Annotated in this window: 49 protein-coding genes and 1 pseudogene (1 of these 50 running past the window's edge); 14 read left to right on the top strand and 36 right to left on the bottom strand. The window is 71.0% G+C overall.

Features of this window, described 5'->3' with window-relative positions:
• The 6 genes and pseudogenes from carB to pyrR form a co-directional block, all read right to left on the bottom strand.
• Nucleotides 1-1,100, bottom strand: partial view of a carbamoyl-phosphate synthase large subunit gene (gene carB / locus GVL03_RS01365; RefSeq protein ID WP_159498735.1) — the 5' end (the start) only. Its footprint begins 2,200 nt before the window's first position; only the first 1,100 of its 3,300 coding nucleotides appear in the window; the start codon lies at nucleotides 1,098-1,100; its stop codon lies beyond the left edge, outside the window.
• Nucleotides 1,093-2,250 carry a glutamine-hydrolyzing carbamoyl-phosphate synthase small subunit gene (carA, locus tag GVL03_RS01360; protein WP_159498733.1) on the bottom strand — a complete coding sequence of 386 codons (1,158 nt, stop codon included), beginning with the start codon at nucleotides 2,248-2,250 and terminating at the stop codon, nucleotides 1,093-1,095. The genes carB and carA overlap by 8 nt, the downstream gene beginning before the upstream one ends.
• The gene (locus GVL03_RS01355; RefSeq protein WP_159498731.1) at nucleotides 2,247-2,759 is read right to left on the bottom strand and encodes a hypothetical protein; all 513 of its coding nucleotides are present in this window, start codon (nucleotides 2,757-2,759) and stop codon (nucleotides 2,247-2,249) included. Before GVL03_RS01355 ends, carA begins: the two co-directional genes overlap by 4 nt.
• Nucleotides 2,756-4,066: a dihydroorotase gene (locus GVL03_RS01350; protein WP_159498729.1), complete on the bottom strand. Its 1,311-nt coding sequence runs from the start codon at nucleotides 4,064-4,066 to the stop codon at nucleotides 2,756-2,758. The genes GVL03_RS01355 and GVL03_RS01350 overlap by 4 nt, the downstream gene beginning before the upstream one ends.
• On the bottom strand, nucleotides 4,063-5,031 hold the full coding sequence (locus GVL03_RS01345; protein WP_159498727.1) for an aspartate carbamoyltransferase catalytic subunit: 969 nt from the start codon (nucleotides 5,029-5,031) through the stop codon (nucleotides 4,063-4,065). The genes GVL03_RS01350 and GVL03_RS01345 overlap by 4 nt, the downstream gene beginning before the upstream one ends.
• Nucleotides 5,028-5,561, bottom strand: a pseudogene (pyrR, locus tag GVL03_RS01340) (bifunctional pyr operon transcriptional regulator/uracil phosphoribosyltransferase PyrR); the annotation flags it as partial. The pseudogene pyrR and the gene GVL03_RS01345, both read right to left, overlap by 4 nt.
• Nucleotides 5,562-5,688: 127 nt before the next feature.
• On the opposite strand from pyrR, the gene mvk reads away from it, so the two are divergent.
• Genes mvk through GVL03_RS01310 form a run of 6 tightly spaced genes read left to right on the top strand, consistent with a single transcriptional unit; the run spans nucleotide 5,689 to nucleotide 12,128 of the window.
• A complete protein-coding gene (gene mvk, locus GVL03_RS01335; protein WP_159498723.1) occupies nucleotides 5,689-6,726 on the top strand; it encodes a mevalonate kinase in 1,038 nt (345 codons plus the stop codon).
• Entirely contained in the window at nucleotides 6,723-7,691 is a 969-nt protein-coding gene (mvaD, locus tag GVL03_RS01330) for a diphosphomevalonate decarboxylase (protein ID WP_159498721.1), read from the top strand. The genes mvk and mvaD overlap by 4 nt, the downstream gene beginning before the upstream one ends.
• The gene (locus GVL03_RS01325) at nucleotides 7,688-8,791 is read left to right on the top strand and encodes a phosphomevalonate kinase (protein ID WP_159498719.1); all 1,104 of its coding nucleotides are present in this window, start codon (nucleotides 7,688-7,690) and stop codon (nucleotides 8,789-8,791) included. The genes mvaD and GVL03_RS01325 overlap by 4 nt, the downstream gene beginning before the upstream one ends.
• Complete coding sequence (gene fni, locus GVL03_RS01320) at nucleotides 8,781-9,881, top strand: type 2 isopentenyl-diphosphate Delta-isomerase (protein ID WP_159498717.1); 1,101 nt, start codon at nucleotides 8,781-8,783, stop codon at nucleotides 9,879-9,881. The genes GVL03_RS01325 and fni overlap by 11 nt, the downstream gene beginning before the upstream one ends.
• Nucleotides 9,871-10,983, top strand: a complete 1,113-nt coding sequence (locus GVL03_RS01315; protein WP_159498715.1) for a hydroxymethylglutaryl-CoA reductase — start codon at nucleotides 9,871-9,873, stop codon at nucleotides 10,981-10,983. The genes fni and GVL03_RS01315 overlap by 11 nt, the downstream gene beginning before the upstream one ends.
• Entirely contained in the window at nucleotides 10,980-12,128 is a 1,149-nt protein-coding gene (locus tag GVL03_RS01310; protein ID WP_159498713.1) for a hydroxymethylglutaryl-CoA synthase, read from the top strand. Before GVL03_RS01315 ends, GVL03_RS01310 begins: the two co-directional genes overlap by 4 nt.
• Before the next feature lie 93 nt (nucleotides 12,129-12,221).
• Here GVL03_RS01310 and GVL03_RS01305 read toward each other — a convergent pair whose 3' ends face one another.
• From GVL03_RS01305 to GVL03_RS01270, 8 genes are all read right to left on the bottom strand, one after another.
• Nucleotides 12,222-13,163, bottom strand: coding sequence for a hypothetical protein (locus GVL03_RS01305; protein ID WP_159498711.1), 942 nt, complete (start codon nucleotides 13,161-13,163; stop codon nucleotides 12,222-12,224).
• 1 nt (nucleotide 13,164) lies between these two features.
• Complete coding sequence (locus tag GVL03_RS01300) at nucleotides 13,165-14,886, bottom strand: sulfite reductase flavoprotein subunit alpha (protein WP_159498709.1); 1,722 nt, start codon at nucleotides 14,884-14,886, stop codon at nucleotides 13,165-13,167.
• Nucleotides 14,883-20,405, bottom strand: a complete 5,523-nt coding sequence (locus GVL03_RS01295) for a glutamate synthase-related protein (protein WP_159498707.1) — start codon at nucleotides 20,403-20,405, stop codon at nucleotides 14,883-14,885. The genes GVL03_RS01300 and GVL03_RS01295 overlap by 4 nt, the downstream gene beginning before the upstream one ends.
• A 144-nt stretch (nucleotides 20,406-20,549) precedes the next feature.
• Nucleotides 20,550-22,127, bottom strand: coding sequence for a Rieske 2Fe-2S domain-containing protein (locus GVL03_RS01290; protein WP_159498705.1), 1,578 nt, complete (start codon nucleotides 22,125-22,127; stop codon nucleotides 20,550-20,552).
• 105 nt (nucleotides 22,128-22,232) lie between these two features.
• On the bottom strand, nucleotides 22,233-22,643 hold the full coding sequence (gene nusB, locus GVL03_RS01285) for a transcription antitermination factor NusB (RefSeq protein ID WP_159498703.1): 411 nt from the start codon (nucleotides 22,641-22,643) through the stop codon (nucleotides 22,233-22,235).
• A 17-nt stretch (nucleotides 22,644-22,660) separates the two neighbouring features.
• Nucleotides 22,661-23,221 (bottom strand): elongation factor P, encoded by a 561-nt coding sequence (gene efp / locus GVL03_RS01280; protein WP_159498701.1) that lies wholly within the window; start codon nucleotides 23,219-23,221, stop codon nucleotides 22,661-22,663.
• 82 nt (nucleotides 23,222-23,303) lie between these two features.
• A complete protein-coding gene (locus tag GVL03_RS01275; protein ID WP_159498699.1) occupies nucleotides 23,304-23,759 on the bottom strand; it encodes a type II 3-dehydroquinate dehydratase in 456 nt (151 codons plus the stop codon).
• Nucleotides 23,756-25,591 (bottom strand): bifunctional sugar phosphate isomerase/epimerase/4-hydroxyphenylpyruvate dioxygenase family protein, encoded by a 1,836-nt coding sequence (locus tag GVL03_RS01270; RefSeq protein ID WP_159498697.1) that lies wholly within the window; start codon nucleotides 25,589-25,591, stop codon nucleotides 23,756-23,758. Before GVL03_RS01270 ends, GVL03_RS01275 begins: the two co-directional genes overlap by 4 nt.
• Before the next feature lie 151 nt (nucleotides 25,592-25,742).
• Between GVL03_RS01270 and GVL03_RS01265 the strand changes: the two genes are divergently transcribed.
• Together GVL03_RS01265 and GVL03_RS01260 are read left to right on the top strand one after the other, a co-directional pair.
• Entirely contained in the window at nucleotides 25,743-26,621 is an 879-nt protein-coding gene (locus GVL03_RS01265; protein WP_159498695.1) for a shikimate dehydrogenase, read from the top strand.
• Nucleotides 26,622-26,633: 12 nt separating this feature from the next.
• Complete coding sequence (locus GVL03_RS01260) at nucleotides 26,634-27,950, top strand: MFS transporter (RefSeq protein ID WP_159498693.1); 1,317 nt, start codon at nucleotides 26,634-26,636, stop codon at nucleotides 27,948-27,950.
• Between the two features lie 34 nt (nucleotides 27,951-27,984).
• On the opposite strand, the gene aroB is transcribed toward GVL03_RS01260, so the two are convergent.
• The 10 genes from aroB to GVL03_RS01210 all read right to left on the bottom strand — a co-directional run bounded on the left by aroB (nucleotide 27,985) and on the right by GVL03_RS01210 (nucleotide 38,730).
• Entirely contained in the window at nucleotides 27,985-29,070 is a 1,086-nt protein-coding gene (aroB, locus tag GVL03_RS01255) for a 3-dehydroquinate synthase (RefSeq protein WP_159498691.1), read from the bottom strand.
• Nucleotides 29,067-29,558 carry a shikimate kinase gene (locus GVL03_RS01250; RefSeq protein ID WP_235037976.1) on the bottom strand — a complete coding sequence of 164 codons (492 nt, stop codon included), beginning with the start codon at nucleotides 29,556-29,558 and terminating at the stop codon, nucleotides 29,067-29,069. The genes aroB and GVL03_RS01250 overlap by 4 nt, the downstream gene beginning before the upstream one ends.
• An 88-nt stretch (nucleotides 29,559-29,646) precedes the next feature.
• Nucleotides 29,647-30,876, bottom strand: coding sequence for a chorismate synthase (gene aroC / locus GVL03_RS01245; RefSeq protein ID WP_159498687.1), 1,230 nt, complete (start codon nucleotides 30,874-30,876; stop codon nucleotides 29,647-29,649).
• A gap of 4 nt (nucleotides 30,877-30,880) precedes the next feature.
• Nucleotides 30,881-31,741 (bottom strand): shikimate dehydrogenase, encoded by an 861-nt coding sequence (locus GVL03_RS01240; RefSeq protein WP_306770301.1) that lies wholly within the window; start codon nucleotides 31,739-31,741, stop codon nucleotides 30,881-30,883.
• Nucleotides 31,711-32,973, bottom strand: a complete 1,263-nt coding sequence (mltG, locus tag GVL03_RS01235; RefSeq protein WP_159498685.1) for an endolytic transglycosylase MltG — start codon at nucleotides 32,971-32,973, stop codon at nucleotides 31,711-31,713. The genes GVL03_RS01240 and mltG overlap by 31 nt, the downstream gene beginning before the upstream one ends.
• On the bottom strand, nucleotides 32,973-33,446 hold the full coding sequence (gene ruvX / locus GVL03_RS01230) for a Holliday junction resolvase RuvX (RefSeq protein WP_159498683.1): 474 nt from the start codon (nucleotides 33,444-33,446) through the stop codon (nucleotides 32,973-32,975). Before ruvX ends, mltG begins: the two co-directional genes overlap by 1 nt.
• Complete coding sequence (alaS, locus tag GVL03_RS01225; protein ID WP_159498681.1) at nucleotides 33,443-36,109, bottom strand: alanine--tRNA ligase; 2,667 nt, start codon at nucleotides 36,107-36,109, stop codon at nucleotides 33,443-33,445. The genes ruvX and alaS overlap by 4 nt, the downstream gene beginning before the upstream one ends.
• 66 nt (nucleotides 36,110-36,175) lie before the next feature.
• On the bottom strand, nucleotides 36,176-36,388 hold the full coding sequence (locus tag GVL03_RS01220; protein WP_200847014.1) for a hypothetical protein: 213 nt from the start codon (nucleotides 36,386-36,388) through the stop codon (nucleotides 36,176-36,178).
• Nucleotides 36,389-36,515: 127 nt separating this feature from the next.
• Nucleotides 36,516-37,145 carry a 30S ribosomal protein S4 gene (gene rpsD / locus GVL03_RS01215; protein WP_159498677.1) on the bottom strand — a complete coding sequence of 210 codons (630 nt, stop codon included), beginning with the start codon at nucleotides 37,143-37,145 and terminating at the stop codon, nucleotides 36,516-36,518.
• A gap of 253 nt (nucleotides 37,146-37,398) precedes the next feature.
• Nucleotides 37,399-38,730, bottom strand: a complete 1,332-nt coding sequence (locus tag GVL03_RS01210; protein ID WP_159498675.1) for a replication-associated recombination protein A — start codon at nucleotides 38,728-38,730, stop codon at nucleotides 37,399-37,401.
• Nucleotides 38,731-38,837: 107 nt separating this feature from the next.
• Between GVL03_RS01210 and GVL03_RS01205 the strand changes: the two genes are divergently transcribed.
• The 3 genes from GVL03_RS01205 to GVL03_RS01195 all read left to right on the top strand — a co-directional run bounded on the left by GVL03_RS01205 (nucleotide 38,838) and on the right by GVL03_RS01195 (nucleotide 41,194).
• Nucleotides 38,838-39,101 carry a dioxygenase gene (locus GVL03_RS01205; RefSeq protein WP_159498673.1) on the top strand — a complete coding sequence of 88 codons (264 nt, stop codon included), beginning with the start codon at nucleotides 38,838-38,840 and terminating at the stop codon, nucleotides 39,099-39,101.
• Nucleotides 39,102-39,293: 192 nt separating this feature from the next.
• Nucleotides 39,294-40,568 (top strand): DUF349 domain-containing protein, encoded by a 1,275-nt coding sequence (locus tag GVL03_RS01200; protein ID WP_159498671.1) that lies wholly within the window; start codon nucleotides 39,294-39,296, stop codon nucleotides 40,566-40,568.
• A 92-nt stretch (nucleotides 40,569-40,660) separates the two neighbouring features.
• On the top strand, nucleotides 40,661-41,194 hold the full coding sequence (locus tag GVL03_RS01195; RefSeq protein ID WP_159498669.1) for a hypothetical protein: 534 nt from the start codon (nucleotides 40,661-40,663) through the stop codon (nucleotides 41,192-41,194).
• Here the strand turns inward: GVL03_RS01195 and GVL03_RS01190 are convergent.
• The 10 genes from GVL03_RS01190 to pdxS form a co-directional block, all read right to left on the bottom strand.
• Complete coding sequence (locus tag GVL03_RS01190; RefSeq protein WP_159498667.1) at nucleotides 41,181-43,433, bottom strand: bifunctional (p)ppGpp synthetase/guanosine-3',5'-bis(diphosphate) 3'-pyrophosphohydrolase; 2,253 nt, start codon at nucleotides 43,431-43,433, stop codon at nucleotides 41,181-41,183. The genes GVL03_RS01195 and GVL03_RS01190 overlap by 14 nt on opposite strands.
• Before the next feature lie 66 nt (nucleotides 43,434-43,499).
• Nucleotides 43,500-44,489: a protein translocase subunit SecF gene (gene secF / locus GVL03_RS01185; RefSeq protein ID WP_159498665.1), complete on the bottom strand. Its 990-nt coding sequence runs from the start codon at nucleotides 44,487-44,489 to the stop codon at nucleotides 43,500-43,502.
• A complete protein-coding gene (gene secD / locus GVL03_RS01180; RefSeq protein WP_159498663.1) occupies nucleotides 44,489-46,222 on the bottom strand; it encodes a protein translocase subunit SecD in 1,734 nt (577 codons plus the stop codon). The genes secF and secD overlap by 1 nt, the downstream gene beginning before the upstream one ends.
• A gap of 36 nt (nucleotides 46,223-46,258) precedes the next feature.
• Nucleotides 46,259-46,714, bottom strand: a complete 456-nt coding sequence (gene yajC / locus GVL03_RS01175) for a preprotein translocase subunit YajC (protein WP_159498661.1) — start codon at nucleotides 46,712-46,714, stop codon at nucleotides 46,259-46,261.
• A gap of 79 nt (nucleotides 46,715-46,793) precedes the next feature.
• Nucleotides 46,794-47,822, bottom strand: coding sequence for a Holliday junction branch migration DNA helicase RuvB (gene ruvB / locus GVL03_RS01170; protein ID WP_159498659.1), 1,029 nt, complete (start codon nucleotides 47,820-47,822; stop codon nucleotides 46,794-46,796).
• Entirely contained in the window at nucleotides 47,815-48,432 is a 618-nt protein-coding gene (gene ruvA / locus GVL03_RS01165) for a Holliday junction branch migration protein RuvA (protein ID WP_159498657.1), read from the bottom strand. Before ruvA ends, ruvB begins: the two co-directional genes overlap by 8 nt.
• Nucleotides 48,433-48,476: 44 nt before the next feature.
• Nucleotides 48,477-49,046 (bottom strand): crossover junction endodeoxyribonuclease RuvC, encoded by a 570-nt coding sequence (gene ruvC, locus GVL03_RS01160; protein ID WP_159498655.1) that lies wholly within the window; start codon nucleotides 49,044-49,046, stop codon nucleotides 48,477-48,479.
• Nucleotides 49,047-49,100: 54 nt separating this feature from the next.
• A complete protein-coding gene (locus GVL03_RS01155; RefSeq protein WP_159498653.1) occupies nucleotides 49,101-49,859 on the bottom strand; it encodes a YebC/PmpR family DNA-binding transcriptional regulator in 759 nt (252 codons plus the stop codon).
• Nucleotides 49,860-49,900: 41 nt separating this feature from the next.
• Nucleotides 49,901-50,503, bottom strand: coding sequence for a pyridoxal 5'-phosphate synthase glutaminase subunit PdxT (gene pdxT / locus GVL03_RS01150; RefSeq protein WP_159498651.1), 603 nt, complete (start codon nucleotides 50,501-50,503; stop codon nucleotides 49,901-49,903).
• The gene (gene pdxS, locus GVL03_RS01145; protein WP_159498649.1) at nucleotides 50,493-51,383 is read right to left on the bottom strand and encodes a pyridoxal 5'-phosphate synthase lyase subunit PdxS; all 891 of its coding nucleotides are present in this window, start codon (nucleotides 51,381-51,383) and stop codon (nucleotides 50,493-50,495) included. Before pdxS ends, pdxT begins: the two co-directional genes overlap by 11 nt.
• A gap of 94 nt (nucleotides 51,384-51,477) precedes the next feature.
• On the opposite strand from pdxS, the gene GVL03_RS01140 reads away from it, so the two are divergent.
• Both GVL03_RS01140 and pdxY read left to right on the top strand, forming a co-directional pair.
• Complete coding sequence (locus tag GVL03_RS01140) at nucleotides 51,478-52,824, top strand: aminotransferase class I/II-fold pyridoxal phosphate-dependent enzyme (RefSeq protein ID WP_159498647.1); 1,347 nt, start codon at nucleotides 51,478-51,480, stop codon at nucleotides 52,822-52,824.
• Between the two features lie 7 nt (nucleotides 52,825-52,831).
• Entirely contained in the window at nucleotides 52,832-53,683 is an 852-nt protein-coding gene (pdxY, locus tag GVL03_RS01135) for a pyridoxal kinase PdxY (protein ID WP_159498645.1), read from the top strand.
• A 113-nt stretch (nucleotides 53,684-53,796) separates the two neighbouring features.
• Here the strand turns inward: pdxY and GVL03_RS01130 are convergent, their stop codons facing one another.
• Nucleotides 53,797-54,354, bottom strand: a complete 558-nt coding sequence (locus tag GVL03_RS01130; RefSeq protein WP_235037970.1) for an HIT domain-containing protein — start codon at nucleotides 54,352-54,354, stop codon at nucleotides 53,797-53,799.
• Nucleotides 54,351-56,357 (bottom strand): threonine--tRNA ligase, encoded by a 2,007-nt coding sequence (gene thrS / locus GVL03_RS01125; RefSeq protein WP_159498643.1) that lies wholly within the window; start codon nucleotides 56,355-56,357, stop codon nucleotides 54,351-54,353. The genes GVL03_RS01130 and thrS overlap by 4 nt, the downstream gene beginning before the upstream one ends.
• A gap of 97 nt (nucleotides 56,358-56,454) precedes the next feature.
• On the opposite strand from thrS, the gene GVL03_RS01120 reads away from it, so the two are divergent.
• Nucleotides 56,455-57,615 carry an SLC13 family permease gene (locus GVL03_RS01120; RefSeq protein WP_159498902.1) on the top strand — a complete coding sequence of 387 codons (1,161 nt, stop codon included), beginning with the start codon at nucleotides 56,455-56,457 and terminating at the stop codon, nucleotides 57,613-57,615.
• Nucleotides 57,616-57,671: the final 56 nt, after the last annotated feature.

The raw sequence follows: 57,671 nt of genomic DNA, 5'->3' as shown, positions 1-57,671 counted from the left end.
GGGAACTTCTCGAAGTTGAACCGCGGCACCTTCACCACGACGTAGTCGAGCGTGGGCTCGAAGCTCGCCGGCGTGACCTTCGTGATGTCGTTCGGGATCTCGTCGAGGCGGTAGCCGATGGCGAGCTTCGCCGCGATCTTGGCGATCGGGAAGCCCGTCGCCTTCGAGGCGAGGGCCGAGGACCGCGAGACCCGCGGGTTCATCTCGATGACGATGATGCGACCGCTCGCCGGGTCCACGGCGAACTGGATGTTGCAGCCGCCAGTGTCGACGCCCACGGCGCGGATGATGTCGATGCCGATGTCGCGGAGCTTCTGGTACTCGCGGTCGGTGAGGGTAAGCGCCGGCGCGACCGTGATCGAGTCGCCGGTGTGGACGCCCACCGGGTCGACGTTCTCGATCGAGCAGACCACGACCGTGTTGTCGGCGGTGTCCCGCATGAGCTCGAGCTCGTACTCCTTCCAGCCGAGGATCGACTCCTCGAGCAGCACCTCGGTGGTGGGCGAGTCGCGCAGGCCCGCGCCTGCGATGCGGCGGAGGTCGCGCTCGTCGTACGCGAAGCCGGATCCGAGGCCGCCCATCGTGAACGAGGGGCGGACGACCAGCGGATAGCCGAGCTCGTCCGCCGCGGCGAGCACCTCGTCCATCGTGTGGGCGATGCGGGAAGCGGCGACGTCCGCGCCCGCGTCGATCACGAGCTGCTTGAAGATCTGGCGGTCCTCGCCCTTGTTGATGGCCTCGAAGTTCGCGCCGATCAGCTCGACGTCGTACTTCTCGAGGATCCCGTGGTTGTGCAGGTCGATCGCCGCGTTCAGAGCGGTCTGGCCGCCGAGAGTCGGCAGGATCGCGTCCGGCTTCTCCTTCGCGATGATCGTCTCGATGACCTGCCAGGTGATCGGCTCGATGTAGGTCGCATCGGCGAAGTCGGGATCGGTCATGATCGTCGCCGGGTTGGAGTTGACGAGGATGACGCGCACACCCTCGGCGCGCAGCACACGGCACGCCTGGGTGCCGGAGTAGTCGAACTCGCAGGCCTGGCCGATGACGATCGGGCCGGAGCCGATGACGAGGACGGAACGGATGTCGTCGCGCTTAGGCATTCGTGGCTTTCTTGCTCAGGTCGTCGCGCACCAGCTGGGCGAATCTGTCGAAGAGGTAGTTGGCGTCGTGCGGACCTGCGGCGGCCTCGGGGTGGTACTGCACGGAGAAGGCGGGGATGTCGAGGGCGCGCAGGCCCTCCACGACGTTGTCGTTGAGCCCCACGTGGCTGACCTCGACGCGGCCGTAGCCGTGCGGGCTGTCGGACGTGCCGTCCATCGGCGCGTCGACGGCGAACCCGTGGTTGTGCGCCGTGATCTCCACCCGTCCGGTCTCGCGGTCGAGCACGGGCTGGTTGATGCCGCGGTGGCCAAACGGCAGCTTGTAGGTGCCGTAGCCGAGCGCGCGGCCGAGCAGCTGGTTGCCGAAGCAGATCCCGAAGAACGGCAGGCGGTCGTCGAGCACGGCGCGCAGGAGCTCGACGTGGTCCGCCGACGCGGCCGGGTCGCCGGGGCCGTTCGAGTAGAAAACGGCCACCGGGTCGATCGCGCGGATGTCGTCGATCGTGACGCTCTGCGGCAGCACGTGCACGTCGAAGCCTCGTTCGGCGAGGTTCAGGATCGTGGCCTGCTTGACCCCGAGGTCGAGCACGGCGAGGTTGCCGATGCGCTCGCCCATCGCCGAGGTGATCTGCGCCTCGACGACCGAGACGTCGGCCGAGAGGTTCTGCCCGGCCATCTCCGGGGCCTCCCGCACGATCCGCAGCTGCTCGTCCGCGTCGAGCGTCGCCGCGTCGCCGGAGAAGACCCCGCCCCGCATGCTTCCGGCCGATCGGATGTGGCGCGTGACCGCGCGGGTATCTATGCCGCTGATCCCGACGATGCCGTCGGCGACGAGGGCGTCGTCGAGCGACCGGTCGGCGCGCCAGTTCGACACGACCCGGGAGGGGTCGCGCACGATGTACCCGGCGACCCAGATGCGCCGGGACTCGGGGTCCTCGGTGTTCACGCCGGTGTTGCCGATGTGCGGCGCGGTCTGCAGCACGATCTGGCCCGCGTAGGAGGGATCGGTGAGTGTCTCCTGGTAGCCGGTCATGCCGGTCGAGAAGACCACCTCGCCGAGGGTCGTCCCGGTGGCGCCGTAGGCGCGGCCGGGGAAGCGCGACCCGTCCTCGAGGACGAGGACGGCCGGGCCGGTGCGGAAATGGGTCATGCGTCGGTTCCCGTCGGGGTGGTGGAGGTCAGAAGGGGCGCGATCGCCGCGGTGGCGGCTCGCGCGGAGGCGTCCTGAGGACGGAAGTACGAATCGACGACCGTGCCGTCGTCGAGGCGCCAGGCGAGCCGAACCAGGCCGTCGCGCTCGACCACGCGGTCGATCGTCACGGTCGCCTGCTCGGCGGCGACGATGCGCTCGCGGGCGACGAAGATCGGGTCCTGGCCGACCAGGTGCAGCACGACGCCGGCGTCGGTCACCGTGAGGTCGGCCCGCGCCCGGAAGCCGAGGCCCCGCACGGCGAGTCGTTCGAGCGCCGTGCCGTGGGCCGTGGTGGCCACGTACAGGCCGGGGAACGACGCGAGCCACCGGGCGTCGGCGGGAGCCGCGCCGGACGGGGCGACGAGACCGCGGTCGCGTCGCGTGCGGCGCCACCATCCGAGAGCCATCAGTCCGATGAGCAGCACCGCGACGCCGAGCATCACGACGAGCGCGCCTTCCTGGCTCACGAGGCCACCTCCCCTGCCGCTGCCAGCACGCCGTCGCGCAGGGTCGCGCGCCCGGCGTGGAAGGTCCAGCGGATGCTGCCGGGGAGCTCCCGGCCGAGGTAGGGCGAGTTGACGCTCAGCCCGTGCAGGTCGTCGGTGCCGAAGCGCCCGCCGCCGGACGGATCGTGCAGCGTCAGGTGGGCGGGCTCCCCCGGGGCGAGCGGGCGCCCGTGGCCGGCGAGGCGGCCGATCGCGGCGGGCGTGCGGCTGAGAACCCGCGCGACGTCCGCCCAATCGAGCAGTCCGGTGTCCACGACCGACTGCTGCACGACGCGCAGCGCGCTCTCGAGGCCCACCATGCCGTTCGCGGCGGCGTGCCACTCGCACGCCTTCGCCTCGGCCGGGTGCGGGGCATGGTCGGTGGCGACGATGTCGATCGTGCCGTCGGCGAGTCCTGCGCGCACCGCCTGGACGTCCTCGTCCCGCCGCAGCGGGGGGTTCACCTTGAACCGGGCGTCGTATCCGCGCACGAGCTCCTCGGTGAGCAGCAGATGGTGCGGGGTGACCTCGGCGGTGACCGCGATCCCCCGCTTCTTCGCCCACCGGATGATGTCGACGGACCCGGCGGTGGAGAGATGGCACACGTGCAGACGCGACCCGACGTGCTCGGCGAGCAGGACGTCGCGCGCGATGACGGCCTCCTCGGCGACCGCGGGCCATCCGGCGAGACCGAGCTCGGCGGAGACGCGTCCCTCGTTCATCTGCGCGCCCTCGGTCAGCCGCGGGTCCTGCGCGTGCTGCGCGATGACGCCGTCGAAGGCCTTCACGTACTCCAGCGCCCGGCGCATGATGAGCGGGTCCCACACGCAGAAGCCGTCGTCGCTGAACACCCGCACCCGGGCGCGCGACTGCGCCATCGCGCCGAGCTCGGCGAGTCGATCGCCCTTCTGCCCGACGGTCACGGCGCCGATGGGCTGCACCGTGACGTAGCCGGCCGCGTCCCCGAGCGCCAGCTCCTGTTCGACCACACCGGCGGTGTCGGCCACGGGCGAGGTGTTCGGCATGGCGAACAGGGCGGTGAACCCGCCGGCGGCGCCCGCCTGGGAGCCGGTGAGGATCGTCTCGGACGCCTCGTAGCCGGGCTCGCGCAGGTGCGTGTGCAGGTCGACGAGGCCGGGGAGGGCGATGAGCCCCTCGGCGTCGACCACCGTGGCGCCGGCGCGGCTGAGCCCGGTGCCGGTCTCCGCGATCAGGCCGTCGGCGATGACGATGTCGGCGCCGGCACCGCCCTCGATGCGTGCTCCGCGGATGAGGAAGGTCTCGCTCATCGTGCGTCCTCCTTCTCTGCTTCCGCGCGTTCGCCCGACAGGAGCAGGTACAGAGCGGCCATCCGCACGGACACACCGTTGGTCACCTGCTCGAGCACGGTGGACCGGGGCGAGTCCGCCGCGGCGGCGGAGATCTCGAGTCCCCTGTTCATGGGTCCGGGGTGCATGACAATGCTATCGGCCGGGAGCGCCCTCAGACGCGCCGCGTCCAACCCCCACGATCGCGCGTACTCGCGCTCGGTCGGGAAGTAGGCGGCGTTCATCCTCTCGAGCTGGATGCGCAGCATCATGAGCGCGTCGGGGCCGTCCGCGATGGCGGCGTCCAGGTCGTACCGGATCGTCGCGGGCCACGCGGAGACGTCCTGCGGGATGAGCGTCGGGGGGCCAACGAGCGTCACCCGCGCGCCCAGGGCGTGCAGCAGCCAGACGTTCGAGCGGGCCACCCGGGAATGCAGGATGTCGCCGACGATCGTGACCGTCAGCCCGGCGAGGTCCCGACCGCGGCTGTCGTCCCCATAGGCACGCTTGCGGATGGTGAACGCGTCGAGCAGCGCCTGGGTGGGGTGCTCGTGGGTGCCGTCGCCCGCGTTCACGACACCGGCGGTGATCCACCCGCTCGTGGCCAGGGTGCGCGGAGCGCCGGAGGCGCCGTGACGGATCACGACCGCGTCGGCCCCCATGGCCTGCAGCGTCTGGGCGGTGTCCTGGAGGGACTCGCCCTTCGAGACGCTGGATCCCTTCGCGGAGAAGTTGATCACGTCGGCCGACAGACGCTTGGCCGCGGCCTCGAAGGAGATGCGGGTGCGGGTCGAGTCCTCGAAGAACAGGTTCACGACGGTCTTGCCGCGCAGCGTCGGAAGCTTCTTGACCTCGCGGCGCTGGGTGTCGGCCATGTCCTCGGCGACGTCGAGGATGCGCAGGGCGTCCGTGCGCGAGAGCGTCTGGGTGTCGAGGAGATGTCTCATGACTCGATCGTCACCTCCTCGAGGCCGTCGACCTCGGCGAGCCGGACGTTCACCCGTTCGTCGCGGGCGCTCGGCAGGTTCTTCCCGACGAAGTCCGGTCGGATGGGGAGCTCACGGTGACCACGATCGATCAGCGTCGCGAGCCGTACTGCGGCGGGACGGCCGATGTCCTGCAGCGCGTCGAGCGCCGCGCGGATGCTGCGGCCGGAGAACAGGACGTCGTCCACGAGCACGACGGTCTTGCCGTCGACGCCCCCGACCGGGATGTCGGTGCGCTGGGGGGTTCGGGTCGGGTTCTTCGCGAGGTCGTCCCGGTACATGGTGACGTCGAGGGATCCGATCGGCACCGCGAGGCCGCCGAACTCGGAGACGAGATCGCCGACGCGCCGGGCGAGGGCGACTCCGCGGGTGGGGATGCCCAGGATCACCAGATCGGCGGGGCCCTTGTTCGCCTCGAGGATCTCGTGAGCGATCCGGGTCAGGGCACGGGCGATGTCGGCCTCATGCAGCACGGTTCGCGTGCTCATCCGCCGCTCCCTTCTCCGCCTCTCCGGACGGGATTAAAGGTTGCTGTGGTTCTCCCCCCCACACTAGCAAGGAGAGACACGTCCAGACGCTCCCCACCCCGCCGGGCCCTGTTAGGCTCGCCTCAGTTCCATGCCCACTTCCACCGACATCCGTGGCGCTGCCGCGCCCGATCCGCGGCGTCCGCATCCGGACGGGACCGCGCGCTCCGTCGTCGGCTCGATCGGCCCCGCGGCGGGCGTCGTCGGCATCGGCAGGGCCTCGGGCAAGGCCATCCTGTTCGGCGAGCACGCCGTCGTCTACGGTCACCCCGCGATCGCCCTTCCCGTCACCGCGCTGACGGCCCGCGCCGAGGCCGAGCGCACCGAGGGCGAGACCTGGCTGGAGAGCGACCTGTACACCGGACCCCTCCGCTTCGCCCCCGACCGCCTCCTGCCCACCGCGACCGCCGCATCCGCCGTCCTCGCCACGGTCGGCACCGCCGACGAGGGCGTACGGCTGCGCGTCCGCAGCGACATCCCCGCCGAACGCGGCGTGGGCTCGAGCGCGGCTGTCGCCGCGGCCATCGTCGGCGCCGTGGCCGCCGCCTTCGACGAAGAGCTCGACGACGCGACGCACCACGAGCTCGTGCAGGCGGCCGAACGCGCCGCACACGGCACGCCCAGCGGGCTCGACGCCCGCGCGGTCCGCGCGCGCGGACCGATCTGGTTCGACCGCGGACGGGTCGACAGCGTGCCGGTGGGCGCACCCCTCGTCTTCGTCGTCGCCGACACCGGGGTGCGCGGACGCACCGGCGAGGCGGTCGCGGGCGTGCGGGATCTGCACGCCCGCGAGCCCGAGCGGGCGGGCGACCTGATCCGCCATCTCGGCGCGCAGGCCGCGGCCGCGCGCGCGGACCTCGCGCGCGGGGACGTCGACGCCCTCGGTGCCCGGATGACGCTCGCCCACGCGCTGCTCGACGACCTCGGCGTCGGCGACCCCGCGCTCGACGCGCTCGTCGAGACCGCACTCGCCGCCGGCGCCGCCGGCGCGAAACTCACCGGCGGAGGCCGGGGCGGGTGCGTCCTCGCGCTCGCAAGAGGCGGTGCGCACGGTGGCCCGCTCGTGGACGCCCTGCGCACCGCAGGAGCCGCCGACGTCTGGATCACCACTGTGGAGAGGACCCGATGACCCACGCCATCGCCCGCGCGCATCCCAACATCGCGCTCGTGAAGTACTGGGGCAAACGCGACGCCTCGGCGAACCTGCCCGCCACCGGCAGCCTGTCGATGACGCTCGACGTGTTCCCGACGACCACGACGGTGACCGTCGACCCGGTTCTCGCCCGCGACCTGCTCGTGCTCGGCGGCGAGGAGCGCGACGGTGTGCCCCGCGAGCGCGTCGAGCGGTTCCTCGACCTCGTGCGGGCCGCATCCGGGTCCGCCGCGCACGCGCGGGTGGAGACCGTCAACACGGTGCCGTCCGCGGCCGGCCTGGCCTCGTCGGCCTCGGGGTTCGCCGCCCTGGCCGGCGCCGCCGCTGCGGCGTACGGCCTGGATCTCGACGAGCGCGGCCTCAGCCGCCTCGCCCGACGCGGCTCGGGCTCGGCCTCCCGCTCGGTGATCCCGGGCTTCGCCGTCTGGCACGCCGGAACGGACGACGAGACGTCGTTCGCGGAGCAGGTGCCGGCACCCGATCTCGCGATGGTCGTGACGATGGTCGACTGCCGGGAGAAGGCGGTGTCCAGCCGCGAGGCGATGCGTCGCACCGTGCTCACCTCGCCGTTCTATCCGGCGTGGGTGTCATCGACCCGGCAGAGCCTGGAATCGGCACTGTCCGCCTGCGCCGCGGGAGACGTCGAGCGCCTCGGCCGGATCGCCGAGACGAACGCGCTCCGCATGCACGCGGTGATCCAGGCCTGCGATCCGCCGCTGCGCTATCTCTCCCCCGCGAGCGTCGAGATCTTCGACCGGATCGCGGCGCTGCGCGAGCGGGGCATCGGCGCCTACGCGACCGCGGATGCGGGACCCAACGTCGTGGTCCTCACCCGGCCCGAGGACGCGACGACGGTCGCTGCCGAGATCGCCGGGCTAGCCGAGACCGTGACCGCGCACCCGGGACCCGGACTGCAGGTGCTCGAGCGGGTGCCCCGATGACGGCGGGCACGATCTCGACACGGGCACCCGGCAAGCTCTTCATCGCCGGCGAGTACGCGGTCGTCTCGCCCGGCGAGCCGTCCGTGCTCGTCGCCGTGGACCGGTATCTGACCGTGGGCCTCACCGAGAGCGTCGGCGCGGGCAGCATCCATTCGCCCGAGTACGGGCGGATGCCGCTGTTCTGGACGCGCAGCGAGGACGGCCTGACGATCGACCGCGAGCACCATCCCTACGACTACGTGTTCGCGGCGATCACGATCGCCGAACGGCTCCGGGCGGAGCTCGGACTGGCCCCCCGCTTCTTCGACCTGCGGATCGACAGCGGGCTCGACGACGTCTCCGGCCGCAAGTTCGGCCTCGGATCGTCGGCTGCCGTGACCGTGGCCACCGTGCGCGCGATCGACGAGTTCTACCGGTTCGGCCTCGATCGCACCGAGCTCTTCAAGCTCGCCCTCCTCGCGACGATCCAGGTGGCGCCGACCGCCTCCGGCGGCGACCTCGCCGCGAGCACGTTCGGCGGATGGATCGGCTACCGCTCCCCCGACCGCGCACTGCTGCGGCGACGCAGCGCGAACGACCGGGTCGTGGATCTGCTGCGGTCCGAGGCGTGGGACGGACTCGAGATCCGGCGCCTTCCCCCGCCGGAGCAGCTCGCCTTCGTGGTGGGCTGGACCGGCGCCCCCGCCTCGACCGAACGCCTCGTCGACGAGGTCGGCCGGCGTGCCCGCGCGGGGGCGATCGATCACCCCGCGTTCCTCCTCGACTCGCGTGCGTGCGTGAGCGACCTCTGGAGTGCTCTCGACGCCGGCGACGACGCGACGATCCTCGCAGGCGTCCGGCGTGCCCGACGCCTGCTCCAGGGACTCGGCACGGAGTCCGGGGTGTCGATCGAGACGCCGGCGCTGGCCGCGCTCTGCGACGTCGCCGAGTCGTTCGGCGCGGCCGGAAAGCCCTCGGGCGCCGGCGGCGGCGACTGCGGGATCGTGCTGGCGCCGGCCGACGCCGACGTCCCGGGGATGCTGCGCATCTGGGAGGCCCACGACATCCGCCATCTCACGATCTCCGTGCACCCGCCCGAGGGATACGCGCATGGGCGCTGAGGGAGCGGGCCGGCGCAAGGACGACCACGTCCGGCTCGCGGCGGCGCAGCAGGTCGAGCCGGCCGTCCGCAACGGGTTCGACGACATCGCGTTCGTGCACCATGCCCTCGCGGGCACGGATGCGGATCGGGTCGATCTCGGCGTCGAGGTCGCCGGTGGCCGCTGGCGCGTGCCGTTCCACATCAACGCGATGACCGGGGGCAGCGCCGCGACTGGGCGGATCAACCGCGACCTCGCGATCGCCGCCCGGGAGACCGGCGTCGCCGTCGCCTCCGGGTCGCTGAGCGCGGCGCTCGACGATCCATCGCTCCTGCCCACCTTCCGGGTGCTGCGCGACGAGAACCCGACCGGCGTGGTCTGGGCGAACGTCGGCGTGGAACGGAGCGCGGACGACGCGCGCCGGGCCGTCGACGCTCTCGGCGCCGACGCCCTCCAGGTGCATCTGAACAGCGTGCAGGAGACGGTCATGCCCGAGGGCAGCCGCCGCTTCTCGAGCTGGCCCGCGTCTCTGGAGGCCATCCGCTCCGCCGTCGAGGTGCCGGTCGTCGTCAAGGAGGTCGGGTTCGGGCTGAGCGCGCGGACGCTGACCCGCCTGCACGACCTCGGCATCGCCTACGCCGACGTGTCGGGACGCGGCGGCACCGACTTCGTGCGCATCGAGAACGCGCGGCGTCCCGGCGGCGACTTCGGCTACCTCGCGGGCTGGGGGCAGTCCGCCGTCGAGTGCCTTCTGGACGCTCCCGATCCCGCGCCCGTGCTGCTCGCGTCCGGCGGCGTGCGCACGCCCCTCGACGTCGTGCGCGCACTGTCGCTGGGCGCCCGCGCGGTCGGCGTCTCCGGGACGTTCCTGGCCGCCGTGCTCGAGGGCGGCGTGGACGCCCTCGTCGTGCGTCTGCGCGAATGGACGACGCACACCCGGGCTCTCCTCGCCGTGCTCGGCGCGGAGAGCCCGGCTGCCCTCGTATCGACCGATCTCGTCATCGACGGCCGCACCGCCCGCTTCTGCGCGACCCGCGACATCGATATCACCGCATGGGCGCGCCGCTCGGACGCCGCCCCGACGCCCGAGAGGAGCCGGCATGACCGCTGACCCGAAACTCCCCGGGGAGGATCTCCGTGTCCTCCCGGACGGTGAGCGACCCGCGGTCGCCGACGCTTTCACCCCCGTTCCGACCAGCTGGGTCGGCCCCCTGCGGCTGACCGGCGACGTCACCGGCGAGCAGGAGGTCCCGCTCGCGACCTACGAGACGCCCCTGTGGCCGTCGGTCGGGCGCGGAGCCCGTGTGTCCCGTCTCGTGCCGGACGGCATCCGGGTGACCGTCGTCGACGAGCGGATGACCCGCTCTTCGCTCTTCGTGGCCGAGACGGCCGCGCAGGCCGTCCGCGCCGCCCGTGCGATCGACGCCCGCACCGACGAGCTCGCTGCCGTCGTGTCGGCCCGGAGCCGGCACGCGAGGCTGATCGACCTCGACACCGAGATCGTCGGCAATCTGCTCTTCGTGCGGTTCGCCCTCACCACGGGCGACGCCTCGGGGCACAACATGGTGACGCTCGCGGCCGAGTCCCTGATGGCGACGATCCTCGCCTGGCATCCGGAGCTCGAATACGGCTCGATCTCCGGCAACTACTGTTCCGACAAGAAGGCGACCGCGGTCAACGGCATCCTGGGCCGTGGGCGCAACGTGATCGCCGAGATCCTCGTCCCCGCCGAGATCGTGGCGGCGCAGCTGCGCTCGAGCGCCGCGCGCATCGTGGAGCTGAACACCCGGAAGAACCTCGTCGGGTCGACGATCGCCGGGGCACTGCGTTCCGCGAACGCGCACTACGCGAACATGCTGCTCGCGTTCTACCTCGCCACCGGGCAGGACGCCGCCAACATCGTCGAGGGTTCGCAGGGCATCACCTACGCCGAGGTTCGCGACGACGGCGACCTGTACTTCTCGTGCACACTGCCGAACCTCATCGTCGGCACCGTCGGCAACGGCAAGGACCTGCCCGGGATCGAAGCCGCCCTCGAACGTCTCGGCTGCCGCGAGGAGCGCGAGCCGGGCGGGAACGCGCGGCGTCTGGCCGCGCTCATCGCCGCGACCGTGCTGTGCGGAGAGCTGTCGCTCCTGTCCGCGCAGACGAACCCCGGTGAGCTGATGGCCTCGCACCTGATCCTCGAACGCCGTACGGAGGCCGCCCGATGACCACGCCGATCGGCATCCACGACCTCTCGCTCGCCACGACGGGCTACGTCCTCGACCTCGCCGACCTCGCCGCGGCGACCGGGGTGGACCCCGACAAGTACCGCATCGGGCTCGGTCAGGATGAGATGAGCGTCCCCGGCCCCGACGAGGACATCGTCACGATGGGCGCGGCGGCGGCGTTGCCGATCCTCGAACGGCACGGACGCGACCGCATCCGCACGCTCTTCTTCGCCACCGAGTCGGGCGTCGACCAGTCCAAGTCCGCGGCCGTGTTCGCGCACCGGCTGCTCGAGCTGCCCGCCGCCTGCCGCGCGGTCGAGCTGAAGCAGGCGTGCTACGCGGCGACCGCAGCGCTCCAGGCCGGGATCGGCATCGTGGCGCGCAACCCCGGCGAGCAGGTCCTCGTGATCGCGAGCGACATCGCCCGCTACGAGGTCGACACGGCGGCCGAGCCCACCCAGGGCGCCGGTGCCGTCGCGTTCCTCGTCTCCGCCGATCCTGCGCTCGTCGAGATCGAACCGGTCGTCGGTGTCGACACCGCCGACGTCGACGACTTCTGGCGGCCGAACGATAGCGTCACCGCGGTGGTCGACGGCAAGCTCTCGATAGACGCCTACCTCGACGGCTTCACCGCGGCGTGGGACGACTACCGCGCCCGCGGCGGCGCGGACATCGATGCGATCGGGCGGTTCTGTCATCACCAGCCGTTCACCCGGATGGCGGCGAAGGCGCACCGGCGCCTCGCCGAGCACACTGGCGTGGACCTTCCCGCCGACCGCTACGAGACGAGCACCGCCTACAACCGGCGGATGGGGAACTCGTACACGGCGTCGCTCTACGCCGGGCTCGCCGCGCTGCTCGACGGCGACGACAACCTCGCCGGGCGGCGGATCGGCTTCCTGAGCTACGGCTCCGGGAGCGTCAGCGAGTTCTTCACCGGTGTCGTCGGCCCCGACTATCGCGAGCACCGCCGCGGGGCGCAGGCCCAGTTGGACGCGCGGGAGCCGGTGAGCGTCGCCCGCTACCGCGAGCTGCACGCCGCCGCACACCTCGGCAGCACGCACGACGTGGAGATCGCCCCGGAGACCCGCACCCGGTTCCACTTCGCCGGCATCCGAGGTCGGGCGCGGCGATACCGGAGCTGACCCGAAAGTCCTCACGCTTCGTCTCGCTGCGCTCGCGGGTCCTGGGCGAGGAGCGACGCTCCGAGACGAGGGGCGGCGGGCCGGGACGGCCGATCACGCGACGTCGGGCAGGGACTCCGTCAGTTCCTCCCAGGCGGCGTGGACACCGGCGTCGACCAGGCCGAACTGGCTGATCATCGCGACGCAGCGGTGTTCTCCGTCGTAGAGCTCGAGCGCGCTGGTCGGGCCGTGGGCCGCGTGCGAGCGGACGAGCAGGCACGAGGAGACGGCCGCGAGGTCGAGCTCGACCGTCGCGTCGGTCATCGTGACGGTCGTGATGCCCTCCATCCGCGCGACCGAGTGCAGGTCGCCTTGCGTCCCGTGGAACGCGCACCCCGACAGCACCGCGGCGCCGAGGGCGAGCCCGACCGCGCAGGCGTGCTCGAACAGCGCGGGCAGCACGTCCGGGTCGATGTGCCGGTGGGGTACGTACGGGGCGCGGGGCCGGGTCAGCAGCGCATCGATGCGGCCGAGCTGGTCGGAGCCGTCGTCGACCGGGACCGGCAGCGGCGGTACGACGGCGGTCCGCGGCGCCCCCTCCTCCTCGGGAGCACGCGCGAGTCCGTCGAGCGCGAGGCGATCCGCGTCGAGCAGGGCGTGGCACTGGTGCGCGGGCGCGTCCCCGGGACCGACGAGGCGGAGCGCGGGCGGCCCGTCCCCCTGCCCCGCGGGCTCGGTGAGGAACGCGGCGACGACCGCATCCGCGTGCAGGCGCAACGTCGTGCGGCCCTCCGCCCAGTGGATGGGCTCGCCCGGACGGGAGGGCGCGGCGTACACGCCGATCTGGGTGATCCGAGCGACCGCGTTGGCCGTCACCGCGGCGGGACGCTCGAGCAGGGGCAGGCTGCCCAGCACCTCGTCCATCGCGGCCGACACCCGTCGGGCGGTGAGCATGCGTCCTGCCCGGCAGTTCGCGCAGCGCGCGCCGTCTGCCGCGGCGCAGGCCTCGTGGTCGTCGTGCGCGCGACCGGAGCCGTGCTCGTCGTGCGTGCTCATCTCAGTACACGTCCCTCACGTATCGTCTGTCGCGTTTCAGGTCGGCCACGTATCGGAGGGCGTCGTCCTCGCCGAGCCCGCGGGACGCCCCGACCGCCTCGACGAGCGCGCGATCGACGTCCTTCGCCATCCGTGACGCGTCGCCGCAGACGTAGAACGAGCCGCCGTCCTCGAGCCAGTCGTACAGCTCCCGCGCGTTCTCGCGGATGCGTGTCTGCACGTACACCTTCTCGGCCTGATCCCGGGAGAACGCGAGGTCCAACCGGGTGAGGACGCCCCTCTCCCGGAACCGTTCCAGCTCTTCCCTGTAGATGAAGTCGGTGGCCCGATGCTGGTCGCCGAAGAAGACCCAGTTGGGCCCCGTTGCGCCCCGGGCCGCGCGCTCCTGCAGGAATCCGCGGAACGGGGCGATGCCGGTTCCCGGGCCCACCATGATCATGGGGGCATCGTCGTCGGGCACGCGGAAGGCCGCGTTCGGCTGCAGGAAGATGCCGACCTCGCCCTCCCCCGCACGATCGGCGAGGAACGTGGAGCAGACGCCGTGGTGCGGCCGGTCCGTCCCGTGGCGCACCACGGCGACGGTGAGGTGGATGCGGTCGGGGCTCTCGAGCGGGCTGGACGAGATCGAGTAGGCCCGGTGCTGGAGCGGGCGGAACACGTCGCCGAGCTCGTCCGCGCCGATCCGCACGTGCGGCGAGAGGGCCAGCAGGTCCAGCACGTCCTTTCCCCACAGCCAGTGCTCGAGGGCGTCGCGCTGCTCGCGGCCGGCGAGCTCGGCGAGCTCGCCGGCGGGGTCGCGCTCCGCGATCAGCGCGACCAGCTCGCGCGAGGGCGTGGAGATCTCCCAGTCGCGGCGGAGACGCTCCCCGAGGACGGTGCCGGCGACGTCGAGCTCGGCGTCGAGATCCAGGCGCTCGAGCAGCAGATCGGCCAGCACCGGGTCGTTCGTGGGCACGACCGCGAGCGCGTCGCCGGCGTGGTACTCGATGCCGCTGTCGCCGAGGGCGAGCTCCACGTGCCGGATCTCCTTCGCGCTGCCCGGGCCCGACACGACGCGATTGACGGCGACCCGCGATCCGAAGGGCGTCCGCCGACTCCACGGCGGCCGTCGGCGGGCGGAAGGGGCGGACGCGCCGCGCGACGGGTCATCCGTGCCTCCCGGGGCGAGCAGGGCGAGCGTCTCCGCCTGCCACCGGCCGGCCGGCTCCTCGAAGTCGACGTCGCAGTCGACCCGGGGCAGGATGCGGGTCGCTCCGAGCTGCTCGAACCGCAGGTCGAGGAGTCTCCCGGCCTGACAGAATCCGTCGTAGCCGCTGTCGCCGAGGGCGAGCACCGCGAACTCCACGCCCTCCAGCCGCGGGGCGGTGTCGGCCTCGAAGGACTCCCAGAACAGCTCGGCGTTGTCGGGCATCTCGCCCTCGCCGTAGGTCGAGGTGATCACGAGCACCCGGTCCATCTCCGGCAGGCGCGCGAGGTCGACCTCGTCGAGGGCGGTCAAGCGGACAGCTGTGCCCCGCGTCCGTGCGGCGGCGGCGAGCTCTTCGGCGAGCATCTCGCTGGTGCCGGTCTGGCTGCCGTACAGCACGTCGAGGGTGGTCGTCGCCGCGTCGGTCGCGATGCCGGCGTCCTCGCGACCGACCGTCAGACCGATCAGGAACCCTTCGATCCAGGCCTGCTGCGCCGAGCTGAAGGGCGCGTCCACGGGAAGAGCGAGGCCGCTCACGACGCCACCTCCGCGGGGCGCGTGAGGCGTCCCGCCACGGAGGCCAGGTCATCGAGCGCGGACCGCGTGAGCAGCTCGTCGAACCGTGCACGATCGGTACGCGCGGCGTTCTTGGCGAGCTGGTGCAGAATCCAGCCGTACGTGCCCGGAGCATCGATCCCACGGACGTTCCGCAGCTCCAACGACCGGGTGTAGTCGGCGAGACGCCGGGAGGCGACGAGCGTCGCGAGCTCGTCGTCGGCGAGAGGGTCGAGCCGTTCGCGCAGGTACTTCATGGTCTTGTTCATGACGAAGAAGTCCTCCGTCAGCACGAGCCTGCGGGCGACGTCCTGCACCCGGGGATCGTCAGGCCCGGCGGCCCCCGGCACCCGCTGCTGTGCGAGCTCGTGCGCGACGTTGAGCACCGTGTACGACGACAGCAGCTCGAACATGTCGGCCGAGGCGTCTCCCATCCGCGGCGCACGGCCGGACAGCACGAGGCGCCCCTCGCGGTAGTTCTGTTTGAGGGAGCGCAGCTTCTCGGTCGCCACCGACCGCGCGAGCTCGTCGAGCAGCTGTCTGCGACCGGTCGCGGCGAGGATGGCGTCGGCGTCCTGGGTCAGCAGCAGCGCCCGCGGCATCCCGCAGAAGACGTGCCGGCGCGTCTGCTCCCAGTCCGCGAGCAGTCGCCGGGCGAGCGATGACCCGGTCGCCTCCGCGTGCCAGGTGAGCAGGAGCCGCGCGGCGTCCTCGTGGAACGCTCCGTGCGCCGGGTCGGTGATCGGGAGCACCAGGAGCGAGTCCCGGCTGACCCGCTCGCGGAGCGTGCCGGTCGGGTCGTACTGGTAGAGGAACCCGCCGCTCATGCCGTTGCCGAGACCTTTTCCGGCCGTGCCGAGGTTCAGCACCGCGCCGTTGGTCATGTACTCGCACGCGAAGTCCCCGACGCCCTCGACGACCGCGGTCGCGCCGGAGTTGCGCACCGCGAACCGGTCGCCCGCCTCGCCCTGCACGAACGTGCGCCCTCCGGTCGCCCCGAAGAGGGCGAAATTGCCGATGAGCACGTTGCCGCCGGGCGTGTCCGAGCCGCCGCCGGGCGTCCTCACGACGATCCGGCCTCCGGTCTGGCTCTTGCCCACACCGTCGTTCGCCGTGCCGGTGTGCTCGAGCACGACCCCGTCGTTGCAGAAGACCCCGTACGACTGGCCGGCCGATCCGGTCGTCCGGATGCGGACCGCCTCCTCTTCGAACCGTCGCCGGCCGCGCTCGTCCTCGCGGACGGCGGGAAGGCTCCGGAGCAGCTCGGGATCGAGCTCGTGGTTCAGCATCCGCTCGATGTCGATCGACAGCTGCCCGCCGATCGACTTGTCGCTGTTGCGCACGGGCACCGCACCGATCGACACGTGCGTGCGTCCCTCGTCGACGAGTGCGGCCCGGACGGCGGGCAGCAGCGAGTCGTCGACGGCGTAGTCCTTCTCCAGGTACACCGGATCGGCGACGTGGCGTTCCGGGACGACGGCGAGCATGGCGCGCAGATCGAGGCGTCCGACACTGGCCGGGTGCTCGAGGAGCTGCGCGAGGTCGGATCGCCCGCGCGCCTCGCGGAGGGAGCGCAGCCCCAGTCGTGCGAGGATGCCGCGGACGTCGTGCGCGATGTTCAGCAGGTATTGGGCGAGGGCGCGGGGGTCGCCGTCAAAGGCCTCCGCGTTGGTGGTCAGCCCCGCAGGGCACGCGACGTTGCAGTTCTTCGCCATCACGCACTTCAGCATCATCAGCGCAGTCGTGCCGAACTCGAAGCTGTCCGCCCCGAGGAGCGCGGACATGACGACGTCACTGCCGGTCTGATGCGCGCCCGAGCAGCGGAGCGCGACCTTGTCGCGGAGGCCGTTGGCGACGAGCGCCTGATGCACCTCGGCCACGCCGATCTCGGCCGAGCGCCCGGCATACTTCAGGCTCGTCACCGCGGCGGCACCCGTTCCGCCTGTGTTGCCGGCGACATTGATGACGTCGGCGCCGGCCTTTGCCACGCCGACCGCGATCGTGCCGACCCCCTCGGAGGAGACGAGCTTGACGACGACCCGCACGCGGGCGGCCTTGCAGTCGTGAATGAGCTGGGCGAGGTCCTCGATGGAGTACGTGTCGTGGTGCGGCGGCGGAGAGACGAGCTCGACGCCGGGGGTCCCGCCGCGCGCGGCCGCGATGTCCACCGTGACCTTGGCCGCGGGCAACTGACCGCCCTCGCCGGGCTTCGCCCCCTGTCCGATCTTGATCTCCAGCTCTTCGAGCATCGGATCGGCGAGGTACCCGGCCCAGATGCCGAACCTGCCCGACGCGAACTGCTTGATGCGCGAGCCGCGGATGGTGCCGTAGCGCGAGATGTGCTCGCCGCCCTCGCCGCAGTTCGACATGCCCCCGACCATGTTCGTGCCGTGCGCGACGGACTCGTGCGCGGTCGCGACCAGCGCCCCGTGGCTCATCGCCCCGGACGCGAGCGCTCGCGTGACCTCGTGCGCGGGCTGCACCTCGTGGAGCGGCACGCTGTCGGGCGCGGCCCGGAGAAGCCGCAGGAACACGGCCGTCGCCCCCATCGCCTCGAGGCGCAGGCCGTCGGCGTCGATCCTCCAGCGGCGCAGCCCGCCGGGGCCGTGCCCCGCCACGAACTCGGCGAAGGCGGCATAGCGGGCGGCGTCGGCCGACGCGGCGTCCGTGAGCTCGACCACGAAGACCTCGCCGTCCTCCTCCGCGATCCGCAGACCCCGCACGAGGATGCTGTCGTTGCCCGTCTCCGAGAAGCGCGCGAGCTCGGCACCGAACTCGGCGCTCGTGCGCAGCCCCGCGACATCCGCCGGCAGCCCGAGCACGTCGCGGAGCGCGGCCGGCCGGAGAGCGCGTTCGGTGCGGGTGGTCTCGAGGAACTCCCGGTACCCCGCGGTCATCGCGAACTCGTCGATCTGGGCGGGGGTGAGCGCCGTGAACCCGGTGTGGGCGTATGCGGCGTCGGTCAGACCGAACGCGTCGTCGAGCTGGCCGAGTGTCAGTCTGCGCAGCGCCTCGTCGTCGTCGCTCCGCCCGAACGGCGTGGACTCCTCGGTCAGCTGCGCGAAACCGCGCACCGCCGCGGTGCCGAACGAGTGCCCGGCGCCCTCGGAGCGCTCCTTGAACAGTCCGAGCAGCGGGACGTCACTCTCGCCGGCGACCACGAGCGCGCGGGCGTGCCACTGCGCGGCGGCCCATGCGATGCGGGAGAACCCCACCCCGCCGACGGGGGCGTCCATGTGCGGGAAGCAGCGTGCGAGCACCGGATCCGCGGTGTCGAGGTAGTTCGGCTCGAAGAACTCGCCGCCGATGTAGCTCTCGACGGTGCAGAGCCCGACGCGGCCCATCGTCTTGGCGAGCGACTTCTCCGCCGCCTTCCGGAAGCGGGCGAAGGCGCGATCTGTCTCGGTGTACTCCCCCGCGGGCGCCGCGGCGGCCGGATGCTTCTCCTCGGCGCGCAGTCTCGCGCTGAGGCTGTAGACGGCCGAGGCGCCGAACCCGAGGGCCGCGGCGATGTGGTGCGACGACGGCAGCTGACCGCTTTCCGCGACGAGCGAGATGCGCAGGCGGAGCCCCTCGTCGATGAGCCGCTGCGAGACGGCGGCGACGGCGAGCAGCAGCGGGAGCGGAGCGCGCTCGCAGGAGACGCCGCGGTCGCTGAGCACCGCGATGCCGCCGTCCTCCCCGGCGAACGCCGCGACCTCGTCGCAGAGCGTGTCGAGGGCCCGCACCAGGGCGGCGGCGTTGCGCTCCGCATCCGTGGCATCGGGCGTGAAGAGCATGTCGAAGCGGCGCAGCGGCACGAGGCGCTGCTCGCGCAGGCGCACCATGTCGAGGTGGCCGAGGATCGGTGAGGACAGCACGATCTGCATGCGGTGCCCCGCCCCGCCGTCGGGCTTGGCCCCGAGCGCGACGCGCATGCTCATGCCGTCCGCCTCGCGGATCGAGTCGAGGGGCGGGTTGGTCACCTGGGCGAAGCGCTGCGAGAAGTACTTCGCCATCCCGCCCTCGCGGTCGGAGAGCGCGTTGATGGCATTGCCGTAGCCCATCGCGCTGATCCGCTCGGTGCCGTCGGCGAGCATCGGGTCCATCATGAACCGGAAGCTCTCCTGGTTGAGCGAATAGGCGACGTACCTGCCGGCGAGCGTCAGATCGCCCTCGTAGCCGAGGGTCGACGTCGTGCGGGAGTACTCCGGGGCGGGCAACGAGTCGAGCTCGACCCGTGCGGCGTCGAGGAGCGCGGAGTAGTCGCGGTGCGCGGCGAGGACGGCGAGCGCCTGCGCCGTGCGGAGCGTCTGGCCGGTGCGATGATCGTGATACAGCATGCCGCCCGCCTCGATGCGGCCGCGGTGCACGACCTCGTCGTCGGGGAACACGACCTGCCCGGCCTCCGACGAGACCATCAGGTGGTCGGCGGTCTCCACGGTGCGCAGCGGCCGCAGGCCCAGGCGGTCCAGACGCGCGCCGATCACGTCGCCGTCGCTGAAGATGAGCGCCGCGGGACCGTCGTTCTTCTCCTCGTAGAGGGAGAAGTACTCGAGCATGTCGCGCACGGCAGACGGAAGCGATGCGTCGTTCTCCCATGCCGGCGGCATGAGCGAGACGACGGCCTCGACCAGGTCGAGACCATCGTCGAACAGCCGGCTCTGCAGCGTCTGGTCGAGGCGGCTGGAGTCCGACTGCCCGGGCGGTCGCACGATCCGGCGCCGCCGGGCGCCGGCGAGGGCCTCGTCCGAGATCCGGTTCTTGCGGTCGGTGTTGAGCTCGCCGTTGTGCGCCATCAGCCGGAACGGCTGGGCCATGCTCGGGTGCGGCTCGGTGTTGGTCGAGAAGCGCGTGTGGAAGTAGAGGGAGCGTACCGCGTGCCGCGGGTCGCCGAGATCGCGGAAGTAGGAGATCACCTCGCCGGCGTTCAGGCGCCCCTTCAGGACCTGCGTCCGCGCGCCGAGCGAGAGGGGGTAGAGGCCGGCCAGCTCCGGCGTCGTGAAGGCCGCCGCCTCGATCCGCAGGAGCGCGCGGTTCGCGGCGCGGTCGAGCGTCGGCCGATCGCCGGCCCCATCGGGTCCGCGGAACACCCATTGCACGATCGGCAGCTGGTAGTGCGCGGCACCGGGCCGGAGCACGGACGCGTCCACGGGCACCTCGCGCGTGAGGAGCACCTCGAGCCCCTCGACTCGCAGCGCCTCGTCGACGATCGCGCGGGCGGCGGCGTCCTGCGCGTCGTCGACCGGCAGGAAGAAGTTGCCGACGCCGAAGCCGCCGGCGGCGAGGGCCTCGCCGGTCAGCGCGCTGAAGAACGCGACCGACAGGTCGATGCTCACCCCGGCTCCGTCGCCGACGCCCTCGGCGGACATGCCGCCGCGATGCGGGATGGCCCGCAGCGCCTCGTCGCCACGGAGGATGACCTCGTGGCTCTGCACGCCGTCCTTTCGGGTGATGAACCCGACACCGCAATCGCTCTTCTCGAGGCGGGGGTCGTAGAGACCGTGACGGTGGTGCGGCATGGAGGCTCCCGGGTCCCGGACGTGCCGAGCGCAGCGGAGGCGGCCCGGGCGCGGGCGCGGGACCCCGCGTCAGTGGATGCCGCGTCTGCTGATCGCGACATCCCCATGTTAAGGGCAGCCTTACCTAAGAGTCGAGTGGCATGCTCATGCCCCGACGGCGGCGTCCTCGCTCGTGCGCACGGCCTCGTCCACGCGGTAGGACCGGATCGGGTGCCCCTGGGTCGTGAGGCAGCGGCCGGAGGCGAGATCCCACTTCCAGTCGTGCAGACTGCAGGTGAGCACGCCGTCCTCGATCTTGCCGGTCTTCGAGAGGTCGGCCCGCAGGTGCGGGCAACGACGCTGCACGACCCACTCCCCGATCTCGGTGTCCTCGGTCTGGTCGGACTGCTCGGCGTACCAGTTCTCGACGTACTCGATGCGGTCCCGTGACAGGCACTTCAGGAAGGTCGTGAGGAACTCGTTGAACTTGCCGCTGCGACCGACCTCGAACTGCATCGACAGGAAGATCGAGTTCGACCAGTCGATCTCGTGGTCGGCGATGTTCGTCGAGACGAGGTCGGCGGGGATCGTGTACCAGTAGACGCACTCCTCCCCGGCGTACTCGCGCACCTTCGCCTTCGGGAAGTCGACCACCATGTCCAGCTCACCGATCCGGAAGCGCACGTTGCCGCCCACGCCGTTGCGGATCGTGCGTGCGCGACGCAACAGCGGCTCCCACCAATCCTTGAGCGCGGCGAGGATCTCCGCAGGCTCCAGCACCGGCGCGCGACGCGACACCTCCGCGGCGATCTCATCCTGACGGCCGGCCCGCTGCTGCTCGAGATATGCCCACTTGTCCGAGAAGATGCGGTCGATCTCGGCATCCGTGTAGAGCGTCTGCGACACGACGAGCTCACCATGGTTCAGCTCGACCTGCGTCCCGGGCAGGAACAGATGTCCCTTCTGGTCGGGCGACCGCTCCGCCATGTGGGCGAGGAACTGCGCCTGATCCGTGAAGATCGAGTCGTCGTTGAGGCCCGTTCCGTTGTAACGGAACAGCTCGTCGCGCAGGAACATGGGCGGACCCGCCATCGGGAACACGTGCTCGGCCGCCACCTTGTCGATGTAGTAGAGAGCGCGCTTGTTCTGCGCCTCACGCTTGAGGCGCGCGAAGCTCTGCTTCGCGTCCTGAGGCAGGTCGTAGACCATGGGCCACCAGATCGCTCCCGAGACCTGGGTGAAGTAGGCGTCCGGCCTCCCGAAGGACAGCAGCCGCTCGAGATCGAGGGGATGCGAGTCGTTCTGGTTCAGCACCGACGCGGTGCCGTCGTCGACGCTCAGCGACGAGTCCCCGATCGGACCGTCGCTCGGCGCGCGCAGCGGGGTCACCATGATCCGCACGCCATTGTGCTCGATCGGCACGCCGGCCTCGGTGTGGACGATGTTCTCGTAGCCGAGAGCGCGCAGGTCTTTCTCGAGATCGTCTGTCGGGTAGTCGGGCAAGAGCACCGGGATGTCCTTGCGCACGTAGCGATCGAGCAGGCGCGGGTCGAAGTGGTCGCGGTGCCGGTGCGAGACGTACAGGAAGTCCGCCGCGCCGAAACGCTCCCAGTCGAGTCCGCGGTTGTCCGGGAACGGGAACCACGATCCGAAGAAGGACGGACCGACGACGGGGTCGCAGAGGATGCTGCCGCCCGCGGTCTCGATGAACATGCCCGCGTGTCCGAGGCCCGTGATGCGCATGAGGGGTCCTTTCCGCATCCGAGTCTAGGCAGCGGGTGCTGAGTGTCGAGCGAACGTCGCCGTGCATACCCCGGCGGGGCGATCGCGGGCGCGAGGACTCCCGGATCAGCCGGAGCGCGCGATCCGGGCGAGGACGCCGTGCACGAAGGCGCCCGCCTCGTCGGTGGAGAACTCCTTGGCGAGCTCCACCGCCTCGTCGATCGCGACGGCCACCGGCACCTCGTCGTTGTAGAGCGCCTCCCACACGCCGATGCGGAGGACCGCGCGATCGACGGCCGGCATCCGCTCCAGCTTCCAGTCCCGCGCGTGGGTGACGATCTGCTCGTCGATCTCGTCGCGGTGGTCGATCACGCCGTCTACGATGTCGCGGGCGTACAGCCAGGAAGCCTGCCGCGCGGGCTCGCTCACCGCGCGCTGCGCCTCGGCCGCGAGGATAACGGCGACGTCGTCGCCACGCACATCGGCCTGGAAGAGGATGTCGAGGGCGCGCTTGCGCGCCTTACTGCGGGCACTCATGTGTGGGCTCGGTCGCCTCAGCTGATGCGGCCGAGGTAGTCGCCCGTGCGGGTGTCGACCTTGACCTTCGTGCCGGTCTCGAGGAACAGGGGCACCTGGATCTCGTACCCGGTCTCGAGCGTGGCGGGCTTCGTGCCGGCCGAGGAGCGGTCGCCCTGCAGACCCGGTTCGGTGTAGGTGACCTCGAGCACGACGGATGCCGGAAGCTCGATGTACAGCGGGTTGCCGTTGTTGAGGGCGATCTGCACCTGCTGGTTCTCGAGCAGGAAGTTCGCGCTGTCGCCGACGGTGGCGGCCTGCACGGTGAGCTGGTCGTAGTCGGCGACGTCCATGAAGACGAAGCCCTCGCCGTCGTTGTAGAGGTAGGTGAAGTCGCGGCGGTCGACGTTCTCGATCTCGACCTTGGCACCGGCGTTGAAGGTCTTGTCGACGACCTTGCCGGTCATCACGTTCTTGAGCTTCGTGCGCACGAACGCGCCGCCCTTGCCCGGCTTGACGTGCTGGAACTCCACGACGCTCCAGAGCTGCCCGTCGATGCTGAGGACGACGCCGTTCTTGATGTCTGCGGTGGATGCCATGGTGTCGAGTTTTCCGTTTCGTCTGCGGTCGGGTCCGTACGGCCCGAGCACCGATTCTAGTCCGCGGGGGCGGCGCGCGGGGTCAGCCGTCGGCGTGGCCGGCGATGACGCGGATGAGGCGCTCCACGGCGACGCCGTAGCCGGGGATGCCCTCGCCGATCACGTGCACGTCCGCGACGTCGCGGACGTACGAGTGGTGGCGGAAATCCTCCCGCGCGTACACGTCGGAGATGTGCACCTCGGCGACCGGCAGGCCGACACCGCTGAGGGCGTCGCGCAGCACGACCGAGGTGTGGGTGAGCCCGCCCGGGTTGATCACGATGCCTGCGCAGTCCTCCCGAGCGGCGTGGATCGCGTCGAGGAGCACGCCCTCGTGGTTGCTCTGCACGGCGCGCACCTCGAAGCCGTGCGCGCCGGCGGTCTCCTCGACGAGGCGCTCCGCGTCGGCGAGCGTGCCAGTGCCGTAGATCCCGGGCTCGCGGGTGCCCAGGAGGTTCAGGTTCGGGCCGTTGACCAGGAGGATGCGGTGGGAGCTCACGAGCGCACGCTACCAGGCCGGACGCCCGCCCCCTGCGCTGTCAGCCGCACCGGCGCGCTGCCCGCGCCGAAGCCGTCGTAGCCGCCGCGGCGCTCGACGAACTCGAAGAACACCTCGCCGACCGTGCGGGTGTAGAAGTGCAGGTACTCGCCCGCCTCGTCGCGGTCGTAGGCCAGATCGAGCTCCCGCAGGAGCGCGAGCCGCTCGGGCGGGAGGGGGAACCGCGCGGCGAGGTCGTCGTAATAGTTGTCGGGCATCGGGAGCACGTCGAGACCGCGCACCCGGGCCGCGCGCGCGAGATCCTCGATCCCGGAGCAGGCGAACGCGACGTGCTGGGCGAGCCCGGCCGCATGACCACGCTCGACCGTCGCGGGCGGCGCCACGTTGAGCGGCAGCCGCACCGACCGGTCCGTGCTGCTCATGACCCGGCTGCGCATGAGTCCCTGCGGGCCCGGCACATCGGTCGTTCCGGTGACGCTGAGGCCCAGCACCGACCGGTAGAACAGCACCGACTCCTCGATGACCTGCCACGGCAGCGTCAGGCTGATGTGGTCGACGCGGTCCACCGCCCCCGCGACGCGCGTCGTGCCGTGCTCGAACTCGCGCACCCAGGCCGGCTCGTCGAGGGCATCCGCCGCCCAGTAGAGCTCCGTGCCGTCCGGCGCGAGCGCTGCGTCCAGCGACTGCTCGGTCGCATACGTCCGGCGGTACGCGCGCGGCGTGCCGAGCTCGTCTGCGCGCGCGGTGAGGGTGGCGGGGTCGTCGATCGCCACCCCGAACGCGGAGAGGTGCGATGCCAGCCCCCGGGCGTGCTGCTCGTTGAGCACGACGCGGGCGCGTCCGCATGTCCACAGCGTCACGGGCTTGGTGCGGTGACGGCCCCGCGGCACGAAGCCGGCCAGCTCGAGCAGCGCCTCGACCTGCGAGGTGTCCTCGGCCTTGATCTCCACGAAGTCGATGTCGCGCGGCTGGCCCGCCTCCGTCAGCGCGGTCAGCGAGGCTGGCGCCTGCGCCCCCAGTCGTCGCGCGACGGCGTCCTCCAGATGGCGCAGTGACCGGCGCGCGTGCACGGCGGTGCGGTCGGGATCCGTCTGGCGGAACGTGTCGTTGAAGACCTCGAGCGACCAGGGGCCGTCGTATCCCGTGCGGACGACGTGGGCGACGAGGTCGCCGAGCGGGAAGCTCCCCTCCCCCGGGAAGAGCCGGTGATGCCGACTCCACGACAGCACGTCCATCGACAGCGTGGGCGCGTCCGCGAGCTGCAGGAAGAAGATCTTCTCGGCGGGGATCCGTTCGATCCCCGCCGGGTCGTGTCCCCGGGAGAGGATGTGGAACGAGTCGAGGCACACACCGACCGCCGGGTGGTCCGCGAGCTCCACGATCCGCCAGGAACGGCGGTAGTCGTCCACGTACCGGCCCCACGCCAACGCCTCATAGGCGATGCGGATGCCGTATCGCGCGGCGATGTCCCCGAGCCGTCGCAGCTGGGCCGCGCTGACCTCGTCGTCGTCGATCGTCGCGGTGGCCACGTTGCTGCAGCAGAGGACGAGATCGGCGCCGAGCGTCTTCATGAGGACGAACTTCGCCTCGGCCCGGCGCAGCACCTCGCCGAAGGTCTCCTCGTCGACGCCCTCGACGTCGCGCATCGGCTGATACAGATCGATCGTGAGGCCGAGGCGCGCGGCGAGTGCCCGCAGCTCCTGCGGACTCTCCGGCGCCGCGACCAGGTCGGGCTCGAAGATCTCGACGCCGTCGAAGCCCGCGGCGGCGCTCGCCCTCAGCTTCTCGGCGAGGGTCCCGCTCAGGCACACGGTCGCGATCGACGTCTTCATCGCCGCGAATGTACCACACGGTACATTCGCGGACCAGGGTCAGCTCGGCCGGAGTTGACACGGATCGTGTCGTCCTCCATGATGCACGTACCAGTTAGTACATATCGGGATCACGCGCTCGCTGAGGAACGCGTACACGAAGGAGTCGCCCGTGAGCGGAGAACGCCCCTATCTCGTCGGCCTCATCGGCAGCGGGGTCACGCCGTCGCTGACCCCGTCCATGCACATGGCGGAGGCCGCGGCACTCGACATCCCCTACCTCTACCGTCCGATCGACATCACCGAGCTCGGCCTGTCCCCCGACGATCTGCCCGATATCCTCGCCTGGTGCGAACGGCTCGGCTACGACGCCGTGAACGTCACCCATCCCTGCAAGCGCCGGGTCATCGACCATCTCGACCGGGTGGACCCGATCGCCGCGGCCCTCGGCGCCGTGAACACCGTCCGGTTCACCCCCGAGGGGCGCATCGGTTCGAACACCGACACGACCGGCTTCGAACGCGCGTTCCGCGCAGGGATGCCGCAGGCCGCTCTCGACCGCGTCACCCAGCTGGGGGCGGGCGGTGCCGGCTCCGCCGTGGCGGACGCCCTGCTGCGTCTCGGCGTGCGCGAGCTCACCGTCGTCGACCTCGACCGGGAGCGCGCCCGCGAGCTCGCCGCCGAGCTGACCGCCCGCCACGACGCACGGATCACCGCGGCGCCGATCGACGAGCTTCCGGCGGCGATCGGGCGCTCCGCGGGGGTCGTGCACTGCACGCCCACCGGCATGGCGGCCCACCCCGGCCTCCCGTTCCCCGCCGATCTGCTCCGCGCGGACCTCTGGGTCGCGGACATCGTCTACCGGCCCCTCGTGACCGAACTGCTGTCCCGCGCCAAGAGCGCGGGCTGCGCCACCCTCGACGGCGGGCGGATGGCGGTCTACCAGGCCGTCGACGCCTTCGAGCTCATCACCGGGCGCCGCCCGGATCCCGACCGCATGATCCGACACTTCCACGACCTCGTCACCCCCGACGACGTCCTCGTCCGATAGGAGCAGACTTCGATGACCACCACCGCAACGCCGCGGAAGACTCCCGTGAAGGCAGCTGTCGCCAGCTTCATGGGCAGCGCCGTCGAGTACTACGACTTCTTCCTGTTCGGCTCCGCCGCCGCCCTCATCTTCCCCGTCATCTTCTTCCCGTCGGGAGACCAGGCTGCCCTCGTGATGTCGTTCGCGACCTTCGGGTTCGCCTACATCGCTCGCCCGTTCGGGGCGGTGATCCTCGGGCACTTCGGCGACCGCATCGGCCGCCAGAAGGTGCTCATGTTCACCCTGCTGCTGATGGGCGTCTCGACCTTCGTGATCGGCTGTCTGCCGACGTTCGAGCAGATCGGCTGGCTCGCGCCGATCCTGCTCGTGATCTGCCGTCTCCTGCAGGGACTGTCCGCCGCCGGCGAGCAGGCCGGGGCGTCGTCGCTGACCCTCGAGCACGCCCCCGACGATCGACGGTCGTTCTTCACGTCGTGGACCCTCACCGGGACGCAGGGCGGCCAGATCCTCGCGGCCCTCATCTTCATCCCGGTCGTCGCCCTTCCCGACGAGATCAAGTTCAGCTGGGGATGGCGCGTTCCGTTCTGGCTCAGCGCGGTCGTCGTGCTGGTCGCCTTCTTCATCCGGCGCAGCCTCCACGAGACGCCGGAGTTCGAGCAGGCCAAGGCGGAGGGCACGATCGCCCGCATGCCTCTGATCCCGCTCCTGCGCGACCACTGGCGCGACGTGCTACGGGTCATCTGCTGCGCGTTCATCGCGGCCGTCTCGACGGTCTTCGGCAACCTCGCGCTCGCCTACGGCGTGGAGGTCGGCCTGGCGCAGAGCCTCACCCTGTGGCTCGTCGTCGTGGCGAACATCGTGGCCCTGGGCACCCAGCCCTTCTTCGGCTGGCTCGCCGACCGCATCGGCCGCAAGCCCGTCTTCATCTACGGCGCCCTGTCATCGGCGGCGCTGATGCCGTTCTACATGCTCTCGATGAGCGGCGGCAACACGGTGCTCACCTTCGCGCTGGCCATCCTCACGTTCTCGTGCGGCTACGCGGCCGCGAACGCCGTGTGGCCGTCGTTCTACGGCGAGATGTTCAGCACGCGCGTGCGCTTCTCGGGCATGGCGATCGGCACGCAGCTGGGCTTCCTGATGGCCGGCTTCGCGCCGAGCATCGTGGCCGCGCTCGGCGGCGTCGCAGACGGCGGCTGGGTCGTGGTCAGCATCTTCACCGCCGTGATCTCGCTCATCGCCGCGATCAGCGCGCTCACCGCGCGAGAGACGAAGAGCGTGCCCACCCCGGAGCTCGGGGTCCGGGCCGAGCGCGCACCCGTCCCCGCCTGAGCGGCACCGCGTGAGGCCTCGCTCCGGCGGGGCCTCACTGCTGCGCGAGCTCCTGGTACGCCGCGAACATGAGCGACTCGTCCGGCGCCTGCAGCACGGTGGGACGCGCGACGTCGTCGAGAACGATGAAACGCAGCATCCCGCCGCGGGCCTTCTTGTCGCGCTGCATGGTCGCGAGCAGCGTCGGCCACGCACCCGCGCGGTACGTCGTCGGAAGACCGAGCGAGGTGAGCACGTCCCGGTGGCGCTGGGCGGTCTCGTCCGAGAGCCGGCCCGCCAGCCGCGAGAGCTCGGCGGCGTAGACCATGCCGATCGAGACCGCGGCGCCGTGACGCCAGCGATAGCGCTCCGCGTGCTCGATCGCGTGGCCGAGGGTGTGCCCGTAGTTCAGCACCTCGCGCAGTCCCGCCTCGCGGAAGTCCTCGCCCGCGACCCTGGCCTTCATGTCGATCGCGAGCTCGAGGCAGCGACGGAACGACGCGGACGCGGGATCGACGATGCCCTCCGGCTCCGCCTCGATGCGCTCGAGGATCTCGGGGTGCCAGATGAACCCGGCTTTGACGACCTCCGCGAACCCGGCCGTCGCCTCGTTCTGCGAGAGCGAGTCGAGCAGACCCAGATCGCAGACGACCGCGCGCGGGGCCCAGAACGCCCCGACGAGGTTCTTGCCCTCGGCGGTGTTCACACCGGTCTTCCCGCCGACCGCCGCATCGACCATCCCGAGCACCGTGGTCGGCACCTGGACGACCTGGATGCCCCGCAGCCAGGTGGCCGCGACGAAGCCCGCGAGGTCCGTCACGGCGCCGCCGCCGAACCCGACGACCGCGTCGGTGCGGGTGAAGTCCGCCTGTCCCATGACCTGCCAGCAGAACGCCGCGACCTCGATGCGCTTGCCCTGCTCGGCGTCGGGGATCTCGGCCAGCAGCACCTCCCGCGTACCGTCGGCCATCAGCCGCTCGCGGAGGACGCCCGCCCGCTCGGTGAGGGTCGGCGGATGCACCACGAGGACCTTGCGCACGGTCGGTGCCAGCGCATCCTCGACGCGGGCCAGGATGTCGCGACCGATCGCGATCTCGTAGCCCGGCTCACCGGCGACCGCGATGATCGTCGTCTCGCTCATGCGGAGGCTCCTCTCGGGACGGCGGACTGCGCCCAGGTCGCGATGCTGTCGACCACGTCGGAGAGCGGACCGCGGGACGTGTCGAACACGGCGTCGGCGACCTCCTCGTAGAGCGGCCTCCGCTCCGCGAAGATCCGAGCCCACTCCTTGACGGGGTCTCCCCCGCGAAGCAACGGCCGTGCCCCGCCCGCGATGCGGTGCGCGATGACCTGCGGCGTGACGGTCAGGAACGCCACGCGATGCGCGCGCAGATCCGCGCGCGTGCGCGGATCGAGCACCGAGCCGCCGCCGAGCGACACCACGCCGCCCGCCGCGAGTGCGCGCTGGACGGCGGCGCGCTCGATCGTGCGGAAATGCTCCTCGCCGTGGGCGCGGAACAGATCCGGGATGGGGCCGTGCTCGCGCACGACGAGCGCGTCGGTGTCGGTGAACCCCACGCCCAGCGCGCGTGCGACGCGCTTGCCGATGCTGGTCTTGCCCGCGCCCATGGGTCCGACGAGCACCACCGCCGCATCGGCGACCCGTGGTCGAGGACCATCCGGAAGGAGCCGGGAATCCCGCTCGGGGACCTCCGACTCAGCGGACGTGCTCATCGCCCCGCAGCGCCGGGTCGCTCGCCCCGCTCGTGCGGAGCGTCTCCGGGATGGCGGCGAGGTAGGACTCGAGGTTGCGACGTGTCTCGGCGACGTTGTCGCCGCCGAACTTCTCCAGCACGGCGTCGGCCAGCACGACGGCGACCATGGCCTCGGCGACGACGCCCGCCGCCGGCACGGCGCACACGTCCGAGCGCTGGTGGTGCGCGGACGCGGTGTCGCCGGTGGCGACGTCGATCGTCCGCAGCGCGTGCGGGACGGTGGCGATCGGCTTCATCCCGGCACGCACGCGCAGGACGGTGCCCGTCGACATGCCTCCCTCGGTACCGCCCGCGCGATCGCTCGCGCGCGTGATGCCCGAGGTCGCGGCGAACAGCTCGTCGTGGGCCTGGGAGCCGCGACGACGAGTCGTCTCGAACCCGTCGCCGATCTCGACGCCTTTGATCGCCTGGATGCTCATGAGGGCCTGCGCGAGCCTCGCGTCGAGCTTGCGGTCCCACTGCACGTGGGATCCGAGCCCGGGCGGCACACCGTACGCCAGCACCTCGACGACGCCGCCGAGGGTGTCCCCGTCCTTCTTGGCGTCGTCGACCTCCGCGACCATGCGCGCCGAGGTCTCCGGATCGAAGCAGCGCAACGGATCCTCATCCAGCGTCCGTACGTCACCGGGGACGGGAAGCGCGGCGCCGTCGGGGACCCGGACGGGACCGATCGACAGCGTGTGGCTGACCAGGCCGATGCCGAGCTCCCCGAGGAACGCGCGGGCGATCGCCCCGAGGGCCACCCGCGCCGCGGTCTCGCGGGCGCTCGCGCGCTCCAGGATCGGACGCGCCTCGTCGAAGCCGTACTTCTGCATGCCGACCAGATCGGCGTGACCGGGACGGGGGCGGGTCAATGCCGCGCCGCGGCCGCGGGAGCGGTCGGTCAGCTCGACCGGCTCGGCGCTCATCACCTCGACCCACTTCGGCCATTCCGTGTTGCCGATGCGCAGCGCGATCGGGCTGCCGAGGGACTCGCCGTGGCGCACACCGGTCGAGATCGTCAGCTCGTCCTCCTCGAACTTCATCCGCGAGCCGCGACCGTAGCCGAGTTTGCGACGGGCGAGATCGGCCTGGATCGCCGCCCGTGAGACGGGGACGCCGGCGGGAAGGCCCTCCATGAGGGCGACGAGTTCGGGGCCGTGGGATTCGCCGGCCGTGAGCACGCGGAGCATTGGTCTAGTCTCCCACGATCGCACGGCGCATCTCCGCCAGCACGTGCTCCTCGTTCTCGACGGCCTCCGCCGGGTCGCCGTTGACGAAGACGCGCACCTGCAGGAGCGCTTGGTGCAGCAGCATCCCGAGCCCCGAGGTCGCCGGCTTCCCGGCGCGCAGCCATGCGCTGCCCAGCACGGTCGGCCATGTCCCGTAGACCACATCCAGCAGCACGCCTCCCGACGCGGCCAGCCCCTCGGCCACGGAGGGGTCGAGCCGGGCGTCGCCCGGAAGCGTGGCGATCGTGAGCGGGACGTCGGCGTGGTCCGCGGCGTCGATGGCGGATGCCGACACCCGCACGCCCAGCTCCCCGCCGACTGCGGCGAGCCGGGCCGCGGCGTCTGGCCGGCGCGCCGCGATCTCGACCGTCTTCGCGCCGAGCTCGTGCGCGGCGACGAGGGCGGACGTCGCCGTGGCGCCCGTTCCCACGATCCGGGCCCGGTCGACCCTGGGGAGCCCACCCTCGCGCAGCGCCGCGACGATTCCCCCCACGTCCGTGTTGAAGCCGTGCGGGCCGTGCGGGCCGAGCAGAAGGGTGTTCACCGCGCCGGTCGTCTGAGCGTGACGGTCACGTCGCAGCGCGGTCCGGTACGCGACGGCTTTCAACGGCATGGTGAGCGAGAGCCCCAGCCATCCCGGGCCGAGCGCTTCGAGCGCTGAGGGGAACTCCGCCTCGGTCACGCGCCGACGGTCGTACGTCCAGCCGCTGCCGAGCGCCGCGTACGCGGCCGCGTGCAGCTGCGGTGAGAGGCTGTGCTCGATCGGATCGCCCCAGACGGCGAGGCGGTGGGGCGTCAGCATCCCGAGTCCGGGTGTTCCCGGCACCAGGCGCGCCACTGCTCGACGGCCTGCTCGTGCTCGCTCGCCGTCGAGGTGAACACCGTCTCCCCCGTGTCGAGGTTCACGGTCACGAAGTAGAGCCAGGGGCCGTCGGCCGGTGCGAGCGCCGCCGCGATGGCCGTGTCTCCGGGATTGGAGATCGGACCGACCGGCAGGCCCGGGTGCACATAGGTGTTCCAGAGGTTGTCGTCCTCGAGAGCCTCAGCCGACGAGCTCGCCGTGCCGTCGTGCATCTCGTCGTAGCCGTACTGCGCGGTCGAGTCCATCTGGAGGAGCCCGAAGGTCTCCTGATTGCTGGGGTCGAGACGGTTCTCGATCACCCGCGACACCTTGTAGAAGTCCTCGGTCGAGCGCGCCTCGCGCTGGATGATCGAGGCGATCGTGAGGATCCGCTGGCGATCCTCCACCGGCACGCCCGCGCTGTCGAGGGCCTCGACGGCGCGATCGACGAGTCGCTGGATGATCTGCTGCGGGGTCGTGTCGGGATCGAACGTGTACGTCGCCGGGAAGAGCCAGCCCTCGAGCGAGTCAGCCGCGACGCCGTACACGGCCGGGTCGGCGACGGCCGCGTCGAGCTCGGCCAGGGGGATGTCCATCTGCTCCGAGATCGCGGCGATCGTCTGCTCGGCCGTGAGCCCCTCGCGCAGCTGCGCGGAGTTCTCCATCCGGTTCGCCGGGTCGTCGAGCGCGGCCAGGACGGCCGCGGACGTCATCTGCTTCTGCAGGCGGAAGACGCCCGGCTGGAACGTGAACCCGACCGCGTTCTCGATCATGTAGTCGTACAGCGAGTCGGGTGTCTTCGTGACGCCCGCGTCGTACAGCTTCTGCGACACCTGCGGGCCGGCGTCGCCCGAGGAGATCGTGATCGTGGTCTCGCCGTTGGCGAGACCGTCCTCGTAGTCGTAGGGCTCCTCCCAGCCCATGAACGCACGGATCCTGTCCTCGTAGGCGTTCCAGACCCAGAGGCCCCCGCCGGCCAGGCCGCCGAGGATGGCGACCACGACCGCCAGCGCGATCCACGCGCCGACACGGCGGCGTCGCTTGTCCGCCGGCGGTGGCGGAGCACCGAGGACCTCCGTGGTGGTCTCGCCCGTGAAGAGCGCATCGAGCGACGCCGCCGGAGGGGCGGACACCGGTCGTTCGGCAGCGCGGGCGGAGTCCGCCGCGGCGGCGGCCTCGCGGGCCGCACGCCGGGACGGCGGCGTCGTATCGGACATCAATCGGGCTCCTCGTCCGGGGATACGGGTGTTCCGGGCGCGCTCCCCGTCCGCTTCTCGACGTCGAGGGCGTTCTGCAACAGGATCACGGCTGCGACCTGGTCCACTATGCCACGAGAGCTCTTCTGCGAGCGTCCGGATTGCCTGAGTGCCGCATGTGCGGACACCGTGCTGAGCCGCTCGTCCACCAGCCGCACCGGGAGGGGCACCGCACGCGCGAGATCGGCTGCGAATGCGCGAGCGTCGGTCGTCGACGGGGTGTCCTCGCCCCGGAGGTTCACGGGAAGCCCGACCAGGACCTCGACCGCGGCATGCTCCTGCGCGAGGAGCGCCACGCGCGGGACGGAGTTCTCGTCGCGGGCGACCGTCTCGACGGGTGTCGCGAGGAGTCCGTCCGGATCCGAACGCGCCACGCCGACGCGGGCGCTGCCCACGTCGATGCCGAGCCGCACGCCCCGTCGGAACCCGCTCACGCGCGAGCCGACTCCAGCACCGCCACGACGGCCTCGACCGCCGCCGGAAGAGCGGTGGCGTCGGTGCCGCCGCCCTGCGCGACGTCGTCGCGCCCGCCGCCCCCCCCGCCGAGCGCGAACGCGGCGGCCTTGGCGAGGACGCCGGCCTTCGCTCCCGCATCCCGTGCCGAGGGGTTCGTCGCCACGATCACGACGGGACGCTCGCCCACGACCGCACCGAGCGCCACCACGCCGGCCTCGGCGCCGAGACGGTCGCGCACCTGGAGCGCGAGCGACCGCAGGTCGTCGGCGGAGGCCGCGGCGCCGATCGAGGCCGCGACGAGGTTCACCGCGCCCACCCGTCGGGCCCGGGATACGAGCTCCGGGGCCTGGCCGGCCAGGGCCTGCGCCTCGAAAGAGGCGATCTTCTTCTCTGCGGCCTTGAGGCTCGCGGCGAGATCGGCGATGCGCGCCGGGAGCTGGTCGCGCGGCACCTTCAGCGACGTCGACAGCTGCGAGACGATCGCGCGCTCGGCGGCGAGGTCGCGGAAGGCGTCGAGCCCCACGAGCGCCTCGACGCGACGGCCGCCCGCGCCGACGGAGGACTCGCCGACGAGGTTGACGAGCCCGATCTCGGCGCTCGACGACACGTGCGTGCCGGCGCAGAGCTCCCGCGACCACGGTCCGCCGATGTCGACCATCCGGACGGTGTCGCCGTACTTCTCGCCGAACAGCGCCATGGCCCCAAGATCCTTGGCCTCGTCGAGCGACAGGACGCGCGTCGTGACCTCGAGGTTGTCGCGCACCGCGTTGTTCGTGATCTCCTCGATCTCGGTGCGTGTCTCGGGCGACAGCGCCTGACCCCAGGTGAAGTCGAAGCGCAGATAGCCGGCGCGGTTGAGCGACCCCGCCTGCGTCGCGCTCTTGCCGAGGGTGTCACGAAGAGCGGCGTGCACGAGGTGCGTGGCCGAGTGTGCCTGCCGGGCCGCGCGGCGGTTGACCGCATCCACGACGGAGGTCGCGGGGTCGCCGACGCCCACCTCACCGACCCTGACCTCGACCGTGTGGCTGACCAGCCCCGGCACCGGCTTCTGCACGTCGAGCACGTCGAGCTCGAAGCCCGCCCCGACGATCGCGCCCTTGTCGGCCACCTGCCCGCCCGACTCCGCGTAGAGGGCGGTCTCGGCCAGGATGATCTCCGCGATCTGCCCCGCGCGCGCGCGGTCGGCCGGAGCGCCGTCGACGAGGATGCCCAGCACGGTGGATTCCGTCTCGAGATCCGAATAGCCGGTGAAGACCGTCTCGCCCTTCGCGCGGAAGTCGCGGTAGACGCTGTGGTCGGCGATCGCGCGGCGACGGCTCTTCGCATCGGCCTTGGCGCGGGAGCGCTGCTCCTGCATGAGCGTGTCGAACGCCGCACGGTCGACGCTGAGCCCCGCCTCCTCGGCGACCTCGAGGGTGAGGTCGATCGGGAAGCCGTAGGTGTCGTGCAGGAGGAAGGCCTCCGTGCCCGGAAGCGACGTGCCTCCGGACTGCTTCGTCTGCGCGATCGAGAGGTCGAGGATGGTCGACCCCGACGCGAGGGTGCGCAGGAACGTCTCCTCCTCGGCGAACGCGTACTGCGAGATGCGCGACCAGTCGTCGGCCACGACCGGGTACGCGGCCGCCATGGCGTCGCGCGAGGCGGAGAACAGCTCGGGGAACGTCGGTCCGTCCACGCCGAGCAGGCGCATCGCCCGGATCGAGCGGCGCATGAGACGACGCAGGATATAGCCGCGGCCCTCGTTCGAGGGGGTCACCCCGTCCGAGAGGAGCATGAGCGAGGAGCGCACGTGGTCGGCGATGACGCGGTAGCGCACGTCGTCCTCGTGGTCGACGTCGTACGGACGGCCCGAGAGCTCCACGGCGCGGTCGAGGACCGGACGGACCTGATCGATCTCGTACATGTTGTCGACGCCCTGCTTGATGAAGGCGACGCGCTCGAGCCCCATGCCGGTGTCGATGTTCTTGTGGGGGAGCTCCCCCACGATGTCGAACTCGGTCTTCGAGCGCACGTTGGCGATCGCGTCCTGCATGAAGACGAGGTTCCAGATCTCGGTGAACCGGCCGTCGTCGACCGCGGGGCCGCCGTCGCGGCCGTACTTCGGGCCGCGATCGAAGTAGATCTCGGAGCAGGGGCCCGCGGGGCCGGGCTGGCCGGTGGACCAGTAGTTGTCCTCCTTGCCGAGACGCTGGATCCGTTCCGCAGGGAGGCCGGCGATCCGCTGCCAGAGCGCGGCGGCCTCGTCGTCGGTCTCATACACGGTGACCCAGAGGTCCTTCTCGTCGAAGCCGAGCCCGCCGGCGGACTCGGGCGAGGTGAGGAGCTCCCACGCGTAGGTGATCGCCCCCTCCTTGAAGTAGTCGCCGAAGGACCAGTTGCCGAGCATCTGGAAGAACGTGCCGTGGCGCGCGGTGTGCCCGACCTCCTCGATGTCGTTCGTGCGGATGCACTTCTGCACGTCGGCGGCACGCGGGAAGGGCGGAGGCACGGTCCCGTTCAGGTAGGGGACGAACGGCACCATCCCGGCGACCGTGAAAAGCAGCGTCGGGTCATCGCTGACGAGCGACGCCGAGGGGACGATGACATGGTCGTTCTTCTCGAAATAGGCGAGGTAGCGCTCGGCGATCTCAGCGGTCTTCATGGGGTGTGTTCCTCGGGATGAGCGCGCGGGCATGGACGGCCCCGGGGCGCACGGTGATACGGGGGGTCAGTCCTTGGTCGAGTCGGCGGGCTCCAGCGCGCCGTCGTCGGTGAACCGGGCCTGCTGGTCGCGATAGGCGTCGCCGATGAGGTCGGTGAACTCGCTGATGCGAGCGTCGATCTCGGCGAGCACCTCGTGGCCCCGCGGGTCCTTGTTCACCAGGTGGGCGAGCACGAACCCGGCCGCCGTACCGAGCACGAACAACAGGACATTCTTCACCGGGGCCTCTTCCTCGTCGCGGCCGCGAGCCTCGCGGTCCTCGTCCATCGTAGGCGAGAACGCCTCGTTCCATGGTGTGGACGACGAAGGGCGCCGGGAGCCCCCGACGCCCTTCGTCACTGCGGGATCAACGAGCCGCGTAGTACTCCACGACGAGCTGCACGTCGCAGGTCACGGGGACCTCGGCGCGCTTCGGGCGGCGCACGAGGCGCGCCTGCAGCTTGTCGAGCTCGACCTCGAGGTAGCCCGGAACCGGGGGCAGGACGTCGGCGTGACCGCCGGCGGCCGCGACCTGGAAGGGCTCGGTGCCCTCGCTGCGGGCCTTGATGTGGATCAGCTGTCCGGGCTTCACGCGGAACGACGGACGGTCCACGATCTGGCCGTCGACCAGGATGTGGCGGTGCACGACGAACTGACGGGCCTGGGCGGTGGTACGAGCGAAGCCGGCGCGCACCACGAGGGCGTCCAGGCGCATCTCGAGCAGCTCGACCAGGTTCTCACCGGTCAGGCCGTCGGTGCGGCGGGCCTCGTTGAACGCGATGCGCAGCTGCTTCTCGCGGATGCCGTACTGCTCGCGCAGACGCTGCTTCTCGCGCAGGCGCACGGCGTAGTCGCTGTCGGCCTTGCGCTTGGTGCGGCCGTGCTCACCTGGAGCGTAGGGACGCTTCTCGAGGTAGCGGGCGGCCTTGGGCGTCAGCGGGATGCCGAGCGCACGGGAGAGGCGGACCTTGCGGCGGTCCTGGGACTTCGTGGTCACGAAGCGTTCCTTTCGATGACGTGGCCGCGTCTGTCGCGGCTCACGGACGTATCCCCCGCTCCTCGCCCTTCCGGACCGCACGCCGGAGCACGCCGGAAGGTCTTGATCAGAGGAGGGGGATGCCCGAGAACCCGGTCTCGAGCCGATTCATCCTATCAGACGGGGATGCGCGCACCCCGATGCACGCGGGCCCGTCTCCCCGGGCGGCGCTGGCGACGGCGCGGACTCCGGTGCCGTCGCGGTCCAGGTGCGGTCATGCCTCGCCGGAGAGGATGCGGCGGATCTTCTCGAGCCGGCTCGACACGTCGCGCTCGTGTCCGTGCGTCGTGGGCTCGTAGTAGCGGCGCCCGACGAGCGGATCGGGAAGGTATTGCTGGGCGACCACGCCGATGTCGCTGTCGTGGGGATAGCGATAGCCCTTGCCGTGCCCGAGCCGTTTCGCACCCGCGTAGTGCGCGTCACGGAGGTGGTTCGGAACCCGGCCGAACCCGCCCTTGCGGACGTCGGCTATCGCGCGGTCGATCGCGAGGTAGGCGGCGTTCGACTTCGCCGTCGAGGCGAGGTACGCGGTCGCCTCGGCGAGCAGGATGCGGCCTTCCGGCATGCCGATGAACTGCACGGCGTCAGCGGCCGCGACCGCGATCTGCAGCGCCTGCGGGTCGGCGAGGCCGATGTCCTCGGAGGCGGAGATGACCAGACGCCGCGCGATGAACCTCGGGTCCTCGCCCGCTTCGATCATGCGCGCGAGATAGTGGATCGCCGCATCCACATCGCTGCCGCGGATCGATTTGATGAAGGCGCTGATCACGTCGTAGTGCTCGTCGCCCTGACGGTCGTATCGTAGCAGCGCCCGGTCGACCGCCTGCCCCACCGCCTCGGCCGTGATCTCCGGCGTCTCGTCGGAATCGGGAGTCTCGACCATCGCCGCGGCCGCCTCGAGCGCCGTCAGCGCGCGTCGCGCGTCGCCCGAGGCCATCTGCACGAGCGCCGCCCGCGCATCGGCGGCGAGGGTCACGGTACCGGCGAGGCCCCGCGGGTCGTCGACCGCACGGTCGACGAGAGCCCCGAGGTCGTCGTCGACGAGGGGCTCGAGCGTCAGGAGCAGCGAACGGGACAGCAGGGGCGAGATCACCGAGAACGACGGGTTCTCGGTCGTCGCGGCGATCAGGACGACCCAGCCGTTCTCGACGCCGGGCAGGAGCGCGTCCTGCTGCGCCTTGGTGAACCGGTGGATCTCATCGAGGAACAGAATGGTCGACTGGCCGTACAGATCGCGCTGCGTGAGTGCCTCCTGCATCACCTCGCGGACGTCCTTCACGCCCGCGGTGATCGCCGACAGCTCGACGAAGCGCCGCCCGGACGACCGGGCGATCGCCTGAGCGAGAGTGGTCTTCCCCGTGCCCGGCGGCCCCCAGAGGATGACCGACACCGCACCGGTCGTCTGCCGTTCGGAGTCGGCGAGAGCGACCAGCGGCGAGCCGGGACGCAGCAGGTGCCGCTGTCCGGCGACCTCGTCGAGCGATGTGGGGCGCATGCGTACGGCGAGCGGGGTCTGGCCCTGGAAGAGCGCGCCGGACGTGGTCATCCCCACAGGCTAACCGTGCGCGCCGACACCGACGACGTCGCCTTTGTCCGCGACCACGAGGTGTGCGTAGGATCGGGCAGGCTCGAGCGACATCCGAAGGAGGACAGGTGGCGGCGAACGCGAGGGGACGCGACCAGCGCGCGGAGCGCGAACGCGCTCGGACGTATCAGGCACGACGACAGTTCCACGACGGCGTCATCCGTCGTCGGCGTCGAGACAACCTCATCGCCGGCGTGGCCGGTGGCGTCCTGATCCTCGCGGTGGTCGGCGCACAGATCGCGTACTACACGCTCGGCCCCGGTGCGCCCGAGCCGACGCCCTCCTCCACGTCGACCCCGACGCCTCTTCCCACGGAGACCACCGCCCCCTGACGTTCCGGTCCACCGGTCGCCCCTGCGGGTCTCGGCGACCGGAAGCGACGGGCGAGCCGTGCTTCTCCCTCACGGAGCGCCCGGCCGAGGCGCGGAGAAACCCGGGGCATGACGCCGAGCGGCGCTCCGATCCACGCATACTAGGCTGATGCCGATTGCCCGACCGCCGACGCGAGCCGCTTGAGGTGCCCTGTGACTGCCGCGACAGAACACACTCCCGATCAACCCGACACCGGGGTCCCCGCCGAGCCGTGGGGTCGCGTGGACGACGACGGCACCGTCTCGGTGCGCGAGGGCGCCGAATGGCGCGTGGTGGGTCAGTACCCGGACGGATCCGCCGAAGAGGCGCTCGCCTACTTCACGCGGAAGTACGCGGACCTCGCCGGCGAGGTGACGCTTCTGGAGGTCCGTCACCGACGCGGCGGCGCATCCGCCACGGATCTGCGTCACACTGCGACAACCCTTCGGGGCAGGCTCGAGGGAGCGGCCGCCGTCGGCGACCTCGCCGCCCTCGCCACGCGCCTGACGAACCTGTTCTCCGCTCTGGAGGAGGCCTCCGCCACTGAGGCGCAGGCTGCCCGTGAGGCCGTGGACGCCGCCGTCGTCGAGCGCACCGCGCTCGTCGAACGCGCCGAGGCCATCGCCGCGCGCGATCCGCGGTCGGTGCAGTGGAAGCAGGTGTCGGCCGAGATCGGCGAGTTGTTCGATCAGTGGCAGGCCCATCAGCAGAACGGGCCGCGACTGCCCAAGTCCGTCTCCCAGCAGCTCTGGACCCGCTTCCGCGACGCCCGCAGCACGGTCGAACGGCACCGTCGCGCCTTCTATGCGGAGCTCGATGAGACCCACAAGCACGCCAAGGAGCTGAAGACGCGCCTCGTGGAGCGGGCCGAGGCGCTCGCGCCGCGGGGCGAGGACGGCATCCCCGCCTACCGCGGGCTGCTCGACGAGTGGAAGGCTGCCGGCCGCGCCGGAAAGAAGGTCGACGACGCGCTGTGGGCGCGGTTCAAGGCCGCCGGCGACGCCCTGTACGGGGCGCGCATCGAGCGGGAGTCCGTCGAGGCCGAGGAGTCCAAGGAGCGCATCGAGGCCAAGCGCGCGCTGCTGGAGCGGGCGCGTCCCATCGTCGACGTCGTCGACCTCGCCTCGGCGCGTCGCCAGCTGACCGCGATCCAGCGCGAGTGGGACGAGATCGGACGCATCTTCCCGCGCGACAAGGAGCGCGGGCTCGATGACGACCTGCGCAAGATCGAGCAGTCCGTGCGCGCGCGCGAGGACACCGACTGGAAGCGCAACGATCCGGAGACCACGGCGCGGGCGAACGACATGACGCGGCAGCTCACCGACGCCATCGACAAGCTCGAGGCCGAGCTCGCCGACGCCGAGAAGCGCAAGGACGCCCGCGCGATCGCGACCGCTCGGGACGCGCTGGAGACGCGGAAGGCCTGGCTCCGCGCGATCGGCGGCTGATCCTCCTCTCCCCCGCGCCGAACGGGCTCTGACTCTCCACAGCCGGGACCGGGATGGCTCCGGGACCGTGTGCCGCGGACCACACTGGGGGCATGTCCTCGGTTTTCCTCTACTTCCCCGGCGGTCCGCTGAGCACGGCGGAGCTGAGCGCGGCATGTCTGGACGGGCATCTGGTCGGTCTCGGCGAGGGCTATGTGCCGGCCGACACCGTCGAGACCGCGTCGTTGCGTGCGGCGTCGCTCCGCTCGCTCGCCGGCGTTCACCTCGCGGCTATCCTGGACAGCGCCGCCTGGGTCCACGGTGCTCTCGACGAGCCTCCCGTCCGACACCGTCTGCAGCGGGCGAGCGACCGTCGGCTGCACGAGCCCATCGGCCGCCGGTTCGTGTACCGGGACCCCCGGATCCCGGATGCCGATCTCCGGCGCGTCGGCGGGGTCGCGGTCACGACCGTCCCCCGGACCGTCGCCGACCTCGCCCGCAGCGGCACACCGGAGCATCGCGGAGTCCTGGAGCGTTTCGACCGGGACGCCCTCGCATCGGGGGTGCGCTGGTTGGACGCGTCGAGACGGGTCCCGCACAAGCACGCGGCCCTGCGGACCCTCGCCGAGATCCTCAGGACGAGGTGACCCGGTAGACGTCGTAGACCGCGTCGATCCGGCGGACAGCGTTCAGCACGCGGTCCAGATGCACCGTGTCGCCCATCTCGAAGACGAACTTGCTGATGGCGAGCCGGTCGTTGGAGGTCGATACCGTGGCCGAGAGGATGTTGACGTGGTGCTCGCTCAGAACCCGGGTGACGTCGCTCAGAAGCCCCGAGCGGTCGAGGGCCTCGACCTGGATCTGCACGAGGAACACGCTCTTCGTCGTCGGCGCCCACTCCACGTCGATCAGGCGGTCGGGCTCGGTCATGAGCGACTTCACGTTCGTGCAGTCGGTGCGGTGCACCGAGACGCCGCTCCCCCGCGTGACGAAACCGACGATCTCGTCGCCGGGGACAGGGGTGCAGCACTTCGCGAGCTTGACGAGGATGTCCGGAGCGCCGCGCACGAGCACACCGGAATCGCCTTCGCGCGGTGCGCGCCCACGCCCGATGTGCGGGATGTCGATGGGCCCCGTCGAGGTGTCGTGCTCGGCGACGAGCGCCGTGACCTTCTCGATGACCGACTGCGTCGAGACGTGCCCCTCGCCCACCGCCGCATACAGCGCGGACACGTCCTCGTAGCGCAGCTGCTGCGCGACCCGCGTGAACGAGTCCTGGCTCATCAGCCGCTGCAGCGGCAGGTTCTGGCGGCGCATGGCACGGGCGATGGACTCGCGCCCCTGCTCGATCGCCTCTTCGCGGCGCTCCTTCGTGAACCATCCGCGGATCTTGTTGCGCGCCCGGGTGCTCTTGACGAAGCCGAGCCAGTCCTGGCTGGGTCCGGCATCCGGGTTCTTCGACGTGAAGACCTCGACGACGTCCCCGGAGTGCAGCTCGGACTCCAGGGGGATGAGCCGCCCGTTCACCTTCGCGCCCATCGTGCGATGACCGATCTCGGTGTGCACGGCGTAGGCGAAGTCGACCGGCGTCGCACCGGCCGGAAGTCCGATCACGCGGCCCTTCGGCGTGAAGACGTAGACCTCTTTGGCGCCGATCTCGAAACGGAGCGAGTCGAGGAACTCCCCCGGGTCGGCCGTCTCCGCCTGCCAGTCGGAGATGTGCGCCAACCAGGCCATGTCGGCGTCGACCGACTTCGGATCGACCTTGCCGCCGGCCATCCGCTCCTTGTACTTCCAGTGCGCGGCCACACCGAACTCCGCCTGCTGGTGCATCTCGTTCGTGCGGATCTGGATCTCGACCGTGCGCCCGCCCGGACCGATGACCGTGGTGTGCAGGGACTGGTAGAGGTTGAACTTCGGGGTCGCGATGTAGTCCTTGAACCGCCCCGGCAGAGGCGTCCAGCGCGCGTGGATCGCGCCGAGCACGGCGTAGCAGTCGCGAACCGTGCCGACGATGACACGGATGCCGATCAGGTCGTAGATGTCGTCGAACTCGCGCCCCCGCACCACCATCTTCTGATACACCGAATACAGCTGCTTGGGGCGCCCCGCGATGCGGCCGCGGATGCGCAGTTCGCGCAGATCCTCCTCGACGGACTGGATCACGTTGTGCACGTACTGCTCGCGCTGAGGCGTGCGCTGCGTGACGAGGCTGTCGATCTCGACGTAGAGCTTCGGATGCAGAACCGCGAACGAGAGGTCCTCCAGTTCCGATTTGATGGCCTGGATGCCTAGGCGGTGCGCGAGGGGTGCGTAGATCTCGAGCGTCTCGGTGGCCTTCTTCGCCGCCTTCTCCGGAGGCACGAACCCCCAGGTGCGGGCGTTGTGCAGCCGGTCGGCGAGCTTGATGACGAGAACGCGGATGTCGCGGGACATCGCCACGATCATCTTGCGGACGGTCTCGGCCTGCGCGCTCTCGCCGTACTTGACCTTGTCGAGCTTGGTCACCCCGTCGACGAGCATCGAGACCTCGTCGCCGAACTCGGCGCGCAGCGCCTCGAGCTCGTACCCGGTGTCCTCCACCGTGTCGTGCAGCAGGGCCGCGGCGATCGCCTTCGGTCCGAGGCCCAGATCGGCGAGGATCTGGGCGACCGCGAGAGGGTGCGTGATGTACGGCTCGCCGCTCTGACGCTTCTGTCCGGCGTGGGCGCGATCGGCGACGGCATAGGCGCGCTCGATGATCGCGAGGTCGCCCTTGGGATGGTGCGTGCGCACCGTGCGAACGAGCTTGTCGACGTCGTCGCGACGCGCGGCCCGCGAGAAGATGCGAGGGATCAGGCGGCGCAGCGACGAACTCTGCGCACCGGCCGGGACGGTCTCCGCCATGCTCGAATCACCACCCTCCGCCGGATCCACTCATCCTACGCTCGGTGGACCCGACCGGATTCCCGCTCAGGCGGGCACCCCGGCGCGCGCCCGCGCTTCGAGGACGCGCGCATCGCTCGCGACGATCCTCGGCTCGCCCTGGCGGAACAGCGCGTACAGAGGAGCTGCGACGAAGACGGTCGAGTACGCGGCCACGATCGTGCCGACGAAGATCGACAGCGAGATGTCGGTCAGGGTCTGCGCGCCCAGCCAGAACGCGCCGATGAAGAGGATCGCACCGGTCGGCAGGATCGCCACCACGGTCGTGTTGATCGACCGGATCAGCGTCTGGTTGACCGCCAGGTTCACCGACTCGCCGAACGTCCGGGCCGATATCTCGCCGTCCTCCGCCGTGTTCTCACGGATCTTGTCGAAGACGACGGTCGTGTCGTACAGCGAGTACGACAGGATCGTCAGGAAGCCGATCACGGCCGCCGGAGAGATGGGGAACCCGCAGAGCGCATACACGCCCACGGTGACGATCAGCACATCGACGACGCCGACGACGGCCGCCGCGGACATCTTCCACGTTCGGAAGTACAGCGCGAGGATGAGGAAGGTCAGTGCCAGGAAGATGGCCAGGCCCCACAACGACTGCCGCGTCACGTCGGCACCCCAGCTGGGCCCGATGAACGACGACGTCACCTCCGCGGCGTCCACCTCGTAGACGTCCGCGAGGGCGGCCGAGACCGCCAAGGTCTCCTCGTTCGTCATCTGGTCGGTCTGCACGCGCACCGCGTCGGCGCCGATCGTGGTCACCTTCGTGGTCGCCGCGGGCACGACCGTCTGCACGGCCTCGGTCGCGAGGCTCTGGTCCGGTGACGACAGTCCCGTCACCGTGAACTGCGAGCCGCCGGTGAACTCGATCGAGAACTCGATCGGACGGAACAACGGCACAAGCGCCGATCCGATCACCAGGGCCGCCGCCAGGATGAACCACAGTCGCCGGCGCGCGATGAACGGGAGCGAGGTCTTCCCGGTGTAGAGGTCGTTGCCGAGCTGGCCCATGGAGCGCATCAGTCGCGTCCTGCCTTCGCGTCGACCGAGGCGCTGCCGCGCTCGGAGGTGGATGCGGATGCCCCGTCGGCCTCGGCGGCGCGCTTGCGCTCCGCGATCGTCTGCCGGCGTTCCGCCTCACCGCGCGAGCGTGTGGCGCGGCCGGCGGCCACGACCGGGGCCCGGAACTGCGCGCGGCCACGGTACACCGCGCCGAGGGCCTTCGGGTCCATCCCGGACAGGGGGTGACCGGAGCCGAAGAACCTGGTGCGGGCGAGGATCTGCATCACGGGGTGGGTGAACAGGATGAAGATGACGATGTCGATCACCGTCGTGAGGCCCAGCGTGAACGCGAACCCCTTCACCGTGGCATCGGCCAGGATGTAGAGCACGACGGCTGCCAGGATGTTGATCGACTTCGAGATGTAGATCGTGCGTTTCGCCCGGCTCCAACCGTCCTCGACCGCCGAGGTGATGGACTTGCCGTCGCGCAGCTCGTCCCGGATGCGTTCGAAGTAGACGATGAACGAGTCCGCGGTGAAGCCGATCGAGACGATCACCCCCGCGACACCGGCGAGTGACAGACGGAAGCCCATACGCCACGCCAGGATGCAGAGCGTGATGTAGGTGAGCACACCCATCACCACGAGCGACGCGATGATCACGGTGCCGAGCGCTCGGTAGACCACCAGCGAGTAGACCGCCACGAGCGCGAGGCCGATCAGGCCCGCCACGAGGCCGATCATGAGCTGCTGGGAGCCGAGCGTCGCCGAGATGGTGTCGGAGCTCTGCACCGAGAAGCTGAGCGGCAGGGCGCCGTACTTCAGCTGGTCGGCGAGGGTCTGCGCGGTCTCCTGCGTGAACGAGCCGGTGATCTGCGGCTTGCCGTCCGTGATGATCGCGTTCATCGACGGCGCGGACAGCACCGCCCCGTCGAGCACGAACGCGAACTGGTTAAGCGGGGCGGTCAGCGGATAGATCCGCGAGCTGATGGCGGCGAACGCCTCGGTGCCCTCGCCGTTGAAGACGATGTTCACGGCCCAGGCGCCCGAGGTCTGCACGACGCCGGCGCTCGCGTCGGAGATCGAGTCGCCGTCGAGCTCGACCGGACCCAGGATGTACTTCGCCGTCCCGCTCGCGTCGCACGTGATCAGCGGCTGGTCGGTCGGCGCGTTCGCCGGATCGTTGGCCGGATCGGCGCAGTTGTAGGCTTGGAAGGCGGCCTGCAGCTGCGGCGTGATCCAGGCCGTGTCACTGCCGCTGGTGGGGCTCGCCGTCGGGGACGCGGCCAGGCTCGGGTCGGGAGTCGGGTAAGGGGTCGCCGCGCCGTCCTCGCCGAGGTAGGTGCCGCTCACCTCGCCCGAGACGAACAGCACGGATCGAAGCTGCAGCTGGGCGGACGCCTGGATGCGCTGACGGGTCTCCTCGTCGGCCTCACCGGGAATCTGGACGACGATGTTCCGTCCGCCCTCGGTCGTGACATCGGCCTCGCCGACGCCGGAGGCGTCGATGCGGTCGCGCATGATGGCCGCCGCCTGGTCCATCTGCTCGCCGCTCGGCGCGCTGCCGTCGGCGGTCTCCGCCTGGAGGATGATCTGCGTGCCGCCCTGGAGGTCGAGTGCAAGCTCCGGAGCCCAGGAGCTGCGCTCGAAGACGTAGACGCCCAGCGCGTTCACGCCGAAGAGGACGGCGGCGATGGCCAGGAGCCCGATGAGGGATCGCCAGGCATGCCGGACAGGGGTGGGTGTCGCCACGGACGGTCAGCTTTCTCGAGGAGAAGGGGCGGCGGATCAGGCCTCGGGCTTGTGCTTCGTCTCCGCGTCGGTCTCGTCCGTGTGAGCCGAGTACTTGTGGTCGTCGCTGATCGAGGTGATGTCGCCATCGGCGACGCCGGCGATGTACTCCGCCTCGCTGGCCTCCGCCTCGATGAACTCGTCCTCCGTGACGACGCCCTCCGCCGGGTCGACCACGCGCAGGATCGCCTGGCTGTGCACCTTGATCTCCACGCCGGGCGCGATCGAGACGATGGCCGGCTGGTCGAGGTTCTCACCGTCGTAGGCGACGATCGTTCCGTAGAGCCCGCCCTGAAGCAGCACCTCGGCGCCGGGGACCGTCTGACGCGCCTTCTCCTCCTGCTCGGCCTTGGCCTTCTGCGTCCGACGGCGCGAGCTCCAGAACATGAAGACGAGGAGGACCACCAGGAGGATGATCAGGCCGTAGTTGGCGAAGAAGTCCGCGAAATCCATGGGCGATGAGAGCCTTTCAGGCGCAGCGGGCGCGAGATGCGGCGCTGATGGGGTGACGTACGGCGAAAGCCTCTAGCGATTATAGGTCATCGAGGCGCAACGCTCCGGACGGATGCGGCACATCGAGGTGGGCGTAGGCCTCCGGAGTCGCCACCCGCCCCCGCGGAGTGCGGCCCATGAATCCGATCCGCACGAGATACGGCTCGACGACCGACTCGATCATGTCCGGTTCCTCGCCGACCGCCACGGCGAGGGTGCCGAGACCGACGGGACCGCCGCGGAATCTCCGGATCAACGCGTCGAGCACGACGCGGTCCAGGCGGTCGAGGCCGATGCTGTCCACGTCATAGAGATCGAGCGCCGCGTCCACGGTGCGCAGGTCCGCCGCGGTGTGGTCCGCGTGCACGATCAGATAGTCGCGCACGCGGCGCAGCAGACGGTTCGCGATGCGGGGCGTCCCCCGCGAGCGCCGGGCGATCTCGGCACGCGCGGTGCCCGGGATGCCGACCCCGAGCATGTCGGCCGATCGCTCGAGCACGCGCTCGAGCTCCTCGGGCTCGTAGTACTCCAGGTGCGCCGTGAAGCCGAAGCGGTCACGGAGCGGATTCGGCAGGAGCCCCGACCGGGTCGTCGCACCGACCAGCGTGAAGGGAGCGAGATCGAGCGGGATGCTGGTCGCGCCCGCGCCCTTGCCGACCATGATGTCGATGCGGAAGTCCTCCATGGCGAGATAGAGCATCTCCTCGGCGGACCGCGTCATCCGGTGGATCTCGTCGATGAACAGCACCTCCCCCGGCGTGAGCGAGGACAGCAGCGCGGCGAGGTCGCCCGCATGCTGGATGGCGGGACCGCTGGAGAGCCGGAGGGCGCGCCCGCTCTCGTGCGCGACGATCATCGCGAGCGTCGTCTTGCCGAGCCCCGGGGGTCCGGACAGCAGGATGTGATCGGGCGGACGTTGTTGGATGCGCGCCGCCGCGAGCAGGAGCTGAAGCTGCGCACGCACCCTCTGCTGGCCGACGAACTCGGCCAGCGAGGTCGGCCGCAGCGCGCCCTCGATCGCCAGCTCTCCGTCCTCCGCCGGCGTTCCGGCGTCGCGCAGCTCATCCACGCGCGAGCTCCCCGCGCGCGGGCCCGAGCTCGGCCAGCGCGCGCCGGAGCAGCACGGCGACGGTGCGCTCGTCCGGTCCGGCGCCGGCGATGACCTCCTCGGCCGTCTCGGCGGCCACGCGCTCCGACCAGCCGAGGCCGACGAGCGCCTGCGCGACCTGCGCCGCGAGATCGGGGGCGACCCCGGCGCCCGGAGCGGCGGACGTCGTGGGAGGCGCGAGCTTTCCAGCGAGCTGCACGACGATGAGCTTCGCCGTCTTCGGGCCGATGCCCGACACCTTGCGGAAGGGAGCATCCGCCTCGTCGGCGACCGCCTGTGCGATCTGGTCGATCGACATCTCGGCCAGGACGCCGAGCGCGGACTTCGGCCCGACGCCGGACACGGCGATGAGGCTGCCGAACACCGCGAGCTCCTCGCGTGTGCGGAACCCCACGAGCGAGAGGGCGTCCTCGCGCACGATGAGGTGCGTGTGCAGCACGAAGTCGTCGCCGAGATGGGCGCTGCGCGCCACATCCGGCGTCACCGACAGGGAATAGCCGACCCCGGCGACCTCGAGCACGAGCGCGTCGGGACCGGTGTGGATGACGGTCCCCCGAAGCGATGCGATCATTCCTCCACCTTAGCTGCGCTCGGAGATATGTTCGATCGACACGCTCAGCGCCGCGACGATCTCTCCGCGCTCCGCCAGGCCCGTTGCGCCGGCGTCAGCGCGGCCGCGCCGTCGCCGCCCGCGGCAGGTGCACCGCCCCGCCACGCGTGGCAGAGCGCGAGCGCCAGCGCGTCCGCCGCATCCGCCGGCTGGGGCAGCGCATCCAGGCGCAGGATGCGCGCGACCATCGTCTGCACCTGCAGCTTCTCGGCCGAGCCGTAGCCGGTGATCGCGGCCTTGACCTCGCTGGGGGTGTGCGTGGCCGCGGGCAGCCCGTGCTCGGCGGCGATCAGCAGGGCGATCCCGCTGGCCTGTGCCGTTCCCATCACCGTGCTGCGGTTCTGCTGCGCGAACACACGCTCGACGGCGACGACCATGGGCCGGTGCAGCCGCACGGCCTCGCGCAGGCCCGTCGCGATCGTGTGCAGCCGCTCGGCGATCGGCGCGTCCGGGGACGAACGCACGACACCGACGTGCACGAGACGCGCACTGCGGTCCGGCGCGACGTCGACCACACCGATCCCGCACCTGGTCAGGCCGGGGTCCACGCCCATCACGCGCAGCGAGCCGCTCATCTTCCCCACGCTAAGCGCGCCGTGCCGCCGGGCGGGCGCGGCGCGCGGAGCGGATCACTCGTCGGCTTCGAGCTCCGCCTGCACCTCGGGGGTGAGATCGAAGTTCGAGAAGACGTTCTGCACGTCGTCGCTGTCCTCCAGCGCGTCGATCAGCCGGAAGACCTTCCGCGCGGTGTCCGCATCCACCTCGACCTTGAGACTCGGCACGAACTCCACGTCGGCGGACTCGTAGTCGAGCCCCGCCTCCTGCAGTGCGGAGCGCACCGGCACGAGGTCGGAGGCCTCCGTCACGACCTCGAAGCCCTGGGCGTGCGGCTCGACCTCCTCGGCACCGGCCTCGAGGGCGGCGAGCATGACCTCGTCCTCGTCGGCCCCCTCGCCGGAGACGACGATGACGCCCTTGCGCGAGAAGTTGTACGCGACCGAGCCGGGATCCGCGAGCGTGCCCCCGTTGCGCGAGAGCGCCGTGCGCACCTCGGCGGCCGCACGGTTCTTGTTGTCGGTGAGGCACTCGATCAGCAGCGCCACGCCGTTCGGTCCGTAGCCTTCGTAGACGATCGTGAGGTACTCGATCGACTCGCCGCCGATGCCGGCGCCGCGCTTGATGGCGCGGTCGATGTTGTCGTTCGGGACCGACGTCTTCTTCGCCTTCTGCACGGCGTCGTACAGCGTCGGGTTGCCCGCGAGATCCGCACCGCCCATCTTCGCGGCGACCTCGATGTTCTTGATGAGCTTGGCGAACGACTTGGCACGGCGTGCGTCGATGACGGCCTTCTTGTGCTTGGTCGTCGCCCACTTGGAATGCCCGGACATGAATCTCCCGTGTTCAGCGGCTGGAAAGTCCGTGGACGATTCTAGTTCAGCCGCGCCCGCACGATATCGAGGAACCGCTCGTGGAAGCGCTTCTCCCCCGTCACCTCCGGATGGAAGGAGGTACCGAGCAGGTTGCCCTGCGCGACGGCGACGACCCGGCCGTCCGGCAGCGTCGCGAGCGTCTCGGCGTCGGGTCCGACGCGTTCGACCAGCGGGGCGCGGATGAACACAGCGTGCACCGGAGGGTCTCCGAGCGTCGGCACCTCCAGGTGCGTCTCGAACGATTCCGCCTGGCTGCCGAACGCGTTCCGGCGCACCACGACGTCCAGTCCGCCGAACGTCTGCTGTCCGGCGATCCCGTCGACGATCTCGTCCGCGAGCAGGATCAGCCCCGCGCACGTGCCGTAGACCGGCAGGCCCGTGGCGATCGCCGACCGCAGCGGTCGCTGCATCCCGAACGCGCGCGCGAGCTTGTCGATGACGCTCGACTCGCCGCCCGGCAGCACGAGTCCGTCGATCGCGGGGAGCTCCTCGGGCCGGCGCACCGGCACCGCGTCGGCGCCGAGCGCGCCGAGCACGTGCAGGTGCTCTCGCACGTCGCCCTGCAGCGCGAGGACTCCGACGCGGGGGCGGTCACCACCCACGTTCGGCGAGGCGGTGCGGTGCCGCCAGATCCGACACGCTGATGCCGACCATCGCCTCGCCGAGCCCGCGCGAGACGTCGGCGACCACCGCGGGGTCGTCGAAGAACGTCGTGGCCTTCACGATCGCGGCGGCACGCTGTGCGGGGTTGCCCGACTTGAAGATGCCGGAGCCCACGAACACGCCGTCGGCTCCGAGCTGCATCATGAGCGCCGCATCCGCGGGCGTCGCCACACCGCCGGCGGTGAACAGCACGACCGGGAGCTCTCCCGTCGACGCGATCTCGGCCACGAGCTCATACGGCGCCTGCAGCTCCTTCGCGGCGACGTACAGCTCGTCCTTCGTCTTCGACCGCAGCACGTTGATCTCGCTCGTGATCGTGCGGATGTGCTTGGTCGCCTCGGAGACGTCGCCCGTGCCCGCCTCGCCCTTGGACCGGATCATCGCCGCGCCCTCGGTGATCCGGCGGAGCGCCTCGCCGAGGTTCGTCGCGCCGCAGACGAACGGAACCGTGAAGCCCCACTTGTCGATGTGGTTCACGTAGTCCGCGGGCGAGAGCACCTCGGACTCGTCGATGTAGTCGACCCCGAGCTGCTGCAGCACCTGGGCTTCGACGAAGTGCCCGATGCGGGCCTTGGCCATCACCGGGACGGACACGGCGGCGATGATCTCGTCGATGAGATCCGGATCGCTCATCCGGGCGACACCGCCCTGCGATCGGATGTCGGCGGGCACGCGCTCGAGCGCCATCACCGCGACGGCTCCGGCGTCCTCCGCGATGCGCGCCTGCTCGGCGGTGACGACGTCCATGATGACGCCGCCCTTGAGCATCTCCGCCAGCCCGCGCTTCACGCGGGATGAGCCGATGGTCTCGTTCGTCACGGGTGGATCCTCTCCGGAGACTGCGACGGGTCCCGCAGCGCACCTATTGACCTAGGCCAAAACATAGCATGTACCAGCGCGTAGACTCCTCCCGGTGACCCCTCGTCCCGTTCCGGCCCGTATCGTCGGGGAATCCGCCGCAGAGATCGCGGACAGCGTGCGCGCACTCGTCGAGCGCGGCGTGCTCCGCGCCGGCGACGCCCTCCCCCCGGTGCGCGCGCTGGCCGAGGTCCTGAGCGTCAACCGCAACACCGTCGTCGCCGCCTATCGACAGCTGGCCGGCGCGGGCGTGGTCGTCACCCGCGGGCGGGGCGGAACGCTCGTCGCGGACCGCACGCCGGTCGCGCAGGAGGGCTACGCGGCCGGCACGGTGCTGCGCGACGTCGGTACCGGAAACCCCGATCCGGCGCTCATCCCCGAGGCGACCGCGGCCCTTCCCGGGGTCGTCGGCCGTCCCGTGCTCTACGGCGAGCCGGTCATCGACGCCGGTCTCGAGCAGTGGGCGACCGCGTGGATGGGCGCGGGGCTCGCGCCGGCCGGACGGATGCGGCTGACGATCACGAGCGGAGCGGTCGACGCGGTCGAGCGGCTCCTCGCGCAGGCGCTCACCCGTGACGACGCCGTCGCCCTCGAGGACCCGTGCTTCCTCGCCAGCATCCACACCGTCCGGCTCGGCGGATACCGCGCCGTACCCGTCCCGGTCGACGCCGAGGGCATGACGGTGGCGGGCCTCGGCGCCGCGCTCGATGCCGGGGTGCGCGCGGTCGTGTGCACGCCGCGGGCGCAGAACCCGACCGGCGCGAGCCTCTCTCCGCACCGGGCCGCCGCGCTGCGCGAGGTGCTCGCCGACCATCCCTACGTCCTCGTGATCGAGGACGATCACTTCTCGCTGCTCTCCTCGCAGCCCTACCATTCGATCATCGGCGTGGAGCACCAGCGCTGGGCGCTCGTCCGCTCGGTGTCGAAGTTCCTCGGACCCGACATGTGCCTGGCGGTCGCCGCATCTGACCCCGACACCGCCGAGCGGCTCTCGATGCGGCTGAGCCCGGGGACGACCTGGGTGAGCCATCTGCTGCAGCGGCTGACCCACGCCCTCGCGACCGATCCGGCGGCGATGCGCACGATCGAGCGGGCCCGGGCGCACTACGCCGAGCGCAACGCCGTGTTCGCCCGCCGGCTCACCGAGCACGGCGTGGAGACGAGCGTCGGCGACGGGCTCAACCTCTGGGTTCCGCTCCCCGTCCCCGCCCGCGCGGTGTCGGAGCAGCTCATGCGGCGCGGCTGGCTCGCCCGCACCGGCGACGAATTCGTCCTCGCGGACGACGCCGCCGGCCGGAGGCTGCGGCTGACGGTGCACGAGCTGTCGGATGCGGATGCCGACCGCCTGGCCGCCGACATCGCGGCAGCCGTCGACACGGTCATGACGCAGAGGATGGGATGATCGTCCGGTGAAGATCCTCTCGATCCAGTCCGCCGTCGCCTACGGACACGTGGGCAACTCGGCGGCCGTGTTCCCCCTGCAGCGCATCGGCGTCGAGGTGCTCCCCGTCTACACGGTCACCTACTCCAACCACACCGGCTACGGGGCCTGGCGGGGTCCGCTCATCTCGCCGGACGACGTGGCCGCGGTGATCACCGGCATCGAGGAACGGGGCGTCTTCGGGCAGATCGACGTCGTGCTGTCGGGATATCAGGGCAGCGAGGGCATCGCCGACGTCATCATCGATGCCGTGGCACGTGTGAAGGCCGCGAACCCCGGGGCCGTCTACGCCTGCGACCCGGTGATGGGCAATGCGAAGTCCGGCTGCTTCGTCGCCCCCGCCATCCCGGATCTCCTCCGCGAGCGGGTGGTGCCGGTCGCCGACCTCATCACCCCCAACCAGTTCGAGCTCGGGTACCTCACCGGCACGAGCCCCGACACGATCGAATCGACCCTCGCCTCGGCCGGCCTCGTGCGCGCGACGGGCCCGGCCACGGTGCTCGTGACCAGCGTCGAGCGTCCGGACCGGGAGGAGGGGACGATCGAGATGCTGGTCGTCGACGATCGCGGCGCCTGGGTCGTGCAGACGCCGCTCCTCCCGATGAAGGCGAACGGGTCCGGCGACGTCACGGCGGCACTGTTCACGGCCCACTACCGCGCCACCGGCGACGCGGCCGAGGCGCTGGCTCGCACCTCGTCGAGCGTCTACGACCTGCTCGAGCGCACGCACCGGTCGGGCGAGCGCGAGCTGCAGCTCGTCGAGTCCCAGGAGTCCTACGCGCACCCGCGGATGCAGTTCGCGGTGCGCCAGGTGCGCTGACCGCATCCGCTGCACAGGAGAGATCCTCGGACAGGACGATCCCGCGCAGATCCTCCTGTTTCGAGGACTTCTCCTGCTCGGCCGGTGCAGCACCGCCGCCGGCCGGGGAGCGCTCAGGCGGGCCAGGCGCCCGCGACGGCCTCGCGCACTTCGCCGAGCAGCTGCGGGAGGGCCTTCGTCTTCGCGATGATCGGGAAGAAGTTCGCATCGGTCGCCCAGCGCGGCACGATGTGCTGGTGGAGATGAGCCGCGACGCCGGCGCCGGCGACCGCCCCCTGGTTCATCCCGATATTGAAGCCGTCGCAGCGAGACACCGATCGCAGCACCCGCATCGCGGTCTGCGTGAGCGCGCCGATCTCGGCGACCTCGTGGACGGTCGCGTCGTCGTAGCTCGCGATATGCCGATAGGGGCATACCAGGAGGTGTCCCGAGTTGTACGGGAAGAGGTTCAGCAGCACATACGCGTGCGTGCCGCGGTGGACGATCAGCCCGTCCTCGTCGCGCTTGCCCGGAGCGGCGCAGAACGGGCAGTCGTCGGCCAGGGGCTCCGGTCCCGCCTGGATGTAGGCCATCCGGTGAGGGGTCCACAGCCGCTGGAACTCGTCCGGCACGCCGGCGAACTCGGATGCGGCGGTGAGCCCCGCATCCTCCGCCCCGGGTTCCTGGCTCACGCCAGATCCTCGGCGGTGTCGACCAGGGTCTTCTGCGCGATCGCGACCAGAATGCGCGAGACGGCCTCCTCCACCGGGATGCCGTTGGTCTGCGTGCCGTCGCGGAAGCGGAACGAGACGGTGCCGGCCGACCGGTCCTGCTCCCCCGCGATCAGCTGGAGCGGCACCTTCTGGGTCGTGTGCGTGCGGATCTTCTTCTGCATCCGGTCGTCGGAGTGGTCGACCTCAGCACGGACGCCGTGGCCGCGCAGCCGCTCGACGATCCCGTCGAGGTAGTCGCCGTACTCGGCGGCCACCGGGATCGCGACGACCTGCACCGGCGCCAGCCATACCGGGAACGCTCCCGCGTAGTGCTCGAGCAGGATGGCGAAGAACCGCTCGATCGAGCCGAAGAGCGCGCGGTGGATCATGATCGGGCGGTGCTTCCCACCATCCGGTCCGGTGTACTCGAGCTCGAACCGCTCCGGGAGGTTCGGGTCGACCTGCACGGTCGACAGCTGCCAGACGCGACCGATCGCGTCCTTCGTCTTGAGGTCGATCTTCGGGCCGTAGAAGGCCGCCTCACCGGGCACCTCGGTGAGCTTCAGTCCGCTGGCCAGGGCGACGCTGCGGAGCGCGTTCGTGGAGTACTCCCAGAACTCGTCCGAGCCGATCCACTTCGACTTCTCGTCGTCGCGCATCGACAGCTCGAGCTCGAAGTCGTCGAGCCCGAAGTCGCGCAGCATCGAGATGACGAACTCCAGCACCCGGGTCGCCTCGGTCTCGAGCTGCTCGGGCGTCACGAACAGGTGCGAGTCGTCCTGGGTGAACCCGCGAACCCGGGTGAGGCCGTGGAGCGCCCCGGAGAGCTCGTTGCGGTAGACCGTGCCGTTCTCGGCCAGACGCATCGGCAGGTCGCGATAGCTGCGCGCCCGCTCCTTGTAGATGAGGATGTGCATCGGGCAGTTCATCGGCTTCAGGTAGTAGTCCTGACCGGCCTTGGTGACGACACCGTCCGCATCCCGCTCCTCGTCCATGCGGATCGGCGGGAACATGCCCTCGCGGTAGGTCACGAGGTGGTTCGAGGTGAGAAACAGGTCCTCCTTGGAGATGTGCGGCGTGTAGACGTAGGTGTAGCCGCCTTCGACGTGCCGCCGGCGCGCGTGCTGCTCCATCTCCCCGCGGACGACGCCGCCCTTGGGATGCCACACGCTCAGACCCGAGCCGATCTCGTCGGGGAACGAGAACAGGTCGAGCTCCTTGCCGAGCTTGCGGTGGTCGCGCTTCGCGGCCTCCTCGAGCCGGTGCTGGTGCGCACGCAGGTCGTCTTTCGTCGGCCACGCGGTGCCGTAGATGCGCTGGAGCTGCGGGTTCTTCTCGCTCCCGCGCCAGTAGGCGCCCGCGATGCGCTGCAGGTCCCAACCGTTGCCGACCATGCGGGTGCTCGGCAGGTGCGGGCCGCGGCAGAGGTCGCGCCAGGCGACCTCGCCGTCGCGGGTGACGTTGTCGTAGATGGTCAGCTCGCCCGCGCCCACCTCGACCGAGGCGCCGTCCGCCGCCTCCTTCGTGCCGCCCTTCAGGTCGATCAGCTCCAGCTTGAACGGCTCGTCGGCGAGCTCGGCGCGTGCCTCGTCGTCGCTGACCACCCGACGCACGAAGCGCTGGCTCTCGCGGACGATGCGCTCCATCTCCTTCTTGATCGCCTTCAGATCCTCGGGCGTGAACGGCGCGTCGGTGCCGAAGTCGTAGTAGAAGCCATCGGTGATCGGGGGCCCGATGCCGAGGTTCGTCTGCGGCCGGATCCGCTGTACCGCCTGGGCCAGCACGTGCGCCGCGGAGTGGCGCAGGATGTCGAGACCGTCGGCCGAGCCGATCGTCACCGGCTCGACCGCGTCACCGGCGGTGACCGTCGTCGCGAGGTCCTTGAGCTCGCCGTTCACCCGGAGGGCGACGACCGAACGGTCGGGGAAGAGGGCGAAGCCGTCGGCGGGGAACTCGACGGCGGCCGGGGTCAGATCAGTCACGGATAACTCTCCTGGAGAATGCTCCCGTCCAGGCTACCGGTCGCCCGGCGCCGCGACGGCCCGGAGGCGGCGGTCGAGAGCCGTTCCCGGGGCCATGATGGACCCTGTGAAGCTGGCACTCATCGGCGGCGCGCTGCTCGTCGCGGGTGGCGTCGCGATCGCTGGCGGCCTCCTGCCCGTCGAGGGCGCGGCAGCGATAGCCGGGCGGGTGTGGCCGGTTCTGGTCTTCGTCGTCTCCGTCACGATCGTCGCGGAGCTCGCGGCCCGCGCGGGCGTGTTCGATGTCGTGGCGGCCCGGCTCGCGCTTCTGGCGCGCGGACGGACGGCGCTGCTCTGGGCGATGGTGGTCGCGCTCGCGGTCGTGTGCACCGCGTTCCTCTCGCTCGACACGACGGCGGTGCTGCTCACCCCGGTCGTGGTCGCGGTGGCCCGCGCCAACGGCCTGTCGCCTCTGCCCTTCGCCTTCACGACCGTGTGGCTCGCGAACACGGCGTCGCTCGCACTCCCCGTCTCGAATCTCACGAATCTGCTCGCGGTCCATCGCCTGCCCTCGTCCGACGCCCTGTCCTTCGTCGCGCTGCTGGCGGGTCCGGCCGGAGTGGCCGTCGTCGTGACGGTGCTGATCCTCTGGCTGCGATACCGGCGGCGCCTACGCGGCAGGTACCCGCCCGGTCCGCTCCCTCGTGTCGCCGATCCGCTTCTGTTCGGCATGTCCGCCGTCGTGGTCGGCGTCATGATGCCGTTGCTCGTATCGGGGCTGGAACCGTGGATCCCCGCCACCGCTGCGGCGCTCGTCCTGCTCTCGGTGTTCGCGTGGCGCTCGCCGACGGTCATCCGGTTCTCGCTCGTGCCGTGGCAGCTCGTGCTCTTCGCCTCCGGCCTGTTCCTCGCGGCGGGCGTCGCCGCATCCGCCGGCGTGCTCGATCTCGTCGGCAGGGGGCTCGGCGTCGGAACCGACCTGCTCTCCCTCTGGGGCGTCGCCGGCGCCGGCGCGGTCGGGGCGAACGTCGGCGGGAACCTCCCCGCCTATCTCGCCCTCGAGCCCGCCGCCGCCGACGCGCCGTCCCGGCTGGCCGCCCTGCTGGTGGGCGTCAACGCCGGACCTCTGATCACCCCCTGGGCCTCGCTCGCGACGCTGCTCTGGCATGAGCGGCTGCGGGCCGAGGGCGTCGAGGTGCCGTGGCGCCGCTTCGTCCTCTGGGGTGCGTTGGCCGCGCCGCTCATCGTGGGCCTCGCCGTCGTCCCGCTCGCGTTCTGACAGCGATCACCGATGGAGAAACCCCGCGCCTCCCCCTTCGCGGGGCCGCCGGGGCG

It is taken from the genome of Microbacterium sp. 18062 (genome assembly GCF_902706225.1).
In the GTDB taxonomy this organism is placed as follows: Bacteria; Actinomycetota; Actinomycetes; order Actinomycetales; family Microbacteriaceae; genus Microbacterium.
The sequence above is the reverse complement of the archived record's forward strand: the minus strand, read 5'-3'. Positions and strand labels throughout refer to the sequence as shown.

Bases quoted from the DNA above. Each gene is read 5' to 3' on its own strand.
- carA (WP_159498733.1), bottom strand. From the start codon at position 2,250: ATGACCCATTTCCGCACCGGCCCGGCCGTCCTCGTCCTCGAGGACGGG.
- GVL03_RS01350 (WP_159498729.1), bottom strand. From the start codon at position 4,066: ATGAGCGAGACCTTCCTCATCCGCGGAGCACGCATCGAGGGCGGTGCC.
- GVL03_RS01345 (WP_159498727.1), bottom strand. From the start codon at position 5,031: ATGAGACATCTCCTCGACACCCAGACGCTCTCGCGCACGGACGCCCTG.
- mvk (WP_159498723.1), top strand. From the start codon at position 5,689: ATGCCCACTTCCACCGACATCCGTGGCGCTGCCGCGCCCGATCCGCGG.
- mvaD (WP_159498721.1), top strand. From the start codon at position 6,723: ATGACCCACGCCATCGCCCGCGCGCATCCCAACATCGCGCTCGTGAAG.
- GVL03_RS01325 (WP_159498719.1), top strand. From the start codon at position 7,688: ATGACGGCGGGCACGATCTCGACACGGGCACCCGGCAAGCTCTTCATC.
- fni (WP_159498717.1), top strand. From the start codon at position 8,781: ATGGGCGCTGAGGGAGCGGGCCGGCGCAAGGACGACCACGTCCGGCTC.
- GVL03_RS01315 (WP_159498715.1), top strand. From the start codon at position 9,871: ATGACCGCTGACCCGAAACTCCCCGGGGAGGATCTCCGTGTCCTCCCG.
- GVL03_RS01310 (WP_159498713.1), top strand. From the start codon at position 10,980: ATGACCACGCCGATCGGCATCCACGACCTCTCGCTCGCCACGACGGGC.
- GVL03_RS01305 (WP_159498711.1), bottom strand. From the start codon at position 13,163: ATGAGCACGCACGACGAGCACGGCTCCGGTCGCGCGCACGACGACCAC.
- GVL03_RS01295 (WP_159498707.1), bottom strand. From the start codon at position 20,405: ATGCCGCACCACCGTCACGGTCTCTACGACCCCCGCCTCGAGAAGAGC.
- GVL03_RS01290 (WP_159498705.1), bottom strand. From the start codon at position 22,127: ATGCGCATCACGGGCCTCGGACACGCGGGCATGTTCATCGAGACCGCG.
- nusB (WP_159498703.1), bottom strand. From the start codon at position 22,643: ATGAGTGCCCGCAGTAAGGCGCGCAAGCGCGCCCTCGACATCCTCTTC.
- efp (WP_159498701.1), bottom strand. From the start codon at position 23,221: ATGGCATCCACCGCAGACATCAAGAACGGCGTCGTCCTCAGCATCGAC.
- GVL03_RS01270 (WP_159498697.1), bottom strand. From the start codon at position 25,591: ATGAAGACGTCGATCGCGACCGTGTGCCTGAGCGGGACCCTCGCCGAG.
- GVL03_RS01260 (WP_159498693.1), top strand. From the start codon at position 26,634: ATGACCACCACCGCAACGCCGCGGAAGACTCCCGTGAAGGCAGCTGTC.
- aroB (WP_159498691.1), bottom strand. From the start codon at position 29,070: ATGAGCGAGACGACGATCATCGCGGTCGCCGGTGAGCCGGGCTACGAG.
- GVL03_RS01250 (WP_235037976.1), bottom strand. From the start codon at position 29,558: ATGGGCGCGGGCAAGACCAGCATCGGCAAGCGCGTCGCACGCGCGCTG.
- aroC (WP_159498687.1), bottom strand. From the start codon at position 30,876: ATGCTCCGCGTGCTCACGGCCGGCGAATCCCACGGCCCCGAACTCGTC.
- mltG (WP_159498685.1), bottom strand. From the start codon at position 32,973: ATGTCCGATACGACGCCGCCGTCCCGGCGTGCGGCCCGCGAGGCCGCC.
- alaS (WP_159498681.1), bottom strand. From the start codon at position 36,109: ATGAAGACCGCTGAGATCGCCGAGCGCTACCTCGCCTATTTCGAGAAG.
- GVL03_RS01210 (WP_159498675.1), bottom strand. From the start codon at position 38,730: ATGACCACGTCCGGCGCGCTCTTCCAGGGCCAGACCCCGCTCGCCGTA.
- GVL03_RS01195 (WP_159498669.1), top strand. From the start codon at position 40,661: ATGTCCTCGGTTTTCCTCTACTTCCCCGGCGGTCCGCTGAGCACGGCG.
- GVL03_RS01190 (WP_159498667.1), bottom strand. From the start codon at position 43,433: ATGGCGGAGACCGTCCCGGCCGGTGCGCAGAGTTCGTCGCTGCGCCGC.
- secF (WP_159498665.1), bottom strand. From the start codon at position 44,489: ATGCGCTCCATGGGCCAGCTCGGCAACGACCTCTACACCGGGAAGACC.
- yajC (WP_159498661.1), bottom strand. From the start codon at position 46,714: ATGGATTTCGCGGACTTCTTCGCCAACTACGGCCTGATCATCCTCCTG.
- ruvA (WP_159498657.1), bottom strand. From the start codon at position 48,432: ATGATCGCATCGCTTCGGGGGACCGTCATCCACACCGGTCCCGACGCG.
- ruvC (WP_159498655.1), bottom strand. From the start codon at position 49,046: ATGAGCGGCTCGCTGCGCGTGATGGGCGTGGACCCCGGCCTGACCAGG.
- GVL03_RS01155 (WP_159498653.1), bottom strand. From the start codon at position 49,859: ATGTCCGGGCATTCCAAGTGGGCGACGACCAAGCACAAGAAGGCCGTC.
- GVL03_RS01120 (WP_159498902.1), top strand. From the start codon at position 56,455: ATGGACCCTGTGAAGCTGGCACTCATCGGCGGCGCGCTGCTCGTCGCG.